This is a genomic window from Anabaena sp. 4-3 (assembly GCF_001597745.1).
Taxonomy (GTDB): Bacteria; Cyanobacteriota; Cyanobacteriia; order Cyanobacteriales; family Nostocaceae; genus Trichormus.
Genome location: NZ_LUHJ01000009.1, coordinates 1 through 57,671, shown reverse-complemented (window position 1 = coordinate 57,671; position 57,671 = coordinate 1). Strand labels below are relative to the sequence as shown.

General features: G+C 40.9%; 54 protein-coding genes (1 of these 54 running past the window's edge). 38 read left to right on the top strand and 16 right to left on the bottom strand.

Annotated features, from left to right (window positions below; all coding sequences use genetic code 11):
• Both A3775_RS00715 and glyA read right to left on the bottom strand, forming a co-directional pair.
• On the bottom strand, positions 1-42 hold the beginning of the coding sequence (locus A3775_RS00715; protein WP_066379436.1) for a glycosyltransferase family 4 protein. It extends 1,005 nt beyond the left edge of the window; 42 of the gene's 1,047 nt are visible here — the first part of the coding sequence; the start codon lies at positions 40-42; its stop codon lies beyond the left edge, outside the window.
• Between the two features lie 243 nt (positions 43-285).
• On the bottom strand, positions 286-1,569 hold the full coding sequence (gene glyA / locus A3775_RS00710; RefSeq protein ID WP_066423443.1) for a serine hydroxymethyltransferase: 1,284 nt from the start codon (positions 1,567-1,569) through the stop codon (positions 286-288).
• Positions 1,570-2,074: 505 nt separating this feature from the next.
• Here glyA and A3775_RS00705 point away from each other — a divergent pair.
• On the top strand, positions 2,075-2,272 hold the full coding sequence (locus A3775_RS00705; RefSeq protein ID WP_066379441.1) for a hypothetical protein: 198 nt from the start codon (positions 2,075-2,077) through the stop codon (positions 2,270-2,272).
• A gap of 84 nt (positions 2,273-2,356) precedes the next feature.
• A complete protein-coding gene (locus A3775_RS00700) occupies positions 2,357-2,836 on the top strand; it encodes a Tic20 family protein (RefSeq protein ID WP_066379443.1) in 480 nt (159 codons plus the stop codon).
• A 3-nt stretch (positions 2,837-2,839) separates the two neighbouring features.
• Here A3775_RS00700 and A3775_RS00695 read toward each other — a convergent pair whose 3' ends face one another.
• Positions 2,840-3,613 carry a fumarylacetoacetate hydrolase family protein gene (locus A3775_RS00695; RefSeq protein WP_066379445.1) on the bottom strand — a complete coding sequence of 258 codons (774 nt, stop codon included), beginning with the start codon at positions 3,611-3,613 and terminating at the stop codon, positions 2,840-2,842.
• A 232-nt stretch (positions 3,614-3,845) separates the two neighbouring features.
• Here A3775_RS00695 and rpsF point away from each other — a divergent pair, with 232 nt between their 5' ends.
• The gene (gene rpsF, locus A3775_RS00690) at positions 3,846-4,172 is read left to right on the top strand and encodes a 30S ribosomal protein S6 (protein ID WP_066423442.1); all 327 of its coding nucleotides are present in this window, start codon (positions 3,846-3,848) and stop codon (positions 4,170-4,172) included.
• Positions 4,173-4,377: 205 nt separating this feature from the next.
• On the top strand, positions 4,378-4,938 hold the full coding sequence (locus A3775_RS00685; RefSeq protein WP_066379451.1) for an Npun_F5560 family protein: 561 nt from the start codon (positions 4,378-4,380) through the stop codon (positions 4,936-4,938).
• A 351-nt stretch (positions 4,939-5,289) separates the two neighbouring features.
• Here A3775_RS00685 and A3775_RS00680 read toward each other — a convergent pair whose 3' ends face one another.
• Positions 5,290-5,643, bottom strand: a complete 354-nt coding sequence (locus A3775_RS00680; RefSeq protein ID WP_066379454.1) for an STAS domain-containing protein — start codon at positions 5,641-5,643, stop codon at positions 5,290-5,292.
• Positions 5,644-6,103: 460 nt separating this feature from the next.
• Here A3775_RS00680 and A3775_RS00675 point away from each other — a divergent pair, with 460 nt between their 5' ends.
• The gene (locus A3775_RS00675; protein ID WP_066379457.1) at positions 6,104-6,733 is read left to right on the top strand and encodes a DedA family protein; all 630 of its coding nucleotides are present in this window, start codon (positions 6,104-6,106) and stop codon (positions 6,731-6,733) included.
• 70 nt (positions 6,734-6,803) lie between these two features.
• Here A3775_RS00675 and A3775_RS00670 read toward each other — a convergent pair whose 3' ends face one another.
• Positions 6,804-8,003 carry an argininosuccinate synthase gene (locus A3775_RS00670; protein WP_066423441.1) on the bottom strand — a complete coding sequence of 400 codons (1,200 nt, stop codon included), beginning with the start codon at positions 8,001-8,003 and terminating at the stop codon, positions 6,804-6,806.
• A gap of 370 nt (positions 8,004-8,373) precedes the next feature.
• Between A3775_RS00670 and A3775_RS00665 the strand changes: the two genes are divergently transcribed.
• The 5 genes from A3775_RS00665 to recG all read left to right on the top strand — a co-directional run bounded on the left by A3775_RS00665 (position 8,374) and on the right by recG (position 15,187).
• The gene (locus A3775_RS00665) at positions 8,374-9,348 is read left to right on the top strand and encodes a glycosyltransferase family 2 protein (protein WP_066423439.1); all 975 of its coding nucleotides are present in this window, start codon (positions 8,374-8,376) and stop codon (positions 9,346-9,348) included.
• A 158-nt stretch (positions 9,349-9,506) separates the two neighbouring features.
• On the top strand, positions 9,507-10,292 hold the full coding sequence (rpsB, locus tag A3775_RS00660) for a 30S ribosomal protein S2 (RefSeq protein WP_066423438.1): 786 nt from the start codon (positions 9,507-9,509) through the stop codon (positions 10,290-10,292).
• A gap of 165 nt (positions 10,293-10,457) precedes the next feature.
• Entirely contained in the window at positions 10,458-11,393 is a 936-nt protein-coding gene (gene tsf, locus A3775_RS00655) for a translation elongation factor Ts (protein ID WP_066423437.1), read from the top strand.
• 281 nt (positions 11,394-11,674) lie between these two features.
• A complete protein-coding gene (locus A3775_RS00650; protein ID WP_066379467.1) occupies positions 11,675-12,634 on the top strand; it encodes a hypothetical protein in 960 nt (319 codons plus the stop codon).
• A gap of 72 nt (positions 12,635-12,706) precedes the next feature.
• Positions 12,707-15,187 (top strand): ATP-dependent DNA helicase RecG, encoded by a 2,481-nt coding sequence (gene recG, locus A3775_RS00645; RefSeq protein ID WP_066379468.1) that lies wholly within the window; start codon positions 12,707-12,709, stop codon positions 15,185-15,187.
• Positions 15,188-15,353: 166 nt separating this feature from the next.
• Here recG and A3775_RS00640 read toward each other — a convergent pair whose 3' ends face one another.
• The 6 genes from A3775_RS00640 to A3775_RS00615 all read right to left on the bottom strand — a co-directional run bounded on the left by A3775_RS00640 (position 15,354) and on the right by A3775_RS00615 (position 24,506).
• Complete coding sequence (locus A3775_RS00640; RefSeq protein ID WP_066379469.1) at positions 15,354-16,238, bottom strand: ParA family protein; 885 nt, start codon at positions 16,236-16,238, stop codon at positions 15,354-15,356.
• A 1,249-nt stretch (positions 16,239-17,487) separates the two neighbouring features.
• The gene (locus A3775_RS00635; protein WP_066423435.1) at positions 17,488-19,743 is read right to left on the bottom strand and encodes an FdhF/YdeP family oxidoreductase; all 2,256 of its coding nucleotides are present in this window, start codon (positions 19,741-19,743) and stop codon (positions 17,488-17,490) included.
• Positions 19,744-20,276: 533 nt separating this feature from the next.
• Positions 20,277-21,362 (bottom strand): ABC transporter ATP-binding protein, encoded by a 1,086-nt coding sequence (locus tag A3775_RS00630; protein WP_066379481.1) that lies wholly within the window; start codon positions 21,360-21,362, stop codon positions 20,277-20,279.
• 4 nt (positions 21,363-21,366) lie between these two features.
• The gene (locus A3775_RS00625) at positions 21,367-22,251 is read right to left on the bottom strand and encodes a carbohydrate ABC transporter permease (RefSeq protein ID WP_066379484.1); all 885 of its coding nucleotides are present in this window, start codon (positions 22,249-22,251) and stop codon (positions 21,367-21,369) included.
• Positions 22,248-23,159: a carbohydrate ABC transporter permease gene (locus tag A3775_RS00620; protein ID WP_066379487.1), complete on the bottom strand. Its 912-nt coding sequence runs from the start codon at positions 23,157-23,159 to the stop codon at positions 22,248-22,250. Before A3775_RS00620 ends, A3775_RS00625 begins: the two co-directional genes overlap by 4 nt.
• Positions 23,160-23,186: 27 nt before the next feature.
• Positions 23,187-24,506, bottom strand: a complete 1,320-nt coding sequence (locus A3775_RS00615; RefSeq protein WP_066379631.1) for an ABC transporter substrate-binding protein — start codon at positions 24,504-24,506, stop codon at positions 23,187-23,189.
• A gap of 336 nt (positions 24,507-24,842) precedes the next feature.
• Here A3775_RS00615 and A3775_RS00610 point away from each other — a divergent pair, with 336 nt between their 5' ends.
• The 6 genes from A3775_RS00610 to A3775_RS00585 all read left to right on the top strand — a co-directional run bounded on the left by A3775_RS00610 (position 24,843) and on the right by A3775_RS00585 (position 32,787).
• Complete coding sequence (locus A3775_RS00610; protein ID WP_066379489.1) at positions 24,843-26,174, top strand: NAD(P)/FAD-dependent oxidoreductase; 1,332 nt, start codon at positions 24,843-24,845, stop codon at positions 26,172-26,174.
• Positions 26,175-26,729: 555 nt separating this feature from the next.
• Complete coding sequence (locus A3775_RS00605; protein ID WP_066423433.1) at positions 26,730-27,608, top strand: ParA family protein; 879 nt, start codon at positions 26,730-26,732, stop codon at positions 27,606-27,608.
• A gap of 358 nt (positions 27,609-27,966) precedes the next feature.
• Positions 27,967-29,343, top strand: coding sequence for an AAA family ATPase (locus A3775_RS00600; RefSeq protein WP_066423431.1), 1,377 nt, complete (start codon positions 27,967-27,969; stop codon positions 29,341-29,343).
• The gene (locus A3775_RS00595; RefSeq protein WP_066423430.1) at positions 29,343-30,113 is read left to right on the top strand and encodes a hypothetical protein; all 771 of its coding nucleotides are present in this window, start codon (positions 29,343-29,345) and stop codon (positions 30,111-30,113) included. Before A3775_RS00600 ends, A3775_RS00595 begins: the two co-directional genes overlap by 1 nt.
• A 542-nt stretch (positions 30,114-30,655) precedes the next feature.
• Positions 30,656-31,891 (top strand): glycosyltransferase family 4 protein, encoded by a 1,236-nt coding sequence (locus tag A3775_RS00590; RefSeq protein WP_066423428.1) that lies wholly within the window; start codon positions 30,656-30,658, stop codon positions 31,889-31,891.
• Positions 31,892-31,980: 89 nt separating this feature from the next.
• Positions 31,981-32,787, top strand: a complete 807-nt coding sequence (locus tag A3775_RS00585) for a sulfite exporter TauE/SafE family protein (RefSeq protein WP_066379504.1) — start codon at positions 31,981-31,983, stop codon at positions 32,785-32,787.
• Positions 32,788-32,804: 17 nt separating this feature from the next.
• On the opposite strand, the gene A3775_RS00580 is transcribed toward A3775_RS00585, so the two are convergent.
• From A3775_RS00580 to A3775_RS00570, 3 genes are all read right to left on the bottom strand, one after another.
• The gene (locus A3775_RS00580) at positions 32,805-33,344 is read right to left on the bottom strand and encodes a L,D-transpeptidase (RefSeq protein WP_066379506.1); all 540 of its coding nucleotides are present in this window, start codon (positions 33,342-33,344) and stop codon (positions 32,805-32,807) included.
• Between the two features lie 260 nt (positions 33,345-33,604).
• Entirely contained in the window at positions 33,605-34,117 is a 513-nt protein-coding gene (locus A3775_RS00575) for a L,D-transpeptidase (RefSeq protein ID WP_066423427.1), read from the bottom strand.
• Between the two features lie 85 nt (positions 34,118-34,202).
• Complete coding sequence (locus A3775_RS00570; protein ID WP_066379516.1) at positions 34,203-34,835, bottom strand: bifunctional 4-hydroxy-2-oxoglutarate aldolase/2-dehydro-3-deoxy-phosphogluconate aldolase; 633 nt, start codon at positions 34,833-34,835, stop codon at positions 34,203-34,205.
• Between the two features lie 295 nt (positions 34,836-35,130).
• On the opposite strand from A3775_RS00570, the gene A3775_RS00565 reads away from it, so the two are divergent.
• From A3775_RS00565 to A3775_RS00540, 6 genes are all read left to right on the top strand, one after another.
• Positions 35,131-36,477, top strand: a complete 1,347-nt coding sequence (locus A3775_RS00565; protein ID WP_066379518.1) for an erythromycin esterase family protein — start codon at positions 35,131-35,133, stop codon at positions 36,475-36,477.
• 165 nt (positions 36,478-36,642) lie between these two features.
• On the top strand, positions 36,643-37,218 hold the full coding sequence (locus A3775_RS00560) for an HdeD family acid-resistance protein (RefSeq protein WP_066379519.1): 576 nt from the start codon (positions 36,643-36,645) through the stop codon (positions 37,216-37,218).
• 65 nt (positions 37,219-37,283) lie between these two features.
• Positions 37,284-38,231: a DnaJ C-terminal domain-containing protein gene (locus A3775_RS00555; protein WP_066379522.1), complete on the top strand. Its 948-nt coding sequence runs from the start codon at positions 37,284-37,286 to the stop codon at positions 38,229-38,231.
• Positions 38,228-38,566, top strand: coding sequence for a chaperone modulator CbpM (locus A3775_RS00550; RefSeq protein WP_066379525.1), 339 nt, complete (start codon positions 38,228-38,230; stop codon positions 38,564-38,566). The genes A3775_RS00555 and A3775_RS00550 overlap by 4 nt, the downstream gene beginning before the upstream one ends.
• Before the next feature lie 169 nt (positions 38,567-38,735).
• Entirely contained in the window at positions 38,736-41,069 is a 2,334-nt protein-coding gene (locus A3775_RS00545) for a glycoside hydrolase family 31 protein (RefSeq protein ID WP_066423426.1), read from the top strand.
• Positions 41,070-41,205: 136 nt separating this feature from the next.
• Positions 41,206-41,691, top strand: a complete 486-nt coding sequence (locus tag A3775_RS00540) for a hypothetical protein (protein WP_066423425.1) — start codon at positions 41,206-41,208, stop codon at positions 41,689-41,691.
• Between the two features lie 38 nt (positions 41,692-41,729).
• Here the strand turns inward: A3775_RS00540 and A3775_RS00535 are convergent, their stop codons facing one another.
• Positions 41,730-41,969, bottom strand: coding sequence for a hypothetical protein (locus A3775_RS00535; RefSeq protein WP_066379533.1), 240 nt, complete (start codon positions 41,967-41,969; stop codon positions 41,730-41,732).
• 408 nt (positions 41,970-42,377) lie between these two features.
• On the opposite strand from A3775_RS00535, the gene atpD reads away from it, so the two are divergent.
• The 14 genes from atpD to A3775_RS00465 all read left to right on the top strand — a co-directional run bounded on the left by atpD (position 42,378) and on the right by A3775_RS00465 (position 54,987).
• On the top strand, positions 42,378-43,775 hold the full coding sequence (gene atpD / locus A3775_RS00530; RefSeq protein WP_066423422.1) for a F0F1 ATP synthase subunit beta: 1,398 nt from the start codon (positions 42,378-42,380) through the stop codon (positions 43,773-43,775).
• Positions 43,772-44,176: a F0F1 ATP synthase subunit epsilon gene (locus A3775_RS00525; protein ID WP_066379538.1), complete on the top strand. Its 405-nt coding sequence runs from the start codon at positions 43,772-43,774 to the stop codon at positions 44,174-44,176. The genes atpD and A3775_RS00525 overlap by 4 nt, the downstream gene beginning before the upstream one ends.
• Positions 44,160-44,474: an AtpZ/AtpI family protein gene (locus A3775_RS00520; protein WP_066379541.1), complete on the top strand. Its 315-nt coding sequence runs from the start codon at positions 44,160-44,162 to the stop codon at positions 44,472-44,474. The genes A3775_RS00525 and A3775_RS00520 overlap by 17 nt, the downstream gene beginning before the upstream one ends.
• Positions 44,467-44,697, top strand: coding sequence for a hypothetical protein (locus A3775_RS00515; protein ID WP_066423421.1), 231 nt, complete (start codon positions 44,467-44,469; stop codon positions 44,695-44,697). The genes A3775_RS00520 and A3775_RS00515 overlap by 8 nt, the downstream gene beginning before the upstream one ends.
• Positions 44,698-44,820: 123 nt before the next feature.
• A complete protein-coding gene (locus A3775_RS00510) occupies positions 44,821-45,102 on the top strand; it encodes an ATP synthase subunit I (protein ID WP_231866911.1) in 282 nt (93 codons plus the stop codon).
• A 77-nt stretch (positions 45,103-45,179) separates the two neighbouring features.
• A complete protein-coding gene (locus tag A3775_RS00505; protein ID WP_066379552.1) occupies positions 45,180-45,878 on the top strand; it encodes a F0F1 ATP synthase subunit A in 699 nt (232 codons plus the stop codon).
• An 8-nt stretch (positions 45,879-45,886) separates the two neighbouring features.
• Positions 45,887-46,174 (top strand): F0F1 ATP synthase subunit C, encoded by a 288-nt coding sequence (locus A3775_RS00500; RefSeq protein WP_082803642.1) that lies wholly within the window; start codon positions 45,887-45,889, stop codon positions 46,172-46,174.
• A 73-nt stretch (positions 46,175-46,247) separates the two neighbouring features.
• Positions 46,248-47,030 (top strand): F0F1 ATP synthase subunit B, encoded by a 783-nt coding sequence (locus A3775_RS00495; RefSeq protein WP_066423419.1) that lies wholly within the window; start codon positions 46,248-46,250, stop codon positions 47,028-47,030.
• Entirely contained in the window at positions 46,993-48,513 is a 1,521-nt protein-coding gene (locus A3775_RS00490; RefSeq protein ID WP_066423417.1) for an alternate F1F0 ATPase, F1 subunit alpha, read from the top strand. The genes A3775_RS00495 and A3775_RS00490 overlap by 38 nt, the downstream gene beginning before the upstream one ends.
• Positions 48,514-48,726: 213 nt before the next feature.
• A complete protein-coding gene (locus tag A3775_RS00485; protein WP_066379558.1) occupies positions 48,727-49,656 on the top strand; it encodes a F0F1 ATP synthase subunit gamma in 930 nt (309 codons plus the stop codon).
• Between the two features lie 420 nt (positions 49,657-50,076).
• Positions 50,077-51,996: a transketolase gene (locus A3775_RS00480; protein ID WP_066379561.1), complete on the top strand. Its 1,920-nt coding sequence runs from the start codon at positions 50,077-50,079 to the stop codon at positions 51,994-51,996.
• Between the two features lie 176 nt (positions 51,997-52,172).
• Positions 52,173-53,024, top strand: coding sequence for a DUF2382 domain-containing protein (locus A3775_RS00475; RefSeq protein ID WP_066423415.1), 852 nt, complete (start codon positions 52,173-52,175; stop codon positions 53,022-53,024).
• A 376-nt stretch (positions 53,025-53,400) separates the two neighbouring features.
• Positions 53,401-54,291 (top strand): DUF2382 domain-containing protein, encoded by an 891-nt coding sequence (locus A3775_RS00470; RefSeq protein WP_066423412.1) that lies wholly within the window; start codon positions 53,401-53,403, stop codon positions 54,289-54,291.
• 195 nt (positions 54,292-54,486) lie between these two features.
• The gene (locus A3775_RS00465; RefSeq protein WP_066377630.1) at positions 54,487-54,987 is read left to right on the top strand and encodes a DUF2382 domain-containing protein; all 501 of its coding nucleotides are present in this window, start codon (positions 54,487-54,489) and stop codon (positions 54,985-54,987) included.
• A 304-nt stretch (positions 54,988-55,291) separates the two neighbouring features.
• Here the strand turns inward: A3775_RS00465 and A3775_RS00460 are convergent, their stop codons facing one another.
• A complete protein-coding gene (locus A3775_RS00460; RefSeq protein WP_369815956.1) occupies positions 55,292-55,726 on the bottom strand; it encodes a DUF2358 domain-containing protein in 435 nt (144 codons plus the stop codon).
• A gap of 139 nt (positions 55,727-55,865) precedes the next feature.
• Here A3775_RS00460 and A3775_RS00455 point away from each other — a divergent pair, with 139 nt between their 5' ends.
• Positions 55,866-56,729, top strand: coding sequence for an alpha/beta fold hydrolase (locus tag A3775_RS00455; RefSeq protein WP_066377629.1), 864 nt, complete (start codon positions 55,866-55,868; stop codon positions 56,727-56,729).
• Between the two features lie 311 nt (positions 56,730-57,040).
• On the top strand, positions 57,041-57,499 hold the full coding sequence (locus A3775_RS00450; protein ID WP_066377627.1) for a pentapeptide repeat-containing protein: 459 nt from the start codon (positions 57,041-57,043) through the stop codon (positions 57,497-57,499).
• Positions 57,500-57,671 lie beyond the last annotated feature (172 nt).

The window sequence follows — 57,671 nt, the reverse complement described above, 5'->3', positions numbered from 1 at the left end:
AGCAATCAGGAAGGCAATCAGATGATATATCTGAGCAAGCATCTGTATTTTTTAAAAATGTAGTTTAATTAACAAAAATTTACTGTAGATGTTTCCTTCCTATTTTTACTTTATTTTCGACCATAATCAGCATGGGAATTTGAGATTGGGGACTGGAAGGGACTGGGGACTGGGGACTGGGGACTGGAGATTGCATTTTTCCCCTCTGCTCCTCTGCTCCTCTGCTCCTCATCCCCCTCATCCCCCTGCCTCCCTCATCCCCCCCTGCCCCTCTGCCCCTCTGCCTTATACTAATGCTGGTGCGGGAATTTCCAAATGAGGATATAAGGGGAAGCGATCGCACAATGCAGCTACCCGGCGTTTACAATCTTGCGCTACTGCTGCTGATTCTGGGTTGAGCAAGCGATCGGCGATAATGTTACCAATTTCGGTAAATTCCTCTACTCCCATACCTCTTGTTGTCATGGCGGGAGAACCTAACCGCAAACCACTGGTAACAAATGGTGATTGGGGATCAAAGGGAACTGTATTCTTGTTAGCGGTAATATTCACTTCACTCACTAACTGATCTGCTTTCTTGCCTGTCATGCCAATCGAACGCAAATCTACCAGCATTAAATGGTTATCTGTACCATCAGATACCAGTTTTAAGCCCCGATTTTGCAGTTGACTAGCTAAAGCACGGGCATTATCAATGACTTGCTGGGAATAGGTTGTAAATTCTGGTTTTAAGGCTTCACCAAACGCAACTGCTTTACCTGCTATTACGTGTTCTAGAGGGCCGCCTTGAGTTCCAGGGAACACGGATTTATCGAATTTTTTACCGAGTTCTGCGTCACGAGTTAAAATTAAACCACCTCTGGGGCCACGTAGAGTTTTATGGGTGGTGGTGGTGACGACATCACAGTAAGGAATGGGGTTAGGATGCAAGCCACTAGCGACTAAACCAGCAATGTGGGCAATATCAGCTAGTAAATAAGCACCAACTTCATCAGCAATGCTACGGAATTTTTCAAAGTCAATAATCCGAGGATAAGCAGAATAACCACAAATCAAGAGCTTAGGACGCTCCCTTAACGCCAGCTCGCGAATTTGGTCGTAATCGAGTTGTTCTGTTTGTTGACTCACGCCGTAGTGACGCACTTGGAACCATTTACCAGAGACATTCACCGGAGAACCGTGGGTGAGGTGTCCACCGTGGGACAAATCCATCCCCATGATTGTGTCACCTGGTTCTAACAATGTCAGGAAAACTGCAAAATTCGCTTGTGCGCCAGAGTGGGGTTGTACGTTAGCATGAGCCGCACCAAATAGCTGTTTAGCTCGGTCAATGGCTATTTGCTCGATTTTGTCAACAAATTCGCAACCACCATAGTAACGCTTTCCAGGTAAGCCTTCGGCGTATTTATTGGTGAGTACCGAACCTTGAGCCGCTAAGACAGCAGCAGAGGTAAAGTTTTCACTAGCGATTAACTCCAAATGGTCGCGTTGACGTTGGAGTTCTTGATTAATTAATTCTGCGATCGCTGGATCGGAGGTAGCAAGCAAGTCTGAATTTGTCCTAGTCACTTCAACTATACCTAATGAAAATTTGCACAACAGTTGATTTTGTGGGAACTTAGCATTTAATTACGAGTCAACAGCCCATAGTTTCATAGTCTTTTGACTACTGTACAGACACGATTAACCGTGTTTCTACTATTGACTTCCATAAGTGCTAATTTACTGATTGTTAGCCGCCGACTAAGTTCATAGATTAACTATCATAAACCTGTTTACGGGAATATGAACTTTTATGCTATTGTTTCGCCTACAGTAATAATTTATGTAAGAGTCTTGAGCCAAAAGCTAATTCTCTCAAACTAACGACATACAATAAATTCAGGTTCACTTGGCGATTGTTTACTACTAACCCCATTTTTGCCAAAAAGAGTGCTGAAGGTTACTCTGAGGCAACCTGCACCAAGGAAAACTCAATTGATTAGCAGCCTTCAGCATCTCTTAGGACACCGCTAAAGTGTGTCCTATTCTGGAAGAATGTGGAGCATGATGAGGATTTACGGGAGGGTTTTGCATGCTAGTCATGTTAATGGATGATCAAATCCTTGCCCCTGAGCAGGTTTGCCAGTCTTGTTTATTGGCTGATAATAGTGGTCAACCGCGTTGGCGTGCAGGACAATTGTACTGTGGTAAAGTTATTCGTAAGCTTGTAGAACAGCAGTCCGAACAGTATGAGTGTCTGATGGGTTTTCGCATTGCCGAAATAGGATAAACCATAGTTTAACGAGAACGGCTGAGTAACTGCGTTATCCTAGGCTCAAGTAATCATCATATTTTAGCCACAGGAGAATGCACAATGGCTTGGCGCGGGTCTACAACAATTTCTGAGAGAATTTTTGCTTGTTTACCTTATCTTCTGCCCATAGTTGACAGTTTAGTATTTGGGAGTTTTTTGTTAAGACAATTTCCTGTCTTACAATTACTGTTGTTACCTTTGCAACCAGTGTTAATAGTTTACGGTAGCTTAGGTCAATTGGGACAACTTCTAGTTTTCTTTGGTTTATTTATATTCGTGGTGAGAAACGAGAAAATTAGTCATTTTATTCGTTTCAACACGATGCAGGCGATTCTGCTTGACATTGTGATATTTTTGTGTAGTGTATTGGTGCGAGTTTTGACGCAAATTCCCAATACTGGCTTCGCAATTGAAACTATAGCCAATACCATATTTTTGGGGATTACAGCAGCAGTTATCTATTCGGTTGCCCAGTCATTGTTAGGGCGTTATGCAGAAATTCCTGCTCTTTCTGATGCTGTCTATATGCAAGTGCGCTAAAACTTAACAGGATGCCACTGTGTTTTCTAGGCGACCGATACCTTCAATTTCAATACGGACGCGATCGCCTGGATGCAATTGTCCTATACCCTGGGGTGTACCTGTCAAAATCACATCTCCAGGTAACAATGTCATCACTTGACTAATATAAGATACTAAAAAATCTGGGGGAAAAACCATCTGATCAATAGCAGCAGATTGCACCGGATTGGCATCATCATTGACAAAGGTTTGTAATCTCGCACCCGGATTTAATTCTCGGACAATCCAAGGGCCTAAAGGACAGAAAGTATCAAAACCTTTGGCTCGTGTCCATTGTCCATCTTTTTGTTGTAAATCTCGCGCTGTGACATCATTGGCGATGGTATAACCCCATATTTTGGTTTGGGCTGCTTCTGGTGTACAGTTAAAGGCGCGATCGCCAATTACCAGTGCTAATTCTCCTTCATAATCTACTCTTTGCGACTGGGGAGGATACTTAATTGCTGTTTCTGTAGCAATAACTGTTGTCGGTGGTTTGAGAAAAATTAACGGTTCAACCGGGACTAGAGTTCCCATCTCTGCTGCATGATCTGCATAATTTTTCCCCACAGCCACAATCTTAGAAGGAGCGCAGGGAGCCAAAATTTGATATTTGTCTGATTCTAAAATTAAATCTGTGGGCTGTCCTTGCAACCAGGGAGGTGCATCTAGCACCTGGACATTGAGAGATAGTTGTAACAACCCATAATAAATTTTTCCCTCTCGATTTTGAACTCGCACATAGCGTTGAGCCATAATTTTAATCAATATCCTTTTGTCTGATGTTGAAAGTAGCTATCTGGCTGGTGGATGCTCTCTGGATTACAAAAGCCAATTTTTGGCAGCTTGGGCTGATGATTTAAATTAAAAACTGGTAAGATTATAGTTCCTTGTTGCTTCATTTGTTGATTTATCCTGGTAGCTTCTAGCATAACCAACGTATAAATTAACATCAGCAGCCAGTTTGTCCACAAGGAGACTAACAATCATGACCACAGTTTACGAAACACTATATATTCTGCGTCCTGACCTGACAGATGAACAAGTAGAGCAAGCGATCGCCAAATATCAGAACATCCTTCAAGAACAAGGTGCTGAGAATCTCGAAATCCAAAATCGTGGTAAGCGTCGTCTGGCTTATGAAATCGATAGACATCGTGATGGCGTTTACATTCAGTTCAACTATACAGGCCCAGGAACTGCGATCGCTCCTTTAGAGCGTGCTATGCGCTTGAGTGAAGAAGTAATTCGCTACCTGACAACTAAATATGAAGTAACAGAAGCACAAGCAGAATCAGAAGCTGTAACCGCTTAAGGTAATTTTGCCGTCAACTGTCTTGGGTGTTAAGTTTTTATGACTTAGTACCCAACAGTTGTAAAAGTTAAATCAAAAAAATTTACCTTTTGCCTTTTGTGATTGAGTTGGGAATGCTACATTAACAGGTACTTGCCAAAAGCAATGCGTTTGCAGTTATACCTAAAGATTGAACACCATTCTTCAATCGGAGCTTTTAGCCACCGTGAGCCAAACTGAGACACCCAACATCCAAGCTCTCTCTGCGGAAATATCGCAGTTGCGACAAGAACTACAGCTACGCGATCAATTAGTGCAGCAGCTATCTCAAGAATTGTTTCGGCTAGTCAAGGGCAATACTAATTTTATGCCCCAGCGATCAGAGCCAGAACCTAACTTGAGTCAGTTACAAGCTTTACAAGAACAACTTCAAGCTGTTGAAGAACAAGTGACGTTCTACCAAGAACAAATCACCTCTCGTGACACGGAAATCTACCAACTGCGCCAATCAGTACAAGAACTGACTGATCGCAGTCGGATGTTAGAGCAAGTAGTCCAGGAATTGCCGCAAATTTACCGTCGTAAGTTTGAAGAACGCATGGCACCAGTCAGAGAAAAAGTGTCCATGTTACAACGGGAAAACCGTCAACTGCGAGCAGAACTTCAAAGTGTAAGTTACCGTTTGGCTTTGAAAACCCGCACTTCTAGCCATAGTGGTATTGACTTACCAAATTTCCCTCGTCCTTTATCTGGAGAAGGTAATGTTTCTGCTGTGCAGAACGCCTAAATAACTCACAATCAATTTACTTGATTGATATTTAACAGCAATAATAAAATTTTTCCTGGATGATTAATTTCTCAGGTATCTAGGGCCAAAAAATTTACTTTTTTTCTTTGGTGTTATCTGCTAACTATACGGGGTAGCATGGGTAGCAAGCAAATTTAAATGACTTGAACTATCACCCACTGCACGGTTTTGGCTAATCAACAGTGTCAACACTACTGATTAGTCGTCTCCCCAAAAATCTTATTGTCTCAAAAGCATAACCAAGAGCATAGGCAATGAGGGGTAATTTATGGTAAATAATTAAAAATACCTTTTTTAAACATTGCCAAATGCTGCTGTAAAAATCAAGGCTTACCTTGCTAATGCTAATTTTTGCTCATTTACCTGAGCAAGTACATCTTCGTAAGTGCCGAAAATTTCAAATACTGAATCTAACTGAGTAAGTTCTAAAATTAAACGTACAGGTGTATGTACGTTACACAAAACTAACCGACAGTCACTTTGACGGGCAGTAGTTAGCCCTTTCACAAGTGAAACTAGGCCGGAACTATCCATAAAATCTACTTCTGCTAGATCGATGACCCAAATTTGATGCGGATGAGGAGATGTTTGAGCCATTTGTTCGCTTAAAGCCATGCCACCTTGTCCGTCTAGGCTGCCTTGAGGCTGAAACAAAAGTATTTGCTGTTCTTGTGTGAGAGTCATAATGATTTTAGTAAGTAATTGGAACACTTAACAAAAGCAAAATTGGAGCATTAATACTGATGAATTGTCAAATGAACATGATTTGTTAAATCCATAACCATAGCAATAACATAGCCCTTTCTTGACAGGATTGATCAGTGTTGAAGCCGTATAATTTGTTTGAACTTCCCTCACTATAGGCACAAACGCTTAAGGAATTCAGTATCAAAGATATCATTTACATAAGTTTTATAGTTTTATCCGGTTTTTATAAATTTTTGATGATAAATTCCTGATGGCTTTACGTAATTCTACGAATGTGATAAATACACTAAAAAAGTGAATTTGTCAAGAAGAAAAATCTGAGCAATGCTATAGAAATTAGTATATATATTTCCCTAAGAGTTGCTTCATTGACACCTCAGACATAAACAAGCAAAGATGTATATAAAGTAAAAAATTGTAAAGGCGGCGGTGCGGGATGTCTCTTGAGTTGATTTCACTAGAAAACATCCAGGAGTTTGCCCAAGATTACGGTTACTGGGCTATTTTTTTGGGGATTTTGCTAGAAAATTTAGGCATTCCCCTTCCTGGTGAAACCGTAACCCTAGTAGGTGGGTTTCTGGCTGGCAGTGATGAACTGAGTTACTGGATAGTTCTCGGTGTAGCCGTTGCTGGTGCTGTAATTGGCGGGATTTGCGGCTACTGGATTGGTAGACTTGGCGGCTGGTCTTTCTTAGTGCGAACAGGTAAAATATTTCGGATTAGTGAAGTACGACTGTTGAATATAAAAGAGCAATTTAGCGAAAACGCCGCTAAAGCTGTATTTTTTGGGCGATTTTTCGCATTATTGCGGATTTTTGCTGCCCCACTCGCTGGTATAGCTGAGATGCCTTTTGGAAAATTTTTGATATACAACCTTTTAGGGGCAAGTGTTTGGGCTGGGTTAATGGTAACGTTAGCCTTTTTCGCGGGTAGAATTGTTTCTCTAGAACAATTAGTTTCTTGGGTGAGTCAATTTGCAATTTTAGCTTTATTAATACTTGTTGCCCTGATTGCGATTCCTTTGTGGTTGGAGTCTCGCCAAGTCAAAGGCGCAACAGAAGATTGACACTTAATGCCAAGTCTGTTGTAGGGTGCGTCAGAATAGATAATTTGACGCACCCTATTTATTGTCAACTTTATTTAGTTTGCTGCGCCCAAATACGTGTAGGTAATCCCCAAACGTAAATAAAGCCTTCGGCTGCTTTATGATCAAACTGATCTTCTGCGCCGTAGGTGGCTAAATCAGGGCTGTAGAGTGAATTATCGCTCCAACGACCGACTATAGTAGCGTTACCCTTGAAAAGTTTCAAGCGCACAGTTCCAGATACTTGCTCTTGGGTTTTTTGAATAAAAGCATCTAAGGCTGCTTTAAGCGGGCTGTACCATAAACCATTGTAGACAAGTTGGGTGTAAGTTTCTTCAATGCCGCGTTTGTAATGGGTAACATCCGCAGTCAAAGTTAAACTTTCTAAATCTCGGTGTGCTTGAATCAACACTAACATCGCTGGTGATTCGTAGATTTCCCGTGATTTAATCCCTACCAAGCGGTTTTCGATCATGTCAATGCGTCCGACACCATGAGTTCCGGCGATGTGATTGATGGCTTGGATGAGTTCTACAGGTTTTTTCGCTGTACCGTTGAGAGTGGTGGGAATGCCTTGTGTAAACCCAATCTCAATATACTCTGGCTCGTTAGGGGTATCAGCGATCGCCTTTGTCATTTCATAGATTTCTTCTGGTGGTTCAAATTTGGGATCTTCCAACACACCAGCTTCTATACTACGACCTAGCAAATTTTTATCAATGCTGTAAGGAGAAGACTTTTTCACTGGGGCGGGGATGCCAAACTGTTCACCATAGGCGATGGTTTGCTCCCGACTCATACCCCATTCCCGCGCGGGTGCTAAGATTTTCAAATTGGGATTGAGGGCTGTGCAGGAGACATCAAACCGCACTTGATCATTACCCTTACCTGTACAACCATGTGCGATCGCATCCGCACCGTATTCTTCAGCAGCTTCTACTAATATCTTGGCAATTAACGGACGAGCTAAAGCTGTTCCTAGAGGATAGCGATTTTCATAGAGGGCGTTAGCTTGAATGGCGGGAAAAGCATAATCTGTCACAAAGCTGTCTTTTACATCCACCACGAGGGATTCACTCGCACCCGATTTTAAAGCTTTTTCTCGGATTGGTTCTAATTCATCTCCCTGTCCTAAATCTGCTGCTAACGTAATCACTTCTTCCACACCCCACTCATTTTTCAGGTAGGGAATGCAAACAGAAGTATCTACTCCACCAGAATATGCTAGAACAACCTTTTTGGCGCGACCCATTTGCTTCTCCAGTTAGGAAAACACATAATAATGAGTCATTATTATATCTAACTACACCATGTATATTTTCTGGATGCAACAACCGTTAGACTAATTCACTACAAATAGAAATTATCTGTAAATATTCTTTTTCAAGGCAAAGTTCATAGCTATGGGGTGTAATTTGCCCAATAGTTGTTATATTTTCATCATTAAAGTACAATTGTACTAAAGAGAAAAATTCTGATTGAATTTAGCCCCACTGGTATAGGTGGGGTTTTTATTGATAATTAAACGCAGATAAACGCAGATAAACGCAGATGAGTCTGTATTTTATGATTAATGGCATTAGAAGGAACTGTGTTAAGTACCGCACTGTCCTATGCTGAAGATGGGTAGTTGTGTTGTGGGTGAGACTGTGTTGATCAGCGTTGTGATACCAACTTATAATCGTCAGCCAATTTTAGAAAAATGTCTGCGTGCTTTAGAAATACAGCAACTAAGTGCATCTAGTGTTGTAGATGGTTATGAAGTGGTTTTAGTAGATGATGGTTCTACTGACGGTACATTAGATTGGTTAGCAGCACATAAAGATGAGTTTCCCCATGTGCGCTGGTTTGAGCAAGACCATGCTGGGCCTGCTGCGGCTCGGAATTTGGGCGTAGAACAGGCACAAGGGGATATAATTATTTTTATAGATAGCGATTTAGTGGTTTTAGACAATTTCCTGCAAGCTCATGCAGATGCTTTGATGCAGGGTAAAGAGAAACTGGGAAGCGATCGCTTTTTTACTTATGGTGCAGTCATTAACACCTGTAACTTTGAAAATCCTACGGCTGAACCATATAAAATTACAGATTTTTCCGCCGCATTCTTTGCCACAGGTAACGTAGCTATTCCCAAACATTGGTTAGACAAAGCCGGACTTTTTGATACAGGTTTTCAACTCTATGGCTGGGAAGATTTAGAACTTGGTGTCAGGCTAAAAAATTTAGGTTTAAAGTTAATTAAATGTCCCGCCGCCGTTGGTTATCATTGGCATCCACCATTTAAGTTAGAACAAATTCCTAACTTAATCGAAAAAGAAATTCAGCGTGGCAGGATGGGTGTTTTATTTTATCAAAAGCATCCCACTTGGGAAGTAAAAATGATGATTCAAATGACTTGGTTGCATCGGTTACTGTGGGGAATTCTCTCATTAAATGGTGCGTTGAATGAAAAAACAATGACACCGTTATTACAATGGTTGATTGATTTAGGTAAACCTCAGTTAGCTTTAGAAATTGCCAGAATTTTCCTCAACTGGTATAACGTCACATCGGTGCGCTCCGAATTCAAAATTCAAAATTCCAAATTCCCAAAATAAAAACTTAATAAAAATGTTATTAGCTTGACCAAATTGGTAAAAATATGTGCTATCCTAGTAGAGTTGTCTAAATTCCGCACATCCGGGAATTCGGGTGTTTCCCAGTAGGGAAATACGCCTGGGTGGAGGTTTAACCCGAATAGGAGTAAAAAAAATATATGCCAGTTGTTTCATTGGCTCAGATGATGGAGTCTGGGGTTCACTTTGGGCATCAAACCCGGCGTTGGAACCCAAAAATGTCTCCTTACATCTACACATCGCGTAATGGTGTACATATCATTGACTTGGTGCAAACAGCCCAGTTGATGGAAGATGCTTACTCCTATATGCGATCGCAAGCCGAGCAGGGGAAAAAGTTTCTGTTTGTAGGCACTAAGCGGCAAGCAGCCGGTATTATTGCTCAAGAGGCTAGCCGTTGCGGTTCTCACTATATTAACCAACGCTGGTTAGGTGGAATGCTGACTAACTGGGCTACCATTAAAACCAGAGTAGACCGTCTCAAAGACTTAGAGCGTCGGGAAGAAAGCGGCGCATTAGATTTATTGCCCAAAAAAGAGGCTTCCATGCTCCGCCGTGAGATGGCAAAGCTACAAAAATACTTGGGCGGGATTAAAACTATGCGGAAAGTCCCGGATATCGTGGTGATTGTAGACCAACGTCGGGAGTATAACGCGGTTCAAGAGTGCCAAAAATTGGGAATTCCCATTGTGTCCATGCTGGATACAAACTGTGACCCAGATGTAGTAGATATTCCCATCCCAGCTAATGACGATGCTATCAGATCAATTAAATTGATAGTGGGTAAATTGGCAGATGCGATTTATGAAGGTCGTCATGGTCAGCTAGATACAGAAGAATACGAAGACTACGAAGGCGCAGAGGAAGATTACGATTACGACGAAAGTGATTACTCTGAATTTGCTACCGACGACGAAGAAGAATAAGCAAAATTAGATAGATGAAGGATGAAGCAAATCATGCTCACACTTCATTCTTCATCTTGTAAGTTCATATTTAATCGCTTTTTCTTCCCCAGCCCTGAGTAAGATAGAAATACTCAACACCCGTGAGCGATGATAACTCAAGGTCAAGTTAGGAATTGAGGCAACATGGCGGAAATATCTGCAAAACTCGTCCAAGAGCTACGCCAAAAATCTGGTGCGGGCATTCTGGACTGTAAAAAAGCCCTGAACGAAACCGAAGGCGACTTAGAAAAAGCTATAGAATGGCTACGGAAAAAAGGCATTGCTTCGGCGGGTAAGAAAAGCGATCGCATTGCGGCAGAAGGTTTAGTAGACACCTACATTCAGCCAGATGGCAAAGTGGGCGTACTCATTGAAGTCAACTGTCAAACCGATTTCGTTGCCCGTAACGATGCTTTTAAAATTCTTGTTAATAACCTAGCCAAGCAAGCTGCAACTGCTGATAGTGTTGAGTCTTTGCTGGCTCAACCTTACGTAGCAGATGCGAGTGTCACCGTGGATGAGTCCATCAAGCAAGTAATTGCTAATTTAGGTGAAAACATTCAGGTTCGTCGCTTTGTCAACTTTGCTAGTCAGGATACACCAGGGGTAGTAGACAGCTACATCCATACTGGTGGTCGAGTCGGTGTGTTAGTAGAGGTGAGTTCCCCAGCAGCTGGTACTAACGAAGAACTCCAAGCATTGGCACGCAATTTAGCAATGCAAGTTGCAGCTTGTCCCAATGTTGAGTATGTAAGTGTAGACAAAATTCCTGCCGAAATTGTCCAAAAAGAAAAAGACATCGAAATGGGCAAGGAAGATTTGGCGAATAAACCAGAAAATATCAGAGAAAAAATCGTTCAGGGTCGGATTGAGAAACGCCTGAAAGAAATGACTCTGTTAGATCAGCCTTACATCCGCGACCAAAGTATTTCTGTAGAAGACTTGGTGAAGCAAGTTAAGGCTAAAGTTGGTGGAGACGTGGAAGTGCGTCGTTTTGTTCGCTATATCCTCGGCGAAGGTATTGAAAAACAAGAAAGTAACTTTGCTGAAGAAGTAGCAGCCCAAATGGGTCAGAAGTAGTTTGAGTGCTTAATTGACTGCACTAGATACAGGTCAAGCAAATAGCCTGACCTGTATTTTATTTATCAGCTCAGGTCTTACGCAACTGACACATTAGTAGGGTGCGTCAGATGTGAAAAATATGTTTATTTTTAACCAATTATTTTTTCTGACGCACCCTAGAAGAAACTTTGATGATGACGCTTGTGTAAGTCCTCAAGCTAAAATACTGTGGATGATGATTTGCAAATAACTGCGTACATTTGTACCATGAAGGTTCAGGTGGATAAGCAAAGGAAAGTATGGCTAGAGCAATTGAGCGAATAGAAAAGGATATTGCGGTGTTGCAAGAAGCGATAGAAGCGATCGCCACACAACTTTATGCAGCTTATACTAATTATCTCACCAACTTGGGTCAAGGACTGCGAAAACAGTTAATTCTGGCTACTTATCATCTATGTACCCAAGGGTATCCCGACAATTTTTTGCGGTTATCCTTGAATCAACGGCAACAATTACAACAAAATATCCGTAAATTAGGTCAAAAAGCTGCTGAACAATTACTGACTCATCTTGCCAGTGAACAAGAACCAGAGGAAGATGAGGCTTCAGCTACCAGTAACGTGGAAGATGCGGAAGATGAGGCTTCAGCTACCAGTAACGTGGAAGATGCGGGAGATGAAACCGATGAAACAGAGGAAGACGAGACAGAAACATCTCAAATCATGGGAGCAGAAGAAATCTTATCTGTTTTACTAGCCGCTAATCAAACCCGGAAAAACGCTACGTCTGAATCTTATGCCTTTGACAGTTCTAACCCCATCAAGCTGGCAAAATGGCAAAATCACCTAGAAGCAGAAATCCAAAAGACACTCAAAAAAGTTTCTTATGAAGCGAATGTAGTGTTACAAAAAGCGGGAATTTTACCGAAAAAATTACCAGAACCTATCTTAGAAGCAGCTGTAGCTGCATCTGAAGCTTCGGCTGAAATGATGCCAGGGCCGCCCAATCTCTTAAACTTAGTAATTGAGATTGAAAACGGGCAAGATGCAGAAGCATCCAACCTCACCCAAATTATGACGATTAATTTACGGCTAGGAGAAATCGAGTTTGCCGACGCTGCACTTTCCACGAATCGCAAGCAAATCCGGGAAATCTTAGTGCAACTGTCTAAAATAGGCAAAGAATATCAAAAAAAACAAAGAGAACGCTCAATAGCCGAAGCTGAATCTGCATGGCGTGCTAGCTGGTACGAAGATTAGTTAATATTCTCACATTCATAGTATAAAGTAGTGACCAATAACCAATAACTAATGACTAATGACTAATAACTAATGACTAATGAGCAACCAGATTGGATACGCTTACATAAAGCCTTGACAGTAGAAGCAGAATACGGCTTTCAAGACTTGATGGGTAAACAATACCGTTTTAGTGAATTTCTCAGCTTGACTTTTGGGAAATTCCCTTCAGGTTTACCATCGATTGAGCGTCGTCGCTGGCAAGATTTAGCAATTCAATTTGCTCAGTATCCGCATCTGGAACTGCAACAACGACAACATTTAATAGCAGAAACCCGCAGGTATCTTTACCAACTGCAACAAGAAGAAAGGGAGCAGGATAGTAGGGTAGCAGAGGAGCAAGAGAAAAGCTATAAATCGAAAGTTCCCAATTCTGCGCCGGTTGTGGCAGAAGTTAGCCGCAGATTAGCCCCCAAAATTGACCAAAAACTCAGCGATTTGCCAGAAATCGGCATTCGTAAAGCAGATAAGTTAGCAGCTTTGGGTTTGTATACGGTGCGCGATTTGCTGTTTTACTATCCCCGTGATCATATTGACTATGCGCGTCAGGTGAATATCCGGGAGTTAGAAGGGGGTGAGACGGTAACGATTATCGCTACTGTGAAGCGTTGTAATTGTTTTACTAGCCCCAAGAATAAAAAATTAACGATTTTAGAATTACTGTTAAAAGATAATACAGGTCAAATTAAAGTTAGTCGTTTCTGGGCGGGGGCGCGGTTTAGCAGTCGTGGTTGGCAAGAAAGTTTAAAGCGTCGTTATCCAGTGGGTAGCGTGGTGGCGGCTTGTGGGTTAGTCAAAGGTAGTAAATACGGTTTGACGCTGGATAACCCGGAGTTGGAAGTATTAGCTAACCCTGGGGATACGATTGAATCGTTAACAATTGGGCGAGTTGTACCAATTTATGCACTCACCGAGGGAGTGATGGCGAATATGGTACGTCAAGCGGTGTTAGCTGCTTTACCTGCGACGGTGCATTTAAAAGATCCATTGCCGAAAGGTTTGCGGGAGAAGTATGGTTTGATGGAATTGAAGGATGCGATCGCTAACATTCATTTTCCTAAAGATAGCGATCGCCTACAAGCCGCCCGTCGTCGTCTCGTCTTTGATGAATTTTTCTACCTGCAACTCGGTTTACTGCAACGCCAGCAACAAGCAAAAGCCATTCAAACCAGTGCGGTGCTTGCTCCCAAAGGACAATTAATCGAAAAATTCTACGAAGTTCTACCTTTTCAACTCACCGGCGCACAGCAACGAGTTCTTAACGACATCCTCAACGACTTGCAAAAAACCACACCCATGAATCGACTTGTTCAGGGTGACGTAGGTTCCGGTAAAACAGTCGTGGCAGTGGTAGCAATTTTAGCCGCAATTCAATCTGGCTACCAAGCCGCTTTAATGGCTCCCACGGAAGTATTAGCAGAACAGCATTACCGCAAGTTAGTTAGCTGGTTTAACTTATTATACTTACCAGTGGAATTGCTCACAGGTTCAACTAAAACTGCCAAACGCCGACAGATTCATGCTCAACTAGAAACCGGGGAATTACCCCTGTTAGTGGGAACTCACGCCTTAATTCAAGATCCGGTTAATTTTCAGCGATTAGGGTTAGTAGTCATTGATGAACAACATCGATTTGGCGTGAAACAAAGAGCGTTATTGCAGCAAAAAGGCGAACAACCTCATGTATTAACTATGACAGCTACCCCCATACCCCGCACATTGGCATTAACCATACATGGGGATTTGGAAGTGAGTCAAATTGATGAGTTACCACCAGGGAGACAAGCAATACAGACAACTGTGTTAAGTTCTCAAGAGCGCAGCTTTGCTTATGACTTGATGCGCCGGGAAATTGCCCAAGGTAGGCAGATTTATGTAGTCTTGCCATTGGTGGAAGAATCAGAGAAACTAGACTTGCGATCGGCAGTAGAAGAACATCAAAAGCTGCAAGAAAGTGTTTTCCCAGAATTTCAAGTAGGGCTATTACATGGTCGCATGAGTTCCGCCGAAAAAGACGAAGCCATCACCAAATTTCGGGATAATCAAACGCAGATTTTAGTGTCTACCACCGTTGTAGAAGTTGGCGTTGATGTGCCTAACGCTACAGTTATGCTCATTGAAAATGCTGAACGTTTTGGCTTATCCCAACTACACCAATTGCGGGGAAGGGTTGGGCGTGGTGCAGCTAAATCTTATTGTTTGTTAATGAGTAATTCCAGAAGTCCCGATGCCCAACAACGGCTGAAAGTCTTAGAACAGTCTCAAGATGGCTTTTTCATTTCGGAGATGGATATGCGTTTTCGCGGGCCGGGAGAAGTGTTAGGAACTCGTCAATCTGGTGTGCCAGATTTTACCTTAGCTAGTTTAGTAGATGATGAGGAAGTGCTAATTTTAGCCAGGCAAGCCGCAGAGAAAGTCATAGAATTAGATATGACATTAGAGCGTTGGCCTTTAATGAAGGCAGAATTGAAGTATCGTTATGAAAGATTGATGGGTGGGGCTATTTTAACTTGAAAAGTTGAGCAAATAAAAGTCAAAATAGTGGACTGACACGCCTAAAATGATGCAATAGATTTTTGAGGAAATCAGATAAATCAATAATTTCTGATTTTGCCTAATGCACAAATTTAGCTGTGTCAGTCCACTACTGGAATGCAATTTAATTTATAATTGAGGATGGCTAGAGTTTTTGCAACAATTCTTGAGTTAATTGCATGAATGCTTTAGAACCTGCTGATTGAGGTGCATTTAAAACCACTGGCATAAAACTATCCACAGCTTTAGCAACGCTGATGTCAACTGGAATTTGTGCCTTACAAATTTGTTCTACACCAAAATCTTCGACAACCCTGTGCATCACCTGTTTATAATATCTACCTGTGAGTAAATTGGTGTTACACATACTAAAGACAATACCCAGCATTTTAATATTTATTGTTGCTTCATGTTCATGACTTTCTTTTAACTGGGCAATGCGTCTTTCTAATAGTTGAATTCCCACAACAGACAAAGGTTCTGGCTTGGCTGGCAGCAGGTAAAAATCACTAGCAGCTAAAGCACTACGGGTTAATAAATTGTAACCAGGGGCGCAATCTAAAATAATAAAATCATACTGATCACGCACTGGTTTTAAGATATTATTAATTAAAACTCGTTCAAAACGGTTCCAAACTGTTTCAAAATTTTGTTCACCCAAAGCAATGGTTTGTCTGTGCAGCATTTCTGAGACGACAAACTCATCATATAAATCTATATCTCCCGGTAATAAATTTAATTCTGGCAGATTACAGACTTGAGTTTGAGTAATATCATTGATGGTTAACTGAGAATTCGGATCAGGATTGATAACTTCATCAATGAGATATCTTAATGTGCGTCTTTGTTTGCGACGTTTGGCAAATTCCAGAGGCGACATCAGACTAAGTGTGGCACTGATTTGGCTATCTAAATCTAGAACCAGGACTTTTTTACCATGATTTTTCGCCAAACAAGTTGCTAAGTTCACAGTGAGGGTAGTTTTCCCTACACCGCCTTTCATATTTGCAGTAGCGATTACATATCCCATTGTTAATTCCTCTGATGACGCGTTCCCATTCAGGTAGCGCACACCCCTTCTGAACAATTGAAACTTCCGTTAAATATAATATTTACGGGGAATCAAAAGAGTTGTGTCAGCAAGATTGCCTCGATAGAGTATATAGCAACTTGGCTGAAGTTGGGAGATGTCTGGGAAAAATGTAGAGATGTTTTATGAAACGTCTCTACATTTATAGGATATAGGTATCCTGTGGGATATTCATGGATGACGGGGTTGCTAGTATGCTTTGAGGCTTGATAAATATCCTCTCTCACTGGTTTTGAGTGGAAATGATATATGGTAATTTGCCTAAGTCCTCAGTATGTAATTGCAGTTGTGGTGATGACACCCAATCATGTAGAGAAACAACTGACTTGTTTACAATTGCCTAACCCTAAGATTTAGTCCACCGATAATTCCAGCTTTATCATTGATACTTCAATAATGATTGATGTTGATTCAACATCAGTTTTATCTGTAATAATTCAATATGGAATTTATACACAACATACCTGCCATTTCAGCCGATTGTTGATTGTAAAATATGTCTGTGTTTTGCAAGACACCTTTACTGTGAATTATTTCATAGTGATAATAGCCATATTGATCCAAGTAAATTACTAATGTAAGCTGATTAACAGCAGTCATAGTCAGTAATTTATTAATCATTTTTGTACATCCTTTATGTAGGTTTTATGTGGCTTCATATTTAATTTTCAGCTTTTTATTAGTCCTACAGGATGAAGTTAGATAAGTTTTAACGGAAATTAGAGTAAATGTAAAAGTCAGGACTTAGGCAACTGATATATTAGTAGGGTGCGCCGCAATAGTTGAGAGTCAATCAATCGAAAATGGCATTATGGTAGGACAATCAGTAGGTTTTGATGCTAGCAATCTCTTTAAATTAAGAAAGTGACATTTTTTCCTTGATACTCTGGGGTGATTTTTGATGTTCAAAGTTACCTCCGTATCTGATTCTAAGGGACTTCCAGATAAAAAAATATCCAAAATTTAGGGTGCGTCAGTAAGAGTAACCCTAGCTATACCAATAAAATATTCATTCTGACGCACCCTACTAACAGTCAATTTGGATAATTTATTTTTTGTTGTTCCCTAACTCTTAAGATGTAAAAAAAATCTTTGCACAAGCCCACGAGAAAATTAGCGTTATTCATGATGCTTTTAATGCTGAAAATACTGGTTGAATTGAGTCTTTTAATACTTAACAAACATCCTTTTAAAGAAGCCGGTTAACTGTAATACAAACTGGAACTCTTTTATAAGCGGGTGTGCCACTTTGCGGATCAACTTTTGCTTTAAATAAAACATTCGCTTCAGGATAAAACATAAAAGCTACACCTTCACGAATTGCACCACAAATAATTTCAATATTTTCTAGTTCTCCCTGATCTCCTTTCACTGTTACTCGCTGATGTTCCTGAAATCCGGCTTTTTTGATATCCAGAGGATTCATTAAAATGCAATGACGATGGGGCATTCCGCGATATTTATCTTCACTACGATAAACTACAGTATTATGTTGGCCATAGCTGCGTCCTGTTCCTAAAATCACTACAATTCCTGGCTGATTTTCTGCCACACCAAACTCGGCTTTAGTTAGTAGTGATAGTTGCGGTAAAGGTGTGACAAACATCTGCGCTTTCCCATCTGATGTGGGAAATTTCGGTGCTTCTAAAATCCGCCCTTCAATGAGAAATTCTTGTTTTGTTTGGTCAATTGTGCCAATTTTTTCATAACCAGGAATGGTTTGAGCAATTAATTTTCTAATATAAACTGTATCTTGCAGTTTGCGCCAGTTTATCGGTGTTTCGCCATGTAAGCGAGCAGCAATTTCTGTGATTAAATCTATTTCAGAAATTAAGTCAGCATCAGGTGGTTTTAAATGACTTTTTCCTTCATCATTTAACCGCACAAAGTTATTACCTGATTCAGTTGTTGTTTTGTGAGGATTTTCAAACCGATTAAATACAGGTAAGATTAAAGTTTGCTGTTTAGCTAACCCGTGAAAATGTCCTAAGTTCGGTTTTGTCGCTACATAAAAAATTGTGTCTATTTGCGATAGTGCCTGTTTCGCTTGCTGTAAGTCGGGATTGGCTGCATACAAATTTCCCCCTAAGCAAAATAGTGTGTCTATTTTTCCTAATTCTGCGGCTGTGATTAAGTCACGGGTGTGATAGCCAGGGGTTTCACTCAGAGGTTTTCCTAAGAGTTTAGAGAGTGCTTGTTTAATTTCCTCGCGCAAATGCACTGTTACACCCATTGAACCAAATCCTTGCACATTAGAATGTCCTCTAATGGGCATTGTACCTGCGCCAAGTTTGCCGGCATTGCCTGTAATTAAGGCTGTATTCGCAATACTGAAGACATTATCCACACCGTTAGCGTGTTGAGTTATCCCCATTGCCCAAGCAAAAACTACACGCTCCGATTTACCAATTATATAAGCTGCGGCTGTGATTTCTTCTTGGGATAAACCACATATATTAGTGATGTTATCCCAGGCAATATTTTTAGCGTAATCTAGAACTTTCTGCCAATCCTTTGTATAGTTATTGAGATATTCTGTTTTAATCAAATTCTGTTCAATTAGAGATTTTTGCAATCCCACAAATAATGCCACATCACTACCAGGAATTGGTTGTAGGTACAAAGAAGAGATATCTGAGCCACCTGTAAGTAAAGATTTGATAGGAAATGCAGGGGATGCAAATTTAACTAACCCGATTTCTATTTGGGGATTAATAATGATTACTTTGCCGCCACTTTCCCGCAATTTGATCAATTCGTTCATCAGTCGCGGATGATTTGCGGGAGCATTAGAACCTATTAAAACAATACAATCACTATGTTTTAGGCTCTCTAGGCTTACCATTGAGGTGCCTGTTCCGAAAACTTTTTTTAATCCCACTGTTGAGGGTGCGTGACATAAATCTGAACAGTCTGCTAGATTATTACTACCTAGCGATCGCATTAATAATTGTAGTAAATAGGCAGCTTCATTAGATGAACGCCCAGAACTATAACTGGCAATTCTAGCTGGTGGTAGATTAAAGGCTTGTGTAGCGATGTGATAAACTTCTTCCCAGCTAATACGTTGATAATGGGATGAACCTGATCTGAGGATGAGAGGATAAGTTAATCTACCCAAGCGATCGCACTCTTGAGAAGTCAGTGTTTGTAATTCACTGATGCTATGTTTTGAGAAAAAATCTGGCTTAATTCCGGGTTGCAATTCCGCCGCGATCGCTTCTACACTTTTAGCACAGCGTTGTAAATATTCTCCCGCTTCATTAACAAATCCCCCTTTTTGTCCACCCGTACCCCAAGCACAGGATAAACACGCACTTTTATGATTGAGAGTTTGCCATAATTGTAAACCTGTTGGTGAAAGCGTTTTTTCTACCCAATACTGAATTACAGGGAAACCACCCCCAGCCGGGGAGCTAGACTTGCTTTGAGGTAAGTTATCCATACTTAATACTCAGCTAAATCTCAACTCGTTTAACTATTTTTTATTATTACTAATCATTCTTTCCCTTGGCAAAATAGAAATATGAATTAATCAAATAAGTAAAATTTAAGCTTGTGTCTATTTCTAGGGAATAATTTGGATTTTTTATCTATCATTGGTCAGAATTTAAACAAATAAATTATCTGCTCAAATTACGAGAAGAAACGTGATTATCTGACTATCGCTGATGTCTATGCTGGATTTTCACCAGCCAAATTACGAGTATCAATTTCTTTATTAGTGGGAGGAAATACAATTATCTTGCCATTTATTAATACACATCTTGCACCTGTTCCTTGAGGATAATTTTTGTAGGGTGGGCATTGCTTGTAACTTGCTGAAAGCCTTAGTTTTACGTTGTTGGCTGTGCAGGGAGCGACGTTGATTGAGAATTGTGCAAGATATGACCTAATCAATCACCGCTTTGGGAAATGATCAACCCAAAGCGATTGCCTATTATATTGCTTTCTTCTATGGTAGAGGTTTCATCACATTCAAAAACGCCTTCTCACAAGCGCATGGCCAGATTGAACATCAAACCAGTGAATATTCTCCGAGGGCAATGCTATTGTAATATGCTCGCCGCTCCAATTTCGGTCTGTTGACAACAAAGCACGTACAGTAATCGCTTCATTTTGTGACCCCTCAACCTTAATACTTACCAAATAGTACATACCCAAGTTTTCCACAAGATACACTTGACCTCGGATAGTCTGAGTATCACCCGGTTGAGCAATGCGGACATCTTCTGGGCGGATTCCCAAGATAATTTGAGGTGGTATAGTTGGGATATTGGGGAGACGCACTTGAAAATTACCCAGGATTGCAGACCTTCCCTGACAAGGTAGAGTTAGTAAATTCATTTGCGGACTACCGACAAATCCAGCTACAAAGAGATTAGCTGGATGGTTATAGATGTGTTCAGGTGAGTCAAGTTGCTGGATGTAGCCATCGTTGAGTAATGCTACTTTTGTGGAAAGCGTCATTGCTTCTGTTTGGTCGTGGGTGACGTAGACAACAGGCACTTTTTGGGCGGCAAAAATTTGCTTGAGATTGGCTCTGACTCGTTCGCGCAATAGTGCATCCAGGTTACTTAAAGGTTCATCTAACAAATACACATCGGCATTACGCACTAAAGCACGACCGACCGCCACCCGTTGCCGTTGTCCTCCAGATAACTGACCCGGTTTGCGGTTGATTAATTCTTCTAATCCTAAAACTTCTGCCACTTCTGCGACGCGCTGTTTAATTGTTGCCGGTGGTACTTTTCTCAACTTGAGTGCAGAAGCTAGGTTGTCATAGACTGTTTTATGGGGGTAGAGTGCATAACTTTGAAAAACCATTGCAATGTTGCGATCGGCTGCTCGCTTATAAGTAACATCTACACCCCCAATTTTGATTTGACCGCGAGTTGGTTCTTCCAGTCCCGCAATCATGCGTAAAACTGTGGATTTGCCACAGCCAGAAGGGCCGAGTAAAGTGAGAAATTCATCGTTATCTACAGTTAAGCTAAAGTCTTTGACTGGGATAACTTTAGAAGTATAGGTTTTATTTAAGTTTTTCAGTTCAAGTTTAGCCATTTTTCTATCCTTTGACTGCGCCAGAAGTCAGACCTTGGACAATTCTGCGCTGGAAAAATAAAACTAATAAAACTAGGGGGAAAGTACCAACCACAGTTGCCGCAGCGATCGCACCATAGGGAATTTCATACACTGTGGCACCACCTAACTGAGCAGCTGCAACAGGAATTGTCTTCAACTCTTCACGGGTGATAAATGTGAGCGCGAAAATAAACTCGTTCCAGGCAAAAATAAAAGCGAGAATTCCCGTAGTTACCAAAGCCGGAAGCGTCAAAGGTAGTACGATTTGCCACAGTAGTTGAAAGGTGTTGTAACCATCGACTTTAGCGGAATCTTCCAAGTCTTTGGGCAATTGTTGGAAAAAGCTTCTCAGCACTAGAATTGTTAAGGGTAGATTGATGGCGGTGTAGGGTATGATCAGTGCTAAATAGTTATTACCCAGTCTGAGAGCCTGAATCACTTCCAAAAGTCCCAGAAACAACAAAATTCCAGGGAACAAAGTCACAATCAAAACGCTGGCCAGGATAACTCTTCCACCCCAAGGACGTAACCGTGCCAAGGCATAAGCGGCAGGTGTTCCGATGGCTAAAGCTAAAGCTGTGGAAGTAATCGACACAAAGGCACTGTTAAAGATGTACCGCCAAAATGGACGACGGGTAAATAACTCAATGTAGTGATTGAAAGTGAATCGCGTGGGGAAATAGACGGTAGGAACGGCGGCAATATCTTCATTTACTTTCAAAGATGTCAGCAGTTGCCACAAGGCAGGTGCTAGGCTGAAGATAATCACCAATGTTACTGCTATGGGTAGTAAGATTTTTTGCCAAGAAAACCTCAATCCTCCGGTTGGTTTTGGATTGCTAGAAACTTTTGCTGGAGTTGTATTCATAGGTTAGATGGCTCCTGTCTGGTGCGAAATTTGTGTAACAAAAAATTAGCGATCGCCACCGCAGCAATTAAAATCAGAAATGTCACTACGACTAGGGCGGCTCCATAACCAAAATCTAAGTAGCGCATCACTGTGGCATAAATGTACAGAGAAACCACTTCTGTCGCACCACCAGGGCCACCCCCAGTCATCACAGCAATCAAGTCAAAAATTCCAAAAGCCTGAGCAAAGCGAAACAGGACAGCAATCAGAATCTGCGGCAACAGCAGGGGCAGTGTAATATTACAAAAGCTCTGCCAAGCATTTGCCCCATCAACCGAATATGCTTCATACAGGTCTTTTGGTATCGACTGTAAACCAGCTAGCAGCAGAATGCTAATAAAAGGCGTGGTTTTCCAAACATCAGCAAAAACTACAGCTACCATTGCCAGTGTTGGATTTCCTAGCCAATTAATTCCAGTTTCAATCAGTCCTAGCCGTCGCAGAATATCATTGACAACCCCAAACTGGTCGTTAAAAATCCAAGCCCATGCTAAACCAATCAAAGCAGTAGGCAAAGCCCAAGGTAAAATGGCAATTGTACGCACTACCCCACGGCCAAAAAACGCCTGATTGAGAACTAAAGCAATCAAAAGTCCTAACACTAACTCTGAGACGACGGATGCTGTTGTGAATACAGTCGTTACCCAAAAACTCTGCCAAAAACGACCATCCCCCGCCATCCGCAGATAATTGTCCCAACCAGAAAAGACTGGTTGTAGCTCCGTTGCTAAATTCCTAGTAAATACACTTAACCAAAATGCCCGTAAAATTGGGTAGGCAAATACAAACAATAGCAGCAGTAATGCTGGTGTGAGTAATATCCAGGCTGTTCGTTGTTCCCGACCTCGAAGTGTATGCAAGTTCATTGATCAAGAGCCAGTAAAAAAATGGTTTTATTTTTTTGTGCCAACTTCTAGTAGTCGTCGCGTTTCACCAGCAGCCGCTTGCATGGCTCGTTTCGGACTGATTCGACCGGATAGAGCCGCGCTGAGATATCGCTGTAAAATATCTGATACCTGGGCGTATTGAGCAACTGGTGGACGTAAAACGGATTTCTCCACCACCTTTAAAAGTTGTGGGTAGTGGGGATACTTGGCAACAATATCTGGGTTTGTGAACAATGACCGTCTGCTGGGTACAAAACCTGATTGCAGAATAAATCGCTGCTGTGCTTCTTCACTGGTGAAATATTGAATTGCCTTCCAAGCTGCTTCGGGATGTTTAGAAGATTTAGCAATACCTAAACCCCATCCTCCTAAACAAGCTCCTCCAGTTTGCTCAGGAGCGTGTACCATTGATTTTATCCCGATTTTGCCAGCAACGGGCGAATTCTCCTGATTAGCTAAAGGCCAGACATAAGGCCAACTGCGTAAAAATACTGCTTGACCACTTTGAAATAAACGCCGAGTGTCTTCTTCTTGGTATGTTGTCACTCCCGGAGGTGAAACGCCCTGCTGAATGGTGCTACGAAGAAACTCAACAGCTTGGAGGGACTCTGGCCGATCTAATCCAACTGCCAATGTATCAGGATTAACCCAGAAACCACCAAAGCCTTCTAGGACTTCTACAAACATGGCTACAAGTCCTTCATACTGACGACCTTGCCAGAGATAACCCCAATTTACCTGATCGGTTTTTTGTAAGATTTGAGAAATTCGCATCAAGTCTGCAAATGTTTCTGGCGGCTCGAATCCTGCTTGTTTGAGCAAGTCTTTGCGGTAATAAAGCATTCCCACATCGGAACGAATCGGCATTCGGTACAGCTTACCTTGGTAATAACCTGCTTCCACATCCTTGGGTAGAAATGCGGCTAACTCCTCCTGAGAAATGCGGTCATCGAGGGGTAACAGCCATCCAGCCGCCGCAAATTTGGGTGTCCAGATTACATCCATGTTGATCAGGTCATAAGGGGAATCACCCAAGAGAAAAGCCGAGGTATAGAGGTCTTCCACCAAATTAGCTGCATTTGGCCCTTCAAGCAGGTTGATGCGAATGCCTGGGTTTTGCGCCTCGAAGTCTTTAACCATGCCTTCTCTGAAGGGACGGACATCAGGGGCTGGCATTAATAAGTTGAGTGTGACTGGTTGCTGTGAGATTGCTACCCAATTAAATAGTATGATGCCTGATAGCAGTGTCAAAAAGACTAATGCTAGCAAAAATTTTGGTTTTTGTCTGAATGTTTGCAGCTTCTTGATTGGCTTGCGGGACAACATCATTAATTTAGTGTAGCGATCGCTAGTGGTAATCAGGTGGATCTGAATAATTGTCATTAAGCTCAGACATTAGGCAGGAGGAAAGTGACTATAAATTAATTTCTGAGCAGTTAAGTTAGCAACTTTCTCAAGATAGAGAGTAGGTGATAAATCTGGATTAAATTGTCATGAATTTATGGCTTTTAGGCTGGATGTCGCTGCTGGAATAACTAATTATTAACTTTGGCTACTTTCGTGATTTTTTCAAGGGTTCTAAATAAACGGCAACGTTTATATAATTCTGCTACATCTTTGTTAAGAAAGTTACCAACCTCTTAACACAAGGAAATATTTTTTATGGTAGTTTCACTTGAGAAGAATACAACACATCAGGTTGTAATCATTGGTGGTGGCTTTGGTGGGCTGTATACAGCAAAGGCTCTGAAAACAGCGAATGTTAAGGTTACTCTCATCGATAAACGTAATTTTCACCTATTTCAGCCGCTTTTATATCAAGTTGCCACAGGTACGCTATCACCTGCTGATATTTCTTCACCATTGCGCTCTGTACTCAGGAAAAGCAAGAATACACAGGTTTTGTTGGGAGAAGTCAATGATATTGATCCCAAAGCGCAAAAAGTTATTCTGGGTGAGAGAACAGTATCTTATGATACTTTAATCATTGCCACAGGTGCTAATCATTCCTATTTTGGTAAGGATAACTGGAAAGACATAGCCCCTGGGTTGAAAACTGTTGAAGATGCCATAGAAATGCGCCGCCGGATATTTTCGGCATTTGAAGCCGCAGAAAAAGAAACGGATGCCGAAAAACGTCGTGCTTTGTTGACTTTTGTGATTGTGGGGGCTGGCCCCACTGGTGTAGAATTAGCAGGTGCGATCGCAGAGTTAGCATACAAAACTCTTAAAGAAGATTTCCGCAATATCGACACCTCAGAAACAAAAATTTTACTCTTACAAGGGGGCGATCGCATTCTCCCATACATTGCGCCAGAGTTATCGGAAGTCGCAGCCGTATCTTTGCAAAAGTTGGGTGTAATTATCCAAACTAACACCAGAGTCACAAATATTGAAAATGACATTGTTACTTTCAAACAAGGCGGTGAAGTCAAAGAAGTTCACTCAAAAACTATATTATGGGCAGCAGGTGTAAAAGCTTCCTCAATGGGTAAAATCTTAGCAGAACGTACAGATGTAGAATGCGATCATGCTGGACGTGTGATTGTTGAACCGGACTTGACTATCAGGGGTTACAAAAACATTTTTGTAGTAGGAGATTTAGGCCACTTCTCCCATCAAAATGGGAAACCCTTACCTGGTGTTGCACCCGTAGCCAAACAACAAGGCGAATATGTAGCTAAACTCATTAAACGGCGGCTGAGAGGTCATACTTTACCACAATTTCATTACAACGATGTCGGTAGTTTGGCGATGATTGGACAAAATTTAGCTGTTGTAGATTTAGGCTTCATCAAACTCCAAGGTTTCCTAGCTTGGGTATTTTGGCTAGTAATTCACATCTACTTTTTAATCGAGTTTGACACTAAATTAGTAGTAGTAATTCAATGGGCGTGGAATTATATTACTCGTAATCGTCGCTCTAGATTGATTACAGGTAGAGAAGCTTTTGTAGAAGCAAAAACTGTTAGCAAGAGCAGTCAATACCTGTAACTAACTGCAAACATTTTGTTTTTGACAGACTTACACCAATCTTGAATCTGGACTAATCCCTCTTTTATCAGTCTTGGCAAAATGAACGAATTTTCGACGTTTCAGCCCATGACAACTAAAAGTTTCACCCCAGAGTGATGGAAGAGGGTTAATTTTATCTGCTGAATACAAGATAAAAAGCATATTCAAAATTCACGCATAGCCTGCGGCATCGCGTAGCGTCCCGTAGGGAAGGCTTGCGCCTACAAAATTCAAAATGAAGAAAGATAGATATCACAATGGTTTGGGAGTGTGTATCTGTCGCATTCTTTTTTAAAATTGATATTAGAAAAAAAGAACTTACGCAACTGGCATCTTGGTAGGGTGCGTCAGATGTTGAAAATCTGTTTTTTACCCAATTATCGCGGCTGACGCACCCTACACGAGACTTTAATTATGACACTTGCGTAAGTCCTCAAGAAATTAAAGATTTAATTGACAGACAAAGCCTGTAGAATGAGCAATTAAAGAAAAAAGTAGGAATTGAAGTATTAAACGCGAAGAGGCAAAGCTTCAATGAAAACAATTGCTATCTACCATCATAAAGGCGGCGTGGGGAAGACAACTGTGGCAGTTAACTTAGCAGCAGCATTGAGCAACCAGGGTAAAAAAGTTCTTTTAATTGATTTAGATGCTCAAGCCAATACAACTTATGCTACAGGGTTAATCAAGTTTCCATTTGAAAAGGATGATTTAAAAGAACGTAATGTTTCTCATTTGCTATATCCAGATGGTGAAATTAACTTACTTATTCCTGACATTGTTCGTAAATCAAAAGGTTTTAATCAACCTGAAGTAGATGTGATTCCTTCTCATATTACTTTAATTGAAAGACAAAGAAAAATAGCAGTGTTTAAGACAAGTAGAAATAGGTTAGCTAGAAAATTGGAACTTGTTAAGGATATATATGAAGTTGTTATAATTGATACTCCGCTATCACAAGGTTTATATGCGTTAGTTTCTCTAACTGCGGCTGATTACTTGATTATACCTTCAGATTTTAAGCCATTTTCTAACCAAGGACTGGTAAGCGTAAAAAATTTTATTAACACAGAAATTAATGAATATAGGGAAAATATCGGTAAACAACCTATTATTATTATGGGTGTGCTGCCATCCAAGATTTCCAGTAATAACAAATACCTGAAATATACATTTCCCAAGCATAGAGATTTGATTGCAGAAGTTTATCAACTTCCCTTAATGGATAACATAATTACAGAAAGAAGTGTCTTGTCACATTGTATTAATAAAACTGTAGCTATAGGTAATTTGCCAGTACCTGATCCTAAATCAATTTTTGAGTTTGCAAAGTATGACTCATCTGCAAGTCAATCAGCTTTTGAATTTGAGTCATTAGCACTAGAAGTCAGAAGAAAACTAGAGATACATTAATGATTGATTTTCTGATGCTGATAAATATAGAAAAGTTGAAAAAACACGCCTTGTGATTTTTGCTCACTTAAATAGGCGGAAAAATTGTCATTAGGGTGATATCACACTTTACACCAGTTGCTTGATTTTGATTAAAGTATGGCAGCAAAGTATACATTTTATATTAAGAAAATTTAATGTAATAGCTGGTATAACTTCTCGTTTTATTTAGGAATAAATTTAATTTAATTGTGTAAAATTACTTAATATAATTTCATTACTATACTTACTATTAAGCAATTCTTATAGCTTAAACGGACTAGCTTATGTTACAATAAATACAAATAGACCTTTTTCAAATTTTATAGAGGTAAAAAATTTGTTGTTTAATCCTGAGCTATGCCGTAACGAAAGCGAAGTCGAAAGCAAGCTCATTGTACAGTATTTACTACCGCAGCTAGGTTACACACCAGACACCTGGCATCAGGAAGTGGCTGTTGGTAGCATCCGGTTAGATTTTTTAGCCTTTGCTGTACAAGTCGTTCCCTTAGTCTTAGATGCCAACTCGCCTTTGAGTGTGGTAATGGAAGCAAAGCACCCCAAACAAAATTTAAATCATCATGTTCCTAGATTAAGGCATTATTTAACAAGTTTGAATGTAGGCTATGGTTTATTAACTAATGGTAGGGAAATCAGGATTTATGAAAAAGTTAATAGTGATGTTAAGCTAGTTTTTCAGTGTGCTGGGAAGGAAGTTGAGGCAAAGTTAGAAGATATTAAAGATTTAATTGGCAGAGACAGCTTAAAAAATCGACAGTTGAAGAAAAAATTAGAAATTCAAGTATTAAATCGAGAACAGGAAAGGCAACTACCTATGAAAACAATTGCTATCTACCATCATAAAGGCGGAGTTGGTAAGACAACTGTGGCGGTTAACTTAGCAGCAGCATTGAGTAACCAAGGGAAAAGAGTCCTTTTAATTGATTTAGATGCTCAAGCCAATACAACATTTGCTACGGGTTTAATCAAGTTCCAATTTGAAGAGGATGATGATTTAAAGGAACGTAATGTTTTTCATTTGTTAGATGCAGGTGGTGAAAATAATCTACTTATTTCTGACGTTGTTCGCAAATCAAATGGTTTTAATCAACCTGAAGTAGATGTGATTCCTTCCCACATTACTTTAATTGAAAGGCAACCCAAGTTAGCAATGTATGGTGCAAGTAGAACTAGACTTGCTAAAAAACTAGAACTGGTAAAGGATATATATGATGTTGTAATAATTGATACTCCTCCATCATTAGATTTATATGCTTCAGCTTCTCTGACTGCGGCTGATTACTTGATTATTCCTTCAGATTTGAAGCCATTTTCTAACCAAGGACTCGTAAGTGTGAAAAACTTTATAAAAACCGAAATTAACGAAAATAGGGAAAACATGGGTAAGCAAGCTATTAGGATTATGGGTGTGCTACCATCAAAGATTTCAAATAACAACCAATACATAAAATATACTTTTCCAAAACATAGAAGTGTGATTCCAGAACGTTATCAACTTCCCTTGATGGATAACATGATTACAGAAAGAACAGCTTTATCACATTGTATTAATAAAACTCTAGTTGTAGGAAATTTGGAAATACCTGATCCTAAATCAATTTTTGAGTTTGCGAGATATGAATCATCTGCAAGTCAAGCAGCTTTTGAGTTTGAGTCATTAGGACTAGAAGTAGTAAGAAAGATGGAGCTAAATTAATGACTGGCTTTGGAATTGTAGAAGTTGACAGTGTGTTTTCTAGCGTTCCTCGTTCTAAATTTAAAGAAAATGATTTAGATTTTTTAGCTGACAGAATATTAGAGACGGGAGGACTACTGAAACCATTAATACTCAAAAAGATAGGGTTTGAAAAATACGAAGTATTAGATGGACATTGTGTATACTATGCTGCTGTGAGAGCTAGAGAAAAAAATCCTCATAAGGGAGAAATTGTTAATGCGTTTATTATCGCTTCAGATAAAGAAGATGTAGCTGTAAATCAAGTTGCAGCCCTGACAACCTTAGCATCTCCTGAAAAAACTGACATGGGTGAGTTACTTCAGCAGATAATAAGACTTGATGCCAAGTTAAACCAAGTATTATCTAACAATACTGACAACAAAGCAAAATCAAATCATTCGGATAACGAGGAAAGATTAAAGTATATTGAAAGCAGGTTAGATAACCTATCAACTGCTTTGGAAACACTTACGGTGCTTCTCAAAGAATTGTTACCTCCACCAAAATTAAACTTGGTTACAGCAAATGAGGAACAGGTCAAGAATGCTTTAGAGGAAGCAGGTGTTAAAAATCCTAAATATAGAAATGCAGCATGGGAAGCAATTACATATTGGAAGCAACCAGGAAAAACCTTAACTTGGGAAAATCTTCAATCATCTGTATCTTCTAGAGAACATAATATCAATGACTTCGGTAAGGCAACTTATAAAAACTTAAAAGAAATTGCATGTATACGCTTAGAAAATTAATATTTTCTATCTTTCACTACTGCTTATCAACAAGGAAAATTAAGTTTTTGGAAAGGTAAGCGGTTAGCGATCGCAGTCCTATCAGTTGCCATAGCTCAACTGCGCTCAACCTCAATTTATCAACCTACTCCAACACTTCCACAAAGTAGATAGGTTTGATAAACAAACATTTATCAAGAAAATACTCATCTTATAGGGTGCGTTAAAGCGTAGCGTAACGTAACACACCATGAAGTAGGTCAACTTTAAAAAATGTAATACCCAGATCCCCGACTTCTCAAAGAAGTCGGGGATCTATCGCATAATCATTTGATGTTTATTTATGTTGATTTACTTATCATATAATTTAACTTCTATTAATCCATCAAACTTTAGTAGTCAAGCAACTATATATTGCTGTACTTTGCTAGTTTTTTGTTTTAATTTTATTAGTTCTATTTTTTATCTAAATCTAATAAATTATTTTGAGTAAAATAACATTTCTCTAAATATAGAATATAGGCTATAAAGTTACTAATTAAATTAAGGAGTATAACAATTATATGCGTATTCTCATGCTGTCATCTACCTTTCCTTATCCGCCTAGCCGTGGGGGTACGGAAATTAGAACTTTTAATTTACTCAAACACCTCCAGCAAAATCATGAAGTAACTTTAGTGACGCAGTATAACAAGAGTGTGTCAGATGTGGAAGTGGCAGAATTACGCAACTATGTAAGTGAGTTGATGGTGTTTCCTTTACCGTCAGATCCCCAAGCTAAAAATACTGTCAGTGGAATATTAGCAAAAACGGGACGGTTTATGGAGTCAGTCATTAAAGCGACACCCCCTAATGTACTGCATCGCTATTCACCAGAAATTCAAACTTTTGTCGATAGTTGCGTTACCGAGGGAAAATATGATGTAATTACCTGTGAACACAGTGTAAATGAGATATACATCCGGCCCGAATTTCGTCACCACGTAAATACAGTTATTGATGTCCACAGTTCAGTATATGGCTGGGTTCGCGATCATTTAGAAATGGGTGCAGCACAGAATGTTATACGCGATCGCCTCTATCTTACCTTTGTTTTGAAGCGTTACGAGCAGCGATATTGTAGCAAGTTTTCTAATATTGTTGTCACCACCGAAGACGATCGCCAAGAATTTCTCAAACTCCGTCCCGACATCGATATTCAAGTCATCCCCAACGGTGTAGATTTAGAATTATTTCCCTACCGTTGCCAAGACCCAGGCGGACACAGTTTAATATTTGTAGGGGCGATGGATGCTTCCCATAACATCGACGCAGCACGGTTTTTTGCTTTCGCAGTTTTCCCAGAACTCCAAGCACGTTATCCTGATGCCACATTTAGTATAGTGGGTGCTAGACCAACACCAGAAGTATTAAGTCTAGAAAAAATTCCCGGTGTCAAAGTAACTGGGCGTGTGCCTTCAATGGTAGATTATCTGCATCAATCTACTGTGTGTGTAGTTCCTCTGAGAACGGGTTTTGGCATTAAAAACAAAACTTTAGAAGCAATGGCCGCAGGTGTACCAGTAGTAGCAAGCGATCGCGGTTTAGAAGGATTAGCTGTAGATGGTGATGGCATATCATTAACAGCATTCAGAGCTAATCAACCCATAGAATATGTGAACGCGATTAGTCAACTCTTTGAGCAGCCACAACTACGTGCAGAATTATCATACCACGGCAGACAACTTGTGGAGTCAGAATTCACTTGGAATATTGCCGGACAGCGTTATGAACAAGTATGTTTGGGAAATAGTCATTAGTTATTAGTTATTAGTCATTAGTCATTAGTTATTAGTCATTAGTCAACCGTCAACAGTCAACCGTCAACCGTCAACCATCAACAGTCCCTATGCTTACCTGGATAATTGCTCACATTTTGGCTGTTTGTGTCGGTGTTAGCTTGGGTTTAATTGGTGGTGGTGGGTCAATTTTAGCTGTACCCATTTTAGTTTATGTGATGGGTGTGCCGTTAAAGTCAGCGATCGCTATGAGTTTGGTTATCGTCGGTGCTGTTAGTCTCATTGGGATTATTCCGCACTGGCGACAAAATCATGTCAACTTTAAAATAGCCGCTTTGTTTGCTCCTGGTGCAATGCTAGGTGCTTACATTGGCGCACGTTTCGCCACTCTCCCAATTGTCACACCCACTGCACAGCGAATTTTATTTGTATTTGTGATGTTTGTGGCTGCATACTTGATGATTCACAATAGTCGCCATCAATCACCAGCAAATTTAGAGTTAGATGACAGCCAAAATACGGCTGATTTAGAATTATCACCTAGGATACAGCAAAATCTGCGTCGGTGGTTGGCAATTCCAACTGAAGGGTTGGGTGTGGGTATGCTGACAGGAATGGTGGGAATTGGTGGGGGGTTTATGATTATCCCCACCTTGGTACTTTTAGGTAATACACCGATTAAAGAAGCTGTCGGTACATCTTTAGTGATTATGACATTCAAATCTATCACGGGATTTGCTGGATATTTAGGTCATATTCCCATAGATATCAACTTAATGCTGACTTTTACCTTAGCCGCAGGGTTAGGAATGCTGCTAGGTGCTTACTTAACAAGGTTTATGGAAGCGCGACAGTTAGAAACAGGTTTTGGTTACTTTGTGATTGCGATCGCTCTTTTTATGTTGTTCAAATGGTAATAGTTGAATTTCTATCTTCACTTTTCTACTACTACCACAGTCCCCGCAGAAGCCCAATTATAAAGCTTGCGGGCTTGGTTGACAGTTAAATTTACACAACCGTTACTCACGGGAGTGCCAAAACGATTATGCCAGTAAGCTCCATGAATGGCATAGCCTTTATAAAAATACATGGCGTAAGGCACATCTGGGATATCATAACCACGTCCTCGCATTCGGTGAGTCCGATATTTGGAAGTAATGGTAAACCTACCCGTAGGTGTGGGAGTAGAACGCTTTCCTGTAGAAATACGGAAAGAATATACCAGTCGATTACCTTCCCAGGCGAATAAACGCTGTTGTGATAGGTCAATAATAATCCGTCTAGATAAGGCTATTTGCTGAACATGAGATGGGGTGATATTTTTGTCATCTCCTGATGCAGATAAGGCTTTGCTTTGGTTAGGTTCAACTGCGATCGCTGGCAAGCCAGACAGCAAAGCTGTCATTATTAATACTATACCAGTAGAGAAGTTTTTTGAGTAATGTTTGCTAATACTGCGAATCCAGTTTTGCATTTTGCATTACCTTCTTAAAAGTTTATCAGAGGAAGTCAGGATTTACGCAGATTTTTATGAGGCAGACAGATTTATTATTTGTTCTACTTTTTATTTCTAGTTTTTTGATGTTATTTCAGGACAATATGTTTGATTGTCTGATTTTGCAGATATTTAGGATTTTTTAAACGCGGAGGGGCGCGGAGGTAAACGCAGAGGGGCGCGGAGATTTCAGGAGAGGTTTGGGGTGAGGTTGGTTTTAATCTCTAGCCCCTTGTTGTTTATTTGTGAATAATGATTGGTGTGCCTATGGATGCCCAGTTGAATAGCCATTTAGCATGATTGGGTGCAAGGTTGACGCAGCCGTGGCTGACTGGTGTACCAAATTTTTTATGCCAATACGCACCATGTATACCATAATTTCCATCGTAAAACATGGCGTGGGGAACGTTGGGAACATCGTAAGTTCTCCCGCGCATTCTGGTAGATTTATGTTTTGATTTAATTTTAAATGTGCCGATGCGTGTCGGTGTGGATTTTTTGCCAGAGGAAATAATAATTGCATAGACTGGTTTTCCTCCTTCCCAAGCTATTAATCTTTGTTTTGCTAGATTAATTTGTATCCAACGTTCTTCTGATTTTTGTAGGGTTTGGATAGTTGCTTCTATTTTTTGATTAATTTTACTCGCCCAGGTGGGAGTTGAATTTATGCCCACTGTAGTTAATGATAATGCTGCACTAGCTAGAAATATTGTTAAGCAGCGTTTCCAGTCCTGATCAATTAATTTAATCATCGTAGAAATACGCAAATGACACAGTTAAAGCTGTTTTGCAGAAGTCAACTATAACCCTGTGTTGGCAATAATCCCATCGATAAAATTACGAGAGATTTCGCAGTAAGTTACTGGCAAGTTGGGCGATCGCTTGCCAATTTCTCTGTATAATTAGGTCTTTGGGAAATAATTCGCCACTCAACCCAACCGCTACTGCTCCGGCTTGTATCAGTTCGGCAGCATTTTCTAGGGTGACTCCGCCTGTGGGAATTAAGGGAATATGTCCAAGTGGCCCTTGTAAACTTTTAATATAGCTGGCACCGCCTACAGCTTGCACAGGAAATACTTTCACACAGCTAGCACCACAAGACCAAGCTGTGATAATCTCTGTCGGGGTAAGCGCACCGGGAATAATTGGGATTTCTTGTTTTACTGCGGTTTGTATCATTGCACAGTCAACATGAGGAGTAAAGAGGAATTCTGCACCACAGGCGATCGCATCTTGCAATTGCTGTACATTAAATAATGTGCCTGTGCCAATCGTACATTCAGGTAATTTGCTGCGGAGTTGCGCGATTAATTCCCCAGCGCGATCGCTATTCCAGGTAATTTCTATCAGTTGCATTCCCCCAGCAGCTACAGCTAAGGCCATTTCTAGCCCTAATTCGATTTTAGGGGCGCGAATCACGGCGATCGCTCTTTGTTTTTGCAACTTTGATAACCAAACTTGATTAGACATCGGAACTTAGGAACTAAAACGCGCTGAAATCTCACATATCAGCGTCATATAGTAGGTGATTTACGTACATTGTTACAAGTTTTCTCACCAAGATAACTAACAAGTAGCTCATTCCTGAGATAGATTACTACATCAAACCTCATGCACCATTAGCCGGATGTAGGATGAGTCTGAAGTTTTTAAGCTAAATCTAGCCAGCCAAGAGTTGATTTAAAGAAGCGTCAAACTGTATTAGGCTTGGCTTTTGCGGTGTTTAAACTGTGAAAACTTTGCAGTGCTTCTGAGGTATAATCCTATGGTAGAAGCAACTATAACAAACGTAGTTGAAGCATTGCGTAAGTCTGCATACCGAATCACAGGGACTAAGGCAGATTACGACCCATTGCTCAACATGATTGGTGATGCTCGTTTCGTTTTAATTGGTGAGGCTTCTCACGGAACTCATGAGTTTTACGAACAACGGGCGGAGATTACAAAACGACTGATTCAAGAAAAAGGTTTTACAGCAGTAGCAATTGAGGCAGATTGGCCTGATACCTATCGCGTTAACCGTTATGTCCAAGGTGTGTCTGAGGATTTCTCACCTACGGAAGCTCTTTCTAACTTTCAACGCTTCCCTAATTGGATGTGGCGGAATACAGATATCATGAATTTTGTCAACTGGTTACGGGAATATAATGACAATTTACCCCAAAATGCCACCAAGGTTGGTTTTTATGGGTTAGACCTTTATAGTATGTACGCTTCTATAGAAGAAGTGTTGAACTACCTGGAACGAGTTGATCCAGAAGCCGCCAACCGCGCCCGTTATCGTTACTCTTGCTTTGAGCATTTTGGCGAAGATAGTCAAACCTATGGGTATGTTACCAGTGTGGGACTGAGCAAATCCTGTGAGGAAGAAGTAGTCAAGCAATTACAGGAGATGCAACGCCGAGCCGCCGAGTATATTCACAACAATCATCAATTAGCAGCAGATGAGTTTTTTGTTGCCGAACAGAATGCGCGACTCGTAAAAAACGCTGAGGCTTACTACCGCTCGATGTTTAGCGGACGGGTTTCCTCATGGAATATTCGCGATCGCCACATGGCAGAAACTTTAGAGCATCTAGTTGAGCATTTAGATCAACGAGGAACACCCAGCAAAGTCGTTGTTTGGGAACATAACTCCCACCTGGGAGACGCGAGAGCCACAGATATGGGTAAACTGGGTGAGGTGAACGTAGGGCAATTAGTCCGCGATCGCTACGGTAAAGATGCAGTATTAATCGGGTTTACCACTTACACAGGTACAGTCACCGCCGCCTCTGGTTGGGGAGAAACCACCGAACTCAAACAAGTTCGTTCCGCCTTACCAGAAAGTTATGAAGCTTTATTCCATCAGACAGGAATACCCCAGTTTTTGTTACTGCTACAAGATGACAATCCAGCAATTAACATTTTAAAACAACCGAGATTAGAAAGAGCGATCGGTGTCATATACCAACCCGAAACCGAGCGAGTCAGTCACTACTTCCAAGCTTCCCTTCCCAACCAATTTGATGCAGTCATTCACATTGACGATACCAGAGCCGTGCAACCCCTAGACCGGACTGCTTACTGGGAATTGGGCGAAGCACCAGAAACTTATCCTTCGGCTCTTTAAATTGGGGAGAAATCAATTCAAAATACCCTACGGGAAGGCAAGCCTACAAAATTCAAAATTCAAAATTAAGAATTCTGGGGAAAAAATCTCTCCTTCTCCCCTGTCTACTTCCCCTACTTCCCCTGCTCCCTCCGCTCCCCTACATCCCTATAGACTCTATCAGCAATGAGAAACAACTTTGATCCGATGAGAATGGGAAACCGCCTAGCGCGGAACTGGTGGACATTAGCCTTACGGGGAACACTAGCTATTCTCTTTGGTTTAGTAGCCTTATTCTGGCCGGGAATTACAATTACAGCCTTAGTGTTGTTCTTTGCTGCCTTTTTAGTGTTAGGCGGAATTTTGTTAGAAGTTGCAGCATTTAGAGACCGTCTTAATGATACCCACGGCTGGTTACTCTTGGTAGAGGGAGCAGTGGGGATAATCGTAGGAATCCTAGCCTTTATTTGGCCGGGTATTACTCTGTTAATCTTGCTTTATCTGATTGCGGCTTGGGCGATAATCACTGGTATTTTTGAGATAATTGCCGCCTTTCAGTTGCGAAGAGCAATTGAGAATGAATGGTTGTTAGCAATAGCTGGAATTGCCTCATTTTTCTTTGGTGTATTGTTAGTCCTTTGGCCATTTGCTGGAGCAGTCGCCATCGTCTGGATTATTGGTATCTATGCCATTGTTTTTGGAATATTACTGTTAGCTCTTTCTTTCCGCCTACGTAATTGGAGTAATCAACGCAGACTTTGAAGCCAGCAGAGGAAGCCGAGGAAGAAATTATTTCCCAGTCCCCAATCCCCACTCCTTGCTAAGATATGCCCACGGCAACAGACTTTAAGGACTATTACGCAATTTTAGGTGTAGACAAAAATGCTACACCAGAGGAAATTAAACGGGCATACCGCAAACTAGCCCGGAAATATCACCCTGACTTAAATCCTGGCGATCAGCAAGCAGAAACACGCTTTAAAGAAATCAACGAAGCCAATGAGGTACTTTCTGATCCTGAGAAGCGCAAAAAATACGACCAGTTTGGGCAATACTGGAATCAGGTAAGTCAAGGTGCAGCACCGCCACCCAGAGGCGCAGGTGTGGGAGTTGAGGGGTTTGATTTTGATCAGTATACTGATTTTGATTCGTTTATTAATGACTTATTAGGTCGCTTTGGTGGTGCAGGTAGAACTAGAGGCAGAACCAGCTATACTTACCGCACTCCCACAACTCCACCTGTGGATACAGAAGCGGCGATCGCTCTCAATTTTTCCGAAGCTTTTCATGGTGTGCAGCAGCGACTGCAACTAGATAACGAAATCATCAATGTGCGAATTCCCGCAGGTGCAAAACCAGGTAGTCGTATTCGCATCAAAGGCAAAGGTAGCCCCAGCCCCTTTTCCCCACAGCGAGGAGACTTGTACCTGACAATTGATGTTTTACCCCATCCCTTTTTTCAATTTGCAGACGATAACATTGCCTGTGAAATCCCCATTCGCCCTGATGAGGCTGTATTAGGCGCGCAAATCCAAGTACCCACCCCCGATGGTAGCGTTACCATGAAAGTACCGCCGGGAGTGCGTTCCGGGCAATCTCTGCGATTACGTGGTAAAGGTTGGAGACAGCCCCAAGGCGGAAGAACCGACTTAATAGTGAAATTGCAAATTGTTACTCCCCAAGATATTAGCCCCATTGAAAGGGAAGCCTACGAAACAATCCGGGCAAATACCAGTTTTGACCCCCGCACTCAATTGCAGGAGATAAAATTATGACAGAATTCAGTCTGTCTCAAGTAGTGGTATCAGCAGAGGGAGAACAGCTTTATTCTTTTGAATACGCCGCTACAGTTACAGAAACATCCACCACCTTAGTAGAACGCTTTGCTCAGTTGGGTATAATTGAACCCATTGGAGTTATGCTTAATTTACGAGATATCACTCGCATTGCTCAAATTCAACGCCTACGCCATGATTTAGGACTCAACCTAGTAGGGGCAGCAATGGTTTTAGACATGGCACAAGAAAATGCCCAATTACGCGCCCAAAACCAAGCTTACCAAGCACTACTCAATACAATGCTAGAAATGCACAAATCAAAAACAGCCTAGTATTTGTAGTTTTCAGAACAGTGAACCAGAATGTAGAGACGTTGCATGCAACGTCTCTACTGTGGTGTGATATTTCCCCCAATGCGAAAAACTCCCCTCCAAGGAAGTAAACATTTTCACAGACTGAGCATAATCTAAAACTGTTTGCTTCCTTGCCAAATCAGAAATTATGCCGCAATACTTCGGACAACTACACACCACTGAATCACCTTGGACAACGCTGGGAGTAGTAGAAGCAATAGAACAACATCAGCACCATGTTTTTTTCAAGTGTGGCAAGCCCTGTTTACAGATTAGCATCCTAGCACCAAATTTAATTCGGGTGAGGATGACACCCACTGGTGAGTTTTTACCCCGGAAATCCTGGGCTGTGACGCAAGATGATCAACAATGGGTTATGGTGGATTTTGAGGTGACAGAACAAGCCGATTTTGTTGAAATTACCACCCAGCAGTTACGCCTTGTAGTTAACCGTGATCCCTGTCGGCTTCAGTGCTTTGACTTAGCAGGACAGTCATTTGCTGAGGATGTTAATTTAGGTTGGCATAAAGGTGCGATCGCAGCCTGGAAACGTATTGCAGCTAACGAACATTTTTATGGTTTCGGTGAACGTACTGGCTTACTTGATCAACTTGCTACCGTCAGAACCAACTGGACAATAGACGCGCTTGACTACGGTGTGCTTACCGATAATATGTATCAAGCAATTCCCTTTTTTATGGCGTTGCGTCCAGGGATAGGGTATGGAATTTTCTTCAATACTACCTTTTGGAGTCAGTTTGATATCGGCGCAGAAGAACCCGGTGTCTGGCGCATGGAAACCCAGGGAGGCGAACTAGATTATTACATTATTTACGGTTGTGAACCTGCCGAAATTATCGCGACTTATACCCAGCTAACTGGTAGAATATCCCTACCGCCAAAATGGGCTTTGGGTTATCATCAGTGTCGCTGGAGTTATGAATCACAGGAAGTAGTTCGTCAACTCGCTGAGGAATTTCGTCAGCGTCACATACCCTGTGATGTCATCCATCTGGATATAGATTATATGAACGGTTATCGGGTATTTACCTGGAACCCTAAGCGGTTCAGTCATCCGCAAACGTTAATAGATCACCTCAAACAAAATGGTTTTAAAACAGTCACCATTGTTGATCCTGGTGTGAAGTATGAGCCAGAAGCAGATTACCCAATCTTTGAGCAGGGGCTAAAACAAGATTATTTCGTCCGTAAAACCAATGGTCAACTATTTCACGGCTATGTTTGGCCTGATAAAGCGGTTTTTCCTGATTTTTTGCGTCCAGATGTGAGAAAATGGTGGGGAGATTGCCACAAAAGCTTAACCGACATCGGTGTTGCTGGTATTTGGAACGATATGAACGAACCAGCATTAGATGACCGTCCCTTTGGTGATGCTGGCAAGAAAATTAGTTTTCCCCTAGATGCGCCGCAGGGGTTAGCAGAGGAAACCGCTACCCATGCTGAGACTCATAATTTATATGGGTTGATGATGGCACAGGCATCTTGTCAAGCAATGGCTAGGTTACGTCCCACAGAACGCTCATTTATTTTGACACGTTCTGGTTATGCAGGTATTCAACGTTGGGCTGCTGTGTGGACGGGGGATAATCAATCTTTGTGGGAACATTTAGAAATGTCCTTACCGATGCTGTGCAACTTGGGTTTATCCGGTGTGGCTTTTGTCGGTGCTGATATTGGTGGGTTTGCGGGTAACGCTACTGCCGAACTATTCGCCCGTTGGATGCAGGTAGGAATGCTTTACCCTTTGATGCGGGGACATTCGGCACTGAGTACCGCTAGACATGAACCGTGGGTATTTGGCGATCGCGTTGAGGAAATCTGCCGCCAGTATATTCAACTGCGTTATCAACTCCTACCTTATATTTACACCTTATTCTGGGAAGCCACAACCACCGGCGCGCCAATTCTGCGTCCCTTGCTGTATCATTTTCCCCATGATACCCATACTTTCAGCCTCAGCGATCAAGTGATGCTTGGGCGTTCATTATTAGCAGCACCAATTTATCGTCCCGGTGTGGAATATCGTAGCGTTTACTTACCTGAAGGTCGTTGGTATGATTGGTGGACTGGCGAAGAATTTACAGGCCCGACTCACATTTTAGCTCATGCACCTTGGGAACGGATGCCTTTATATGTGCGTTCTGGGGCGATTATCCCGATGATGTCAGTTATGCAATATGTAGATCAACATCCCCTCAATCAGTTAACCATTCGAGTTTGGCAAGGTGAAGGTGAGTTTACGCTGTATGAGGATGATGGTCATAGCTTCGACTACAAAACCGGAGCTTTCTGCACTACACATTACCACGTTTATCCACAAGGAAAACAAACTATTGTTGAGGTTGACGCAAGAGATGGGAAGTTTTCACCAGCACACCGGGAAGTTATTGTAGAGTTGCTTGGTGTGGGGGAACAGCGTTTTATTGATGATGGCTCTACACGACAATTATCTTTTGGTTGATGATGGCTGTAAAGTCCTTATTTCCTGTTCCCTGTTCCCTATTCCCTGCCTAAGTAAATAATTTCAATAATCAAATCCAATTCCTATAGTATGCTGAAGTTTGGTTTTGATTTGTTTTTAAAATTAACCTAAATTTATGAGCAAAAATCTTTTGCATTCTCTGTTTCTGAGTGGAGTTATCATTGGTTTCGGACTGTCGCCATTATCGGCGCAAGCACAAAAGCAGGTGTCTGATACTCAAGTGGCGGCTATGGTGGAGGCTTTGCGACTAGCTGCACCGCAAACAGGTAAAGCAAATGATGGATTTTACAGTGCTTGGCAAGTTAAACCAGAAACTCTCAGAGGTTGGTCAAGATTTTGTCTCAAAAAAGAACTTACACCCACACAATTTGAAAATGATGCAACAACAGCGCGTCAAGTGATTTCTTGCATTGTCCGCCGTGAATTAAATCAACAATTGACAGCCAACAAAAATAATGAAATTGCGGCGGTGCGTGGCGCAGCTTGTTGGTGGATGACTGGTAAATATACAGGTTGTAATAGTGGTTTTACTGCTAATTATGTCCAAAAAGTTCTCGGTTTTTATCAGCAACAACGTTTGAGTTCGGGTAATAGGCAATAGAATTAACTACCTCACCCTCTTAGTTTAGGGTGGGTGGTTTATAAATTAATAAACAGCACGATTAAAGCAATACTTAGAATAAGAGCTAATAGCACTGCATATTCAAATCTACGGCTTAAAAATCCTACGGCTGCAATCAAGCTGATAAACAGAATTGTAATCCCTATGTACTGTTCTCGTTGCCAGTTTTTGGCTATTAATTCGTCTTTGGGGGTTGTACCCTCGGCAGGAATTTGTCTAGTTTGAATGTGTGTTTTTGGGATTGATAGGGGTTTCATTTTTTTAACGCGGAGGGGCGCGGAGGTAAACGCGGAGGTGCGCGGAGGTTTAAGGGGTTTTAATTTGGTTGCTGTTTTTTATGTTTGAACGCAGATGTAGCTTGCTTCTCTTACGAGACGCTACCGCGAACCCGCAGGGTACGCTGATGAACGCTGATAGATTTGTACATCATTAGTCTAGAAAGTGTGTTATTTTTATTGGATTCTATTATTAAGAGTTAGTTTGGTCATCTGGCTAAAGATTGATTGGGAATTTTAATATTTTTTAAGTTGATTTACTATCGTTTTCTGGTTTTTGTTATCCTTTATAAGTCTATTTGTTTGTTTATTAATGTCTGTTTTGTTGAATTTATCTCTTTAGAGATATTGTCAAATTGAGTTTTTAGATGATTGCTAGGAATTGGATTTATGCGGCAATCAGTAAATTTATCTCTATGTTCTCAAGGTACGGTTGTTTCTGTTCGGGGTAGTGTTGTTGACATTCGATTTACTCACGGTTTGCCTGAGCTTTATAGTCGGTTAATTGCTGGGGAAAATCAAGATGTGATTATTGAGGTGATGTCTCATGTTGATGCGGAAACGGTGCGCGGTGTTGCTTTGACTCCAACTTCAGGTTTAGCTCGCGCTTCTGTGGTTATTGATACGGGAAAACCTCTACAAGTACCTGTAGGGAAACGTTTGTTAGGTAGGGTATTTAATGTGTTTGGGGAAACTATTGATCGTCAAGATCAAATCTCTGGGGGGGAATGGCGATCGCTCCATCAATCTCCTGTCTCTCTAGCGCAGCAATCTACTAGCTCGGAAATTTTTACTACTGGTATTAAGGCTATTGATGTTCTTGCACCTTTGGAACGGGGCGGAAAAGCTGGGTTGTTTGGCGGTGCTGGTGTGGGAAAGACGGTTTTAATTACGGAAATGATTCACAATGTCGTCAGTGAATATCAGGGAATTAGTCTGTTCTGTGGTATCGGGGAACGCAGTCGGGAAGCTGAAGAACTTTACCGCGATATGCAAGAGGCGGGTGTTTTACAAAATACTATTATGGTTTTTGGGCAAATGAATGAGCCGCCAGGGGCGCGGTTTCGGGTGGGACACGCGGCTTTGACTATGGCTGAATATTTCCGCGATGATGTTAAACAAGATGTGTTGTTGTTAATTGATAATATCTTTCGGTTTATCCAAGCTGGTCAAGAAGTTTCTGGTTTGATGGGGAGATTACCTTCTCGTGTGGGTTATCAGCCGACTCTAGAGACGGAATTGGCTCAATTGGAAGAACGCATTGCAAATACGGCTACAGGTGCAATTACTTCTGTGCAAGCGGTGTATGTTCCGGCCGATGACTTTACTGATCCGGCTGCTGTGCATACTTTTGGACATTTATCTGCGTCGATTGTTTTGTCTCGTAAACGTTCTAGTCAGGGACTTTATCCGGCTGTTGATCCTTTGCAGTCTAATTCTAAAATGCTCACTCCTCCAATTGTGGGCGATCGCCACTACCACATCGCTCAAGCTGTCAGGCAAACTCTCGCTAATTATGAAGACCTCAAAGATATTATCGCTATTCTGGGTATAGAAGAACTTTCTGTGAGCGATCGCCAAACTGTTACCCGTGCGCGACGTTTAGAACGCTTTCTGACTCAACCTTTTTTTACTACTGAACAATTTACAGGCAAACAAGGCAAGTTGGTGAGTCTAGAAGCCGCCCTCTCTGGATGCGATCGCATTCTCAATGATGAGTTTTCTGATTTTCCAGAGCGATCGCTTTACATGATTGGCTCTATCGATGAAGCGCAAAAATCATCATGAATCTAAAAATATTACTTCCTACAGAGGTACTTCTAGAAACCGAAGTTCAGCAAATCGTCGCTGAGGCTGAAAATGGCTGTTTTGCAATGTTACCCCATCATATTGACTTTGTGACTGCTCTTGTTCCCGGTGTTTTATCTTTTAAGTCTGCACAAGGTGAAGAAATCTTTCTGGCGGTCGATGCAGGTATCTTAGTTAAATGCGGTGCAGAGGTGTTGGTATCTACAAGAAACGCTGTCCAGGGTGCTGACTTAGAAACATTACATCAAACTGTAGAAGCACAATTTAAAAATTTAGATGAACGAGAAAAACAAGCTCGTGCGGCAACTGCAAAATTAGAAGCCGGTTTTATTCGCGGTTTTGTCGAAATGGGGGGTTCAAGTCGTGAAACGCTCCGATAAATCTACACCCAATCCACCGCCACAGTCAGATTTTCCACGGCAAGTCAAAATTAAATCAAGCCGTAAACTTAAAGCTAGACGGGAAGAAGATAGAAGTATTTGGTTTAGCTTTGGCATGATTGGTGTGGTAGGTTGGTCGGTGGCTATTCCTATGCTGTTAGGTATTGCTTTGGGTATTTGGATAGATAGCCGATGGCCTAGCCGTTATTCTTGGACGCTGATGATGTTATTTGTCGGTATTGTCCTCGGCTGTCTCAATGCTTGGTATTGGGTACAACAGGAGAGTCGAGATGATTGAAATCCAGACTCTACCGTTTTTAATTTTATTGGTGGGTGCAGTCATCACTATTGCTATTTTGACTAAGGCGGGGATGTCGAAAATTGGTTTACCCGCTTTAGTCGGTTATATATTGCTGGGCTTTTTATTCCGGTTGTTAGATGCTCAATTCCCTTTTCTCTCTCCCCAGGTACAAGAAATTTTTGAGTTTTTAGCCGAACTTGGGGTAATTTCCTTTAGGTGATTGGGCTGTATCATCTCAGGTTTTTGCGGCGATGGTTGTTGTTTGTACTGTTACCAGTATTATTGCGCCTATTATTTTGCGATCGCTTCTCCAAAAATTACCACAAACACAGTCGGAATAATTATGATTAATTACATTTTCTCTTTATTAATTTCTTTAATTTTGGGTTTTGTTTTAGGTGTTTTCTATTTTGCTAGTCTCTGGGTGACTGTCAGACAATTACCGACTACTCAATGGCCTTTTCGATTAATTTTTGGCAGTTTTGTCGGTCGTATTGTTATTGCTTTGTTGGGGTTTTATTTGATTATGAATGGTACATGGCAACGGGTGTTAGTTGCTTTGTTGGGTTTTTTGGTGGCGCGGGGGGTTTTGATTCATCGGTGGGTGGAGAAAAATGATTTTTAAACGCAAAGGAGCGCGGAGGTAAACGCAGAGGGGCGCGGAGAGAGGAAGGAAGAGAGGTTTAAGGGAGTGTTTAGGTTATGGAGATTAGTCCTGATAATGTTATCTTTTGGCAATCGGGGTTTATTAAGGTTAATGCTACTATTTTATTTACTTGGGTGGTGATGGGTTTATTAGTGGTTGTTTCTGTATTGGTGACTCGGAATTTATCTGTAAAGCCTAGTATTTCTCGTTGGCAGAATTTTTTAGAAATTATTGTGGATGGTATTAATAACCAAATTCGGGAGGTGAGTCAACAAGAACCAAGTCAGTTTTTACCTTTTGTTGGCACTCTGTTTTTATTTATTGCTGTTGCGAATATGTTAACTATTGTTCCGGGTTATCAACCACCTACTGCTTCGCTTTCTACAACGGCGGCTTTGGCTTTGTGTGTGTTTGTGGCTGTGCCTCTATTTGGAGTTATGAATCAGGGTGTACTCGGTTATTTACGAATTTATATTCAACCTACGCCTTTAATGTTGCCTTTTAATATTATTAGTGAATTTTCTCGGACTTTAGCTTTAGCTGTGCGTCTGTTTGGCAATATTATGAGTGGTTCTATTTTGGTGGCAATTTTAGTTTCTCTGGTGCCGTTGTTTTTCCCGATTGTCGTTAATTTGTTGGGGTTGTTAATTGGATTAATTCAAGCCTATATTTTTGCAATTTTAGCTATGGTTTATATTGCCTCTGCTACCCGTGTCCGTCGTCATGCAGCGCAAACAACACCACCATCTGAGTGAGGAGAAATATGAATATTGATAATATCGGTTTAGTCGGTATGATATCAATTATTATTGCTGGTTTAACTATTGCTATCGGTTCAGTAGGGCCGGCTATAGCGGAAGGTTGGGCAGTAGCTAGAGCTTTAGGCGCAATCGCTCAACAGCCAGATAAAGCTAATACAATCACCCGTACTTTATTTGTCGGTATGGCAATTGTTGAATCAACGGCAATTTATTGTTTTGTCGTCTCTATGATTCTCATTTTCGCTAACCCCTTTTGGAATCACTTTGTCAATCAATCCCCAGTCAGATAGGGAACTGGAGACTATGAAAAAGCAGGATATCAGAAAAGAAAACTAATAAATAATAACTAATGACTAATGACTTATGCTAATTGATTGGTTTACAGTTATTGCCCAAATTATCAACTTTTTGATTTTGGTGTTTCTGTTATGGCGGTTTTTATATAAACCCATCACTAAAACTATGCAGGAACGTCAAAATAGAATTGCAATTCGTTGGCAAGAAGCAGAAGTAAAGCAACAAGAAGCTGAACAAGAAGCCGAAAGTTATCGTCAGCAGCAACGGGAATTCAATCAACAACGTTCTCAAATGATGGCTGATGCTAAGGCAGAAGCTGAACAAGAATATAAACAATTAGTTCAGCAAGCACGCCACGATGTTGAACAAATACAAGCGGGTTGGCGTGATGCTATTCAACGAGAACAAGAAGCGTTTTTAGAAAATCTTCGTCAACGTTTACAAGAGCAAACTTATGCGATTACTCGCCGGGCTTGGGCAGATTTAGCTGATGCTAATTTAGAACACCAAATAATTGATGTTTTCATCCAGCGTCTACAATTACTAAGTAACTCACAAATCCAAACCCTAAAAACACAATCTGCCAGTGAGATTATTGTGCGTAGCAGTTTTGAGATTCCCCAAAACCAACGTCAAAAAATTATCAACGTTTTGCAGGAAAAGCAAGTAACTAATAATAAAGATATATTTTTTAGAATATCACCCGATTTACTGTGTGGCGTTGAGCTACAATCTGAAAATTATCAAATTGCTTGGAGTTTAGATAATTATTTACAAGATTTCACAGAACAATTGCAAATGGTTCTGAAAAATGCACAAAAATCACCAACCACTACAAACTCTCATTGATAATACTTTGACAACTTTTGAGCAGGTATTAAATAACTATCATCCTCAATTACAAACTCGTGAGATTGGTGTTGTTAAATCTGTCAGTCAAGGTATTGCTAGTGTTGCCGGTTTACCGAGTGTACAAGCTGATGAATTGCTACGCTTTCCCGGTAATTTGTTAGGTATTGCTTTTAATTTAGATCCTGATGAAATTGGGGTGATTTTGTTAGGTGAAAGTGGACATCTACAAGCAGGTGACGAGGTTAAACGTACTAAAAGAGTTTTAGATGTGCCTGTAGGTGAGCCATTATTAGGACGAGTGTTAAATGTCACTGGTGAACCTTTGGATAATCAAGGGGTAATTCAGGCAAAAAAACGCCTATCTATAGAGCGTCCAGCCCCGGCAATTATGGAACGCGCTCCGGTGACAGTACCGTTACAGACTGGTATAAAAGTTATCGATGCTTTAGTTCCGATTGGTAGGGGACAACGGGAATTAATTGTGGGCGATCGCCAAACGGGCAAAACTGCGATCGCTACTGATACCATCATTAATCAAAGGCATCAAGATGTCATCTGCATCTATTGCGCCATTGGTAAACGCGCTTCTGCTGTCGCTAAGGTAATTGCAGATTTACGTCAATATGATGCAATGGACTACACTATTGTAGTTGTCGCCTCTGCTGAAGATCCACCCGGTTTACAATACATCACACCCTACGCAGCTACTACTATTGCTGAATATTTTATGGATCAAGGTCGTGATGTATTAATTGTATACGACGATTTAACCCGTCACGCTTGGGCTTACCGGGAACTCTCGCTGTTATTACGTCGCCCTCCTGGTAGAGAAGCCTATCCTGGTGATATATTTTACATCCATTCCCGCTTGCTGGAACGTGCTACCCATCTCCGGGAAGATAGGGGAGGCGGTTCACTCACAGCTTTACCAATAGTCGAAACTCAAGCGCAAAATATATCTGCATATATTCCCACTAATTTAATTTCTATCACCGATGGACAGATTTATTTGTCTCCCGACTTATTCCAAAAAGGTGTTTTACCTGCCGTAGATGTAGGTAAATCTGTATCACGGGTGGGTGGCAAAACTCAACTACCTGCCTACAGTGCTGTAGCTGGAGATTTACGCCTGTCTTACTCCCAATTTCAGGAAGTAGAAGTCTTCGCTAGGTTTGGTACTCAATTAGATGAAGAAACTCGGAAAACTTTGCAAAGAGGGCGGCGTGTACGGGAAGTCTTAAAACAACCCCAATATCAACCTTTACCTGTCGCCGAACAAATTGCTGTCATGTTAGCCGTAACTAGCGGTTTATTTGATGAATTACCATTAGAACAAATTCCCGCAGCTTCTTTAAAATTACGTCAAAAGGTGACGGCAGAATTACCCCAAATATGTCAGCGCATTCAAGCAGGTGAAAAACTCACTCATCAAGATAGAGAAACTTTGTTGAGTATTGAGTCATTAGTCATTAGTCATTAGTCATTAGTCATTAGTCATTAGTTTTTCTTTCCTCATCTTCTGTTTTCTGCCTTCTGCCTCTTTTAAGGGACTTCCAGATAAAAATATATCTAAAATGTAGGGTGCGTCAGTACGAGAAACCCTACCATAACAAGAAAATATTTATCCTGACTCACCCTACTAACAGTCGATTTGGATAATTTATTTTTTGGTGTTCCCTAAGTCAACAGTATCATGCCAACTATTGAATCCTTAAGAACCAAAATCAGTAGTGTTCAAGATTTGCAATCTGTGGTGAAGACAATGAAAGCTTTAGCGGCTGTGAGTATTCGCCAGTATCAAAAAGCTGTGGAATCGTTAGCTGATTACAACCGCACTCTGGAAATGGGATTGCAAATCGTGTTGAGACAACGATATTTTTCGGAGCAACACGCTATTTTGACATCTGTAATTAATCACCAAACTAAGTCTAATTCTGTAGGTGCAATTATTTTTGGATCTGATCAAGGTTTATGTGGACAATTTAATGAGCAAATCGCATCTTACAGCGTTGAAAAACTGGAACAGCTACAGATAAAACCAGAAAATCGTCTAATTGCGGCAATAGGTGCGCGGGTTGTTGCGCCTCTGGAAGCACAAGGACAAACTATTGCGGCGAAGTTTTCTTTACCTAGTGCTGTGAGTGGTATTACTTCTATGGTACAGGAAATTTTACTCACTATCGAACAATGGCGATCGCTTGCGGCAGGGCGTAGCCCATCACAGCAGCAAATTGAGCAAATTATCTTGTTTTACAATCAGTCTCTCTCTGGTGCATCCTACCATCCCCATACTCTTCATCTTTTACCCGTCGATTTTAATTGGTTACAAAATCTTCAACGACAGCCTTGGCCTTCTCCTGTGTTGCCAACCTTTACAATGGATGAAAATCAGTTATTTTCTGGATTAATTCGGGAATATTTATTTATCTCTTTATATCGCGCCTTTGCTGAATCTCTCGCTAGTGAAAATGCTAGCCGTCTCGCCTCAATGCAAGCTGCCGAAAAAAATATCGAAGAACGTTTATCAGAACTCAATGCAGACTATCGCCGTTTGCGTCAAAGTTCGATTACAGCAGAACTTTTGGATATTGTGGCAGGTTTTGAAGCCTTGACTAAAAAATAGCATAATTCTAGCGTCATAATTATCTGTGTTCGGGGTACGTTGCTTGATTAAATTTAATAATTTTTAGATTAAATACACCAGCAAGACATATTTTTTTGAAGTTTAATTTCTCTGCCTTGAGAAATAATGCCTGATTATTCCATTGGAAAGAAGTAATTATGATGTCAAAAGTTTAGATTTAATAAAATAAGATTGCATCAGAATTCTGTATTAGCACCAATAGACTATAAATAAATTAGAAAAAATAAAAAACATAATTATATTTCTCGAAAAGCAGAGAAATATGTTGTTCACTATATTTAAAGACACCAAAATAATTATACTAATTCCTGAATAATAGTTAATAAAAATAATCAAAGTTCCCCTAAAAAAATATCCAAAAAACTTGCTTTTTAAACCTTTGCAATCAGGTAAATAACTATGACTTTACAGGAGCAACTAAATCAATGGCATGAACTAGCCCAACAGTTGCGAATTGATAGTATTCGCGCTACAACCGTTGCTGGTTCCGGCCATCCGACTTCTTCCATGTCCCCTGCGGATTTGATGGCGGTTTTATTATCTAATTATCTGCATTACGATTTTGACAATCCCCATAATCCTAATAACGATCGCTTTGTTCTCTCTAAAGGACACGCTGCGCCGTTGCTGTACTCGATGTATAAAGCTGCGGGGGTAATTACTGATGAAGAATTGTTGTCATTGCGACAAATGGGAAGTCGTCTAGAAGGACATCCTACACCCGTTTTACCTTGGGTGGATGTGGCGACAGGCTCGTTAGGACAAGGATTACCGATTGGTGTGGGGTTGGCTTTAGCAGGGAAGTATTTAGATCAGCTACCTTATAATGTCTGGGTGTTACTGGGTGACAGTGAAACCGCCGAAGGTTCTGTATGGGAAGCGTTTGATCATGCGGCTCACTATACTTTAGACAATCTGATTGCCATTATTGATGTTAATCGTCTCGGTCAACGTGGTCAAACTGAATTAGGTTGGAACACTCAAGCCTATGCTAATCGAGCCAGAGCCTTTGGTTGGCAAGCAATTGAGATTGATGGGCATGATTTGACGGAAATTGATCAAGCTTTTAGTGCGGCGGTGAGTATTAACGATCGCCCTACAGTCATTATTGCCCGTACTAAGAAGGGTAAAGGTGTAGTTTCCCTGGAAGATTTAGGGGGTTGGCACGGTAAAGCCTTAAAACCGGAAGATGAAAAACAAGCGATCGCTCATTTAGGCGGTGAACGCCACATTACTATTCAAGTCAGGAAACCAGACACACAAGCACAACCGACAACCATCGCTACAGCCGAACCTTTACAACTTCCCAGCTATGAAAAAGGTGCAGAAGTAGCAACTCGTCGCGCCTATGGTGATGCACTCAAAGCTGTAGGTGCTGCTAAACCCCAAGTAGTCGCCCTCGACGCAGAAGTAAGCAACTCCACCTATGCGGAAGACTTCGCCGAAGCCTACCCAGAGCGATATTTTGAGATGTACATCGCCGAACAACAAATGATTGCGGCGGCTGTCGGTTTGCAAGTACGAAATTACAAACCCTTTGCTTCTAGCTTTGCGGCTTTCTTAACTCGTGCCTACGATTTTATCCGCATGGCGGCTGTCTCCCGTGCCAACATTAGATTAGTCGGTTCTCATGCAGGTGTATCGATTGGGGAAGATGGCGCATCTCAGATGGGATTGGAAGATTTAGCCGCTTTCCGGGCGGTGTGGAGTAGTACCGTACTCTATCCCAGCGATGCGAATCAGACAGCCAAATTAGTCGAGCAAATGAGCGATCGCAATGGTATAGTATATCTCCGCACCACACGCGCCACTACACCCGTCATCTATGGTGCAGATGAAGAATTCCCTATCGGCGGTAGCAAAGTCCTGCGTAGTTCTGATCAAGATCAAGCTACAGTCATAGGTGCAGGTATTACTTTACACGAAGCCCTCAAAGCCTATGACCGTCTGAAAAACGAAGGTATTACAGTCCGTGTCATCGATGCTTACTCAGTCAAACCCATTGATGTGCAAACATTACATCAAGCAGCCCATGATACAGAAGGTAACTTAGTAGTTGTCGAAGACCACTGGAGTGAAGGCGGATTAGGTGCGGCTGTTTTAGATGCTTTTGCGGGTATTGATGGTATCTCTAGCTACGACGGGCCACAACTGCAAGTGATTAAGTTAGCAGTGCGAGATATGCCAAGTTCCGGTACACCAGCCGAACTGCTTCACGCTGCCAAAATTGACGCTGATGCCATTGTAGCAGCAGTAAAAGCCCAAGTCAGACAAGTAGTAGGAACTGGTGCGATCGCCTCCTCAGTTAAGAGTCATTAGTCATTAGTCATTAGTCATTAGTTTCTCTCCCCTGCTCCCCTGCTCCCCTGCTCCCCTGCCTCCCCCAATTCCTCACTCCCTATCACAACAATTCAGTCGTCAGCCAGAGGGAATTGAGACAAAACATTTTTAGGCTGATAAATAGATATTGTTTTTTAACAAAAAAGGAATAGTGTATGCCTCTCTATAAACTCGAAGAATTTGACCCCAACTACCGAGAAACCTTTGGTGGAGATGATGTTAAAGCTTTAGACCTTTATACAGAAGGTGGAGTCAGAGTTGGCTCAATTGCTGACGCTTTAGTTGACCAAAACGGACGTTTTCGTTATCTAGTTATTCACACAGCAGTAGATTCTGTAAGTAAGAATATCTTACTACCAATTGGTCTTTCTCGTATTAATTATCCTGCCAAACGTGTCTATGTTGACGGACTGAGTAAACAACAAGTAGAACATTTACCAGAGTATAACGAAAGCATAACTGTTGATGAAGATTACGAAGAAAATGTCCGTCGTGTATTTCGTTCTCCCACTAGCGGAATGATTTATGATCGCGAGACATATAGCTACCAAAAAGAACCCGCACTATATGGTTTAACCGAGCCATATCATCAAACTTTTAGACTCTACGAAGAAAGATTGATTGCTAATAAACAGAGAATTAAAACTGGAGAAGTAGCAGTTGGTAAGCACATTGAAACCGAAACTGCCAGAGTCACAGTCCCAGTGCAGAAAGAACGTGTATTAATTGAACGTGTTGCCCCAAAAAATGTCGAGACAGGAGAAACAATAGTAGATCCAAAAGAAGTAAAATTTCAAGCGGGAGAAGTAGCAAGAATAGAATTGTACGAAGAAACACCTGAAATACGCAAACAAGCCTTTGTCCGCGAAGAAGTTAGGGTGAGAAAAATGGTAGAACAAGACACAGTTGAAGCACAGGATACGATTCGACGCGAAGAATTAGATATAAATACACAAGGCGATTTACTGATGAATGAAACCAAAGTTTCGCAACCGGAAACTATGTAATCAGATGTTTGTCAAAAATCAGTCATAACTCATATCTTGCACCTACCCAATTTTACCGCCAAACAATTAGATTTTTACTAGGCTAATATCTACAGTCAGATAAATCTGACTAGGGCTGTATTTGAGTTTTATTTAACAGCTTTGACTCTCTTAGCCCAAGAATTTATTCTTTAGCTGGAAATAGGGTCAGTGCCAGATATGATTTTTTTATGAAGATAACATCAGCCATTACTCAATTTTCTAAATTTTATTTCAATCTATAACTTAAGATATTGCTGATTTAAGCAAATTCATTCGAGCGAAAGAGGGAAAATTACATACAAATCTTTACTTTTGTATTAGGAGTCATTTTATAAAAAGTTTGAGGTGAAATAACATGGTACTTTACAAATTAGAAGAATTTGATCCAAATTACCGCGATACATTTCAAGGTGATGATATCAAAGGTCTTGGTGTCTACACAGAAGGAACTGACGAAAAGATTGGTACAGTTAGTGACATTTTAGTAGACGAAGATGGGCATTTTCGCTATTTAGTCGTTGACTTAGGTTTTTGGATTTTTGGCAAGAAGGTTTTATTACCAGTTGGTCGCTCCCGCATTGACAATAGCAGCAACCGCGTTTATGCCATTGGTATGACAAGACAGCAAGCCGAAGATTTACCAGAGTTTACCGAACGTGCAGGTCTTGACTACGACTATGAAGAACAGGTACGGGGAGTCTATCGCAGTCCCAGCTACACCACCACTGGTTTAGAAACATCAACACCTGTAGAATCCTCTAGACTCACAGGGACAACTGCCCAAGCAACACCTACATCTTACACCCGCGATACCTATAAATACGAGCATGAACCTGCTTTGTATGGACTCCATCAGCCACACCATGACACTCTGAGATTGTACGAGGAACGGTTGGTTGCTAACAAACACCGTGAGAAAATTGGAGAGGTAGCGGTTGGTAAGCACGTTGAAACTGAAACAGCCAGAGTTGTTGTACCAGTGGAAAAAGAACGAGTGGTGATTGAACGTGTCACACCAGAAGATGCTGGTACTGTTGTTTCTCCTGGAGAAGCAAACTTCCGTGAAGGCGAAGTTGCTCGTGTAGAACTTCATGAAGAAACCCCTGATATTCGCAAAGAAGCTGTTTTGCGGGAAGAAGTCAGAGTGAAAAAAGTTGTAGATCAAGAAACTGTTCAAGCTGAAGATACTGTACGCCGTGAAGAGTTAGACGTAAATGCTCCTAATCTTCCTGTTGAGGAACGTTAAACGTTAATCACTCAGGACTTACGCAAGTGAAAGCACAAGTTTAATTACTGGTAGTGAAGACTTTAGTCCTCTCTTTAAGAGACTACGCCAAGTAAATCATGACTAAAATCCTTACTCATAGCTGAAAATCTCAGTTGCGTAAGTCCTCATAAACTGAAAATTATTCAATACCAGATTACTGTAAAAACAATTGATATGCCTGAGTATTTAGCTCCAGAAACACCAGAACCAAAAGTGAACAACTCTGAGGAAGATAAACTTGTTCGCTTACTTGAGGAAGAGCTATTAGTTGACAGTAGCAAGCATAAAATTGGTGAGGTAATTGTTCGCAAAGCCATCGAAACTAAAATGGTGCAAGTTCCTGTAAGACGGGAGAAACTGATTGTCGAACAAATTACCCCAGACCATAAACAATTGGCAGAAATTGATTTAAGCCAGGGAGAAATTACAGGGGTGGAGTTAAGGGAAAGTGACCGACCCGAATTTAATGGACAATTGAGTGGTTTAACTGTTAACGGTCGCTTTGTTTCACCTAAAATTGCTAGTTTATTATTGAATGCGATCGCTCTAGAACGCAATCACGGCTGTCAGGAGGTGGTAGTATCAATTTCTGTAGACAATGAAGAATACCAAAAAAAATATCAGGAATGGTTTGACCGTTGTTCTCAAGGTCAATTACCAAAGCCTGAAAAATAACTTGACCAACATCTTGCACCTGTTCCTTGATGATAATTTTTGTAGGGTGGGCATTGCTGGCAATTGGCTGAAAGCCTTAGCTTTATGTCATTGGATGTGCATCGCCTGACGCTTATTGAGAAAGGTGCAAGATATGACTTTATTAACCATAATTAGGCAATTATTACCCCATTATCTTCCATAAATTGGGGTTCTGCCATCTGCCAAAATCCCCAAACTGAAATGTTAACTATTGGCTATTTTGACCAAATACATTGACAAAGTGGGCTGGAAAATCATACTATTATTGCCTAATAACTAATAACTAATAAATTTCTCCTTTTTGCCAAAACTGACGCAGAATTTCACCTGGTTTCCTATCCCAAGTGTCAATATGCTGATAAATCAAATTATCTTCGTTGAGTTTATAAGTTGAATAACCATTGAAAAAAATCTGTGCTTTCCAGGGAACACGCAACACACCCCGGACTGTCCATTTAGCTGTAATTGTGTCTGCGGCTGACTGATAAACTTCATGTAAATCAAAGTAGATTTCTGTAAAAAATAGCTTCGCGTGAAATCGTAAAGTCCAAAAAATAATTCGGTAGTTAAATTTATATTGGAATTTATTTACAGGGTCTTGAAAATAAATATCTTTTGTGTATATGTCATAAGTTATATCTTTCTCAAACAGTGTGGGTAAATCCTCTTGCAGAGTTTTGATCACCTGTTCTATTTGCTGTCGAGATTCCACAAACATTGTCCTCTGTATTTTGTGCAAAAACCAAAACTGTTCTTTCACCAGTTTATCTGCGATCGCTCGATCACTCGAAAAATCACGCCGATAAATGTTAGGTGCAACGGACACGAACAAGTGAGGATTAACAGCTTTTACACCTATGTCTATAGTTGAAAATTCTTTGCAGCACGGTTATATCAATACTAACGGGGTGAAACTCCACTATGTCACCCAAGGAACAGGGCGTTTAATGCTGATGTTACATGGCTTTCCTGAATTTTGGTACTCCTGGCGGCATCAAATCCCGGAATTTGCTGCCGATTTTCAAGTGGTAGCCGTTGATTTACGTGGCTATAACGATAGTGATAAGCCAAAAGAGCAATCAGCCTATGTGATGGATGAATTGATTCAAGATGTTGCAGGGGTGATTCAGGGATTAGGACACGATAGTTGTATTTTAGTCGGACATGATTGGGGTGGTGCGATCGCCTGGAATTTTGCCTATGCTCATCCCTTCATGGTAGAGCGTTTAATTATTCTCAATTTGCCTCACCCTGCTAAATTCGCCCAAGGTTTATCCACTCCTCAACAGTTACTACGTAGTTGGTATATCTTCTTTTTTCAACTACCCTGGCTACCAGAATTATCACTACAATCTTCAGATTATCAAGCAATTGAAAACATACTTTCAGGGACAGCAATTAATAAAAGTGCTTTTACACCTGCTGATATAGATGCTTATAAAGATGCTGCTGCCAAACGTGGCGCACTCACAGCCATGTTGAACTATTACCGTAATGTTTTCTCCAGCTTCTTATTTCAGAAAGATTGGGGCATTTTAGAGGTTCCCATACTGATGATTTGGGGTGAAAATGATACAGCTTTAGGAAAAGAACTGACATATCACACCTCTAACTATGTCAGACATCTCCAAATTAAGTATATTCCCGATTGTGGACATTGGGTACAACAAGAAAAACCAGAGTTAGTTAACCAGTATATCCGAGAGTTTTTAGTAAATTAACATACAATTTTATCGAGACATGGGAAAGAGTTTTTCATGGTAAATACTGAAAGGTTTTGCCATGAAAAAATATATCACTAGATACATTTTCTTAACAAGATTTCATATTAAATTATTTTCAGGTATTTATGCCTAAATTCTGATTAATTAGAGTGAGAAAGCCGAGATAATCAGATGTTTAACCTGATGATTACATCTATGTTCCATAAATAGGAAATTGTGATTTAAATCAACATTGTTTAGCAATTTCATGAGATAATAGAAGCGTGAGGAAAAGAACGGACACTAAGAAAATGTTAAGGGGGACAATTATGAAAATCAAGCTATTAGCAGCTGTTGCCTTAGCCACTCCCCTATTTTTTGTCAACTCAGTCAAAGCTGGCAATCCGCAAGATTTACAAAGACTACTATCAACTAGGGAATGTATCGGGTGTAATCTATCAGGCATGAACCTCAGTGGTGCTCATTTAATCGGTTCTGATTTACGAGGAGCTAACCTAGCAGGTGCTAACCTGGAAGGTGCTAACCTGGAAGGTGCTGATTTGACTAACGCTAACTTGAAAGGAGCAAATCTCACCGCCGCCTTTCTGACTAACGTCAACTTCAAAAAGGCGAATCTGAACAACGCCAACATAACCCGCGCCCATGTATTTGATTCCAACGTGTATGGCGCATCAATGGAAAACCTAACCATAACTGATGCAGAAATCTATAACACTGCTATCGGTGTGGGTGGCGAAGATGCGACACAAATTCCCGATTGGGATTAGAGTCAACTGAGTCAGCTAATCTTAAAAGAAACAAAAAATAGGGTGAGAGAATTGGGTGTAATCTGATCTCAATCTCTCACATCCTTTTATAAACATTTAAACCAAGTTAACCAAATCGGCGTAAGTCCCCACCTATATGAATGTTAGGTGGGGATATAAGCCGGGCTACGAC

Bases quoted from the DNA above. Each gene is read 5' to 3' on its own strand.
- A3775_RS00705 (WP_066379441.1), top strand. From the start codon at position 2,075: ATGCTAGTCATGTTAATGGATGATCAAATCCTTGCCCCTGAGCAGGTT.
- A3775_RS00700 (WP_066379443.1), top strand. From the start codon at position 2,357: ATGGCTTGGCGCGGGTCTACAACAATTTCTGAGAGAATTTTTGCTTGT.
- A3775_RS00695 (WP_066379445.1), bottom strand. From the start codon at position 3,613: ATGGCTCAACGCTATGTGCGAGTTCAAAATCGAGAGGGAAAAATTTAT.
- rpsF (WP_066423442.1), top strand. From the start codon at position 3,846: ATGACCACAGTTTACGAAACACTATATATTCTGCGTCCTGACCTGACA.
- A3775_RS00680 (WP_066379454.1), bottom strand. From the start codon at position 5,643: ATGACTCTCACACAAGAACAGCAAATACTTTTGTTTCAGCCTCAAGGC.
- A3775_RS00675 (WP_066379457.1), top strand. From the start codon at position 6,104: ATGTCTCTTGAGTTGATTTCACTAGAAAACATCCAGGAGTTTGCCCAA.
- A3775_RS00670 (WP_066423441.1), bottom strand. From the start codon at position 8,003: ATGGGTCGCGCCAAAAAGGTTGTTCTAGCATATTCTGGTGGAGTAGAT.
- A3775_RS00665 (WP_066423439.1), top strand. From the start codon at position 8,374: ATGGGTAGTTGTGTTGTGGGTGAGACTGTGTTGATCAGCGTTGTGATA.
- rpsB (WP_066423438.1), top strand. From the start codon at position 9,507: ATGCCAGTTGTTTCATTGGCTCAGATGATGGAGTCTGGGGTTCACTTT.
- tsf (WP_066423437.1), top strand. From the start codon at position 10,458: ATGGCGGAAATATCTGCAAAACTCGTCCAAGAGCTACGCCAAAAATCT.
- A3775_RS00650 (WP_066379467.1), top strand. From the start codon at position 11,675: ATGGCTAGAGCAATTGAGCGAATAGAAAAGGATATTGCGGTGTTGCAA.
- recG (WP_066379468.1), top strand. From the start codon at position 12,707: ATGACTAATGAGCAACCAGATTGGATACGCTTACATAAAGCCTTGACA.
- A3775_RS00640 (WP_066379469.1), bottom strand. From the start codon at position 16,238: ATGGGATATGTAATCGCTACTGCAAATATGAAAGGCGGTGTAGGGAAA.
- A3775_RS00635 (WP_066423435.1), bottom strand. From the start codon at position 19,743: ATGGATAACTTACCTCAAAGCAAGTCTAGCTCCCCGGCTGGGGGTGGT.
- A3775_RS00630 (WP_066379481.1), bottom strand. From the start codon at position 21,362: ATGGCTAAACTTGAACTGAAAAACTTAAATAAAACCTATACTTCTAAA.
- A3775_RS00625 (WP_066379484.1), bottom strand. From the start codon at position 22,251: ATGAATACAACTCCAGCAAAAGTTTCTAGCAATCCAAAACCAACCGGA.
- A3775_RS00620 (WP_066379487.1), bottom strand. From the start codon at position 23,159: ATGAACTTGCATACACTTCGAGGTCGGGAACAACGAACAGCCTGGATA.
- A3775_RS00615 (WP_066379631.1), bottom strand. From the start codon at position 24,506: ATGTTGTCCCGCAAGCCAATCAAGAAGCTGCAAACATTCAGACAAAAA.
- A3775_RS00610 (WP_066379489.1), top strand. From the start codon at position 24,843: ATGGTAGTTTCACTTGAGAAGAATACAACACATCAGGTTGTAATCATT.
- A3775_RS00605 (WP_066423433.1), top strand. From the start codon at position 26,730: ATGAAAACAATTGCTATCTACCATCATAAAGGCGGCGTGGGGAAGACA.
- A3775_RS00595 (WP_066423430.1), top strand. From the start codon at position 29,343: ATGACTGGCTTTGGAATTGTAGAAGTTGACAGTGTGTTTTCTAGCGTT.
- A3775_RS00590 (WP_066423428.1), top strand. From the start codon at position 30,656: ATGCGTATTCTCATGCTGTCATCTACCTTTCCTTATCCGCCTAGCCGT.
- A3775_RS00585 (WP_066379504.1), top strand. From the start codon at position 31,981: ATGCTTACCTGGATAATTGCTCACATTTTGGCTGTTTGTGTCGGTGTT.
- A3775_RS00580 (WP_066379506.1), bottom strand. From the start codon at position 33,344: ATGCAAAACTGGATTCGCAGTATTAGCAAACATTACTCAAAAAACTTC.
- A3775_RS00575 (WP_066423427.1), bottom strand. From the start codon at position 34,117: ATGATTAAATTAATTGATCAGGACTGGAAACGCTGCTTAACAATATTT.
- A3775_RS00570 (WP_066379516.1), bottom strand. From the start codon at position 34,835: ATGTCTAATCAAGTTTGGTTATCAAAGTTGCAAAAACAAAGAGCGATC.
- A3775_RS00565 (WP_066379518.1), top strand. From the start codon at position 35,131: ATGGTAGAAGCAACTATAACAAACGTAGTTGAAGCATTGCGTAAGTCT.
- A3775_RS00560 (WP_066379519.1), top strand. From the start codon at position 36,643: ATGAGAAACAACTTTGATCCGATGAGAATGGGAAACCGCCTAGCGCGG.
- A3775_RS00555 (WP_066379522.1), top strand. From the start codon at position 37,284: ATGCCCACGGCAACAGACTTTAAGGACTATTACGCAATTTTAGGTGTA.
- A3775_RS00550 (WP_066379525.1), top strand. From the start codon at position 38,228: ATGACAGAATTCAGTCTGTCTCAAGTAGTGGTATCAGCAGAGGGAGAA.
- A3775_RS00545 (WP_066423426.1), top strand. From the start codon at position 38,736: ATGCCGCAATACTTCGGACAACTACACACCACTGAATCACCTTGGACA.
- A3775_RS00540 (WP_066423425.1), top strand. From the start codon at position 41,206: ATGAGCAAAAATCTTTTGCATTCTCTGTTTCTGAGTGGAGTTATCATT.
- A3775_RS00535 (WP_066379533.1), bottom strand. From the start codon at position 41,969: ATGAAACCCCTATCAATCCCAAAAACACACATTCAAACTAGACAAATT.
- atpD (WP_066423422.1), top strand. From the start codon at position 42,378: ATGCGGCAATCAGTAAATTTATCTCTATGTTCTCAAGGTACGGTTGTT.
- A3775_RS00525 (WP_066379538.1), top strand. From the start codon at position 43,772: ATGAATCTAAAAATATTACTTCCTACAGAGGTACTTCTAGAAACCGAA.
- A3775_RS00515 (WP_066423421.1), top strand. From the start codon at position 44,467: ATGATTGAAATCCAGACTCTACCGTTTTTAATTTTATTGGTGGGTGCA.
- A3775_RS00510 (WP_231866911.1), top strand. From the start codon at position 44,821: ATGATTAATTACATTTTCTCTTTATTAATTTCTTTAATTTTGGGTTTT.
- A3775_RS00505 (WP_066379552.1), top strand. From the start codon at position 45,180: ATGGAGATTAGTCCTGATAATGTTATCTTTTGGCAATCGGGGTTTATT.
- A3775_RS00500 (WP_082803642.1), top strand. From the start codon at position 45,887: ATGAATATTGATAATATCGGTTTAGTCGGTATGATATCAATTATTATT.
- A3775_RS00495 (WP_066423419.1), top strand. From the start codon at position 46,248: ATGCTAATTGATTGGTTTACAGTTATTGCCCAAATTATCAACTTTTTG.
- A3775_RS00490 (WP_066423417.1), top strand. From the start codon at position 46,993: ATGCACAAAAATCACCAACCACTACAAACTCTCATTGATAATACTTTG.
- A3775_RS00485 (WP_066379558.1), top strand. From the start codon at position 48,727: ATGCCAACTATTGAATCCTTAAGAACCAAAATCAGTAGTGTTCAAGAT.
- A3775_RS00480 (WP_066379561.1), top strand. From the start codon at position 50,077: ATGACTTTACAGGAGCAACTAAATCAATGGCATGAACTAGCCCAACAG.
- A3775_RS00475 (WP_066423415.1), top strand. From the start codon at position 52,173: ATGCCTCTCTATAAACTCGAAGAATTTGACCCCAACTACCGAGAAACC.
- A3775_RS00470 (WP_066423412.1), top strand. From the start codon at position 53,401: ATGGTACTTTACAAATTAGAAGAATTTGATCCAAATTACCGCGATACA.
- A3775_RS00465 (WP_066377630.1), top strand. From the start codon at position 54,487: ATGCCTGAGTATTTAGCTCCAGAAACACCAGAACCAAAAGTGAACAAC.
- A3775_RS00460 (WP_369815956.1), bottom strand. From the start codon at position 55,726: ATGTTTGTGGAATCTCGACAGCAAATAGAACAGGTGATCAAAACTCTG.
- A3775_RS00455 (WP_066377629.1), top strand. From the start codon at position 55,866: ATGTCTATAGTTGAAAATTCTTTGCAGCACGGTTATATCAATACTAAC.
- A3775_RS00450 (WP_066377627.1), top strand. From the start codon at position 57,041: ATGAAAATCAAGCTATTAGCAGCTGTTGCCTTAGCCACTCCCCTATTT.